Source organism: Modicisalibacter coralii (genome assembly GCF_004117855.1).
Taxonomy (GTDB): domain Bacteria; phylum Pseudomonadota; class Gammaproteobacteria; order Pseudomonadales; family Halomonadaceae; genus Modicisalibacter; species Modicisalibacter coralii.
In genome coordinates, this window is record NZ_QWBW01000025.1 from 1 (window position 1) to 56,569 (window position 56,569).

The 56,569-nt window shown below is 67.3% G+C and carries 51 protein-coding genes, 1 CRISPR repeat array and 1 riboswitch (1 of these 53 cut by a window edge); of the genes, 30 read left to right on the forward strand and 21 right to left on the reverse strand.

Translation table 11 applies throughout. The annotated features are described in order from the left end of the window. Window positions 1-27 precede the first annotated feature (27 nt). Window positions 28-2,639: a CRISPR direct-repeat array (repeat unit 28 nt; unit sequence GTTCGCTGCCGCCCAGGCAGCTCAGAAA). Window positions 2,640-2,731: 92 nt separating this feature from the next. The 9 genes from D0901_RS20920 to typA form a co-directional block, all read right to left on the reverse strand. Then, a complete protein-coding gene (locus D0901_RS20920) occupies window positions 2,732-2,893 on the reverse strand; it encodes a hypothetical protein (protein ID WP_162500876.1) in 162 nt (53 codons plus the stop codon). A gap of 100 nt (window positions 2,894-2,993) precedes the next feature. After that, complete coding sequence (locus D0901_RS21130; protein WP_203234878.1) at window positions 2,994-3,170, reverse strand: hypothetical protein; 177 nt, start codon at window positions 3,168-3,170, stop codon at window positions 2,994-2,996. Window positions 3,171-3,205: 35 nt separating this feature from the next. Then, complete coding sequence (locus tag D0901_RS14065; protein ID WP_129140936.1) at window positions 3,206-3,409, reverse strand: hypothetical protein; 204 nt, start codon at window positions 3,407-3,409, stop codon at window positions 3,206-3,208. 119 nt (window positions 3,410-3,528) lie between these two features. Then, window positions 3,529-4,902 (reverse strand): alpha,alpha-trehalose-phosphate synthase (UDP-forming), encoded by a 1,374-nt coding sequence (locus D0901_RS14070; protein ID WP_129140937.1) that lies wholly within the window; start codon window positions 4,900-4,902, stop codon window positions 3,529-3,531. Next, the gene (locus D0901_RS14075; RefSeq protein ID WP_129140938.1) at window positions 4,899-6,728 is read right to left on the reverse strand and encodes a glycoside hydrolase family 15 protein; all 1,830 of its coding nucleotides are present in this window, start codon (window positions 6,726-6,728) and stop codon (window positions 4,899-4,901) included. The genes D0901_RS14070 and D0901_RS14075 overlap by 4 nt, the downstream gene beginning before the upstream one ends. Next, a complete protein-coding gene (gene otsB, locus D0901_RS14080; RefSeq protein WP_162500877.1) occupies window positions 6,695-7,462 on the reverse strand; it encodes a trehalose-phosphatase in 768 nt (255 codons plus the stop codon). The genes D0901_RS14075 and otsB overlap by 34 nt, the downstream gene beginning before the upstream one ends. Window positions 7,463-7,574: 112 nt before the next feature. Next, window positions 7,575-7,877: a hypothetical protein gene (locus D0901_RS14085; protein WP_129140940.1), complete on the reverse strand. Its 303-nt coding sequence runs from the start codon at window positions 7,875-7,877 to the stop codon at window positions 7,575-7,577. A gap of 108 nt (window positions 7,878-7,985) precedes the next feature. Continuing rightward, entirely contained in the window at window positions 7,986-8,615 is a 630-nt protein-coding gene (locus tag D0901_RS14090; protein ID WP_129140941.1) for an OmpW/AlkL family protein, read from the reverse strand. Between the two features lie 205 nt (window positions 8,616-8,820). Continuing rightward, a complete protein-coding gene (gene typA / locus D0901_RS14095; RefSeq protein WP_129140942.1) occupies window positions 8,821-10,647 on the reverse strand; it encodes a translational GTPase TypA in 1,827 nt (608 codons plus the stop codon). Window positions 10,648-10,852: 205 nt separating this feature from the next. Between typA and D0901_RS21135 the strand changes: the two genes are divergently transcribed. Then, a complete protein-coding gene (locus tag D0901_RS21135) occupies window positions 10,853-11,416 on the forward strand; it encodes a Spy/CpxP family protein refolding chaperone (RefSeq protein ID WP_203234879.1) in 564 nt (187 codons plus the stop codon). 26 nt (window positions 11,417-11,442) lie between these two features. Here the strand turns inward: D0901_RS21135 and D0901_RS14105 are convergent, their stop codons facing one another. Next, complete coding sequence (locus tag D0901_RS14105; protein WP_129140943.1) at window positions 11,443-12,432, reverse strand: polysaccharide deacetylase family protein; 990 nt, start codon at window positions 12,430-12,432, stop codon at window positions 11,443-11,445. 292 nt (window positions 12,433-12,724) lie between these two features. Further along, window positions 12,725-13,288: a glycosyltransferase family protein gene (locus tag D0901_RS14110; RefSeq protein WP_129140944.1), complete on the reverse strand. Its 564-nt coding sequence runs from the start codon at window positions 13,286-13,288 to the stop codon at window positions 12,725-12,727. 587 nt (window positions 13,289-13,875) lie between these two features. Between D0901_RS14110 and glnA the strand changes: the two genes are divergently transcribed. From glnA to nrdF, 15 genes are all read left to right on the forward strand, one after another. Continuing rightward, a complete protein-coding gene (glnA, locus tag D0901_RS14115; protein ID WP_129140945.1) occupies window positions 13,876-15,285 on the forward strand; it encodes a glutamate--ammonia ligase in 1,410 nt (469 codons plus the stop codon). A gap of 183 nt (window positions 15,286-15,468) precedes the next feature. After that, window positions 15,469-16,047 carry a DUF4124 domain-containing protein gene (locus D0901_RS14120; protein ID WP_233440432.1) on the forward strand — a complete coding sequence of 193 codons (579 nt, stop codon included), beginning with the start codon at window positions 15,469-15,471 and terminating at the stop codon, window positions 16,045-16,047. A 267-nt stretch (window positions 16,048-16,314) separates the two neighbouring features. Further along, the gene (glnL, locus tag D0901_RS14125; RefSeq protein WP_129140993.1) at window positions 16,315-17,355 is read left to right on the forward strand and encodes a nitrogen regulation protein NR(II); all 1,041 of its coding nucleotides are present in this window, start codon (window positions 16,315-16,317) and stop codon (window positions 17,353-17,355) included. 87 nt (window positions 17,356-17,442) lie between these two features. Continuing rightward, window positions 17,443-18,852, forward strand: a complete 1,410-nt coding sequence (gene glnG / locus D0901_RS14130; RefSeq protein ID WP_129140946.1) for a nitrogen regulation protein NR(I) — start codon at window positions 17,443-17,445, stop codon at window positions 18,850-18,852. 111 nt (window positions 18,853-18,963) lie between these two features. Then, window positions 18,964-19,914, forward strand: a complete 951-nt coding sequence (locus tag D0901_RS14135) for a hydroxymethylglutaryl-CoA lyase (protein ID WP_129140947.1) — start codon at window positions 18,964-18,966, stop codon at window positions 19,912-19,914. Between the two features lie 2 nt (window positions 19,915-19,916). Beyond that, window positions 19,917-21,122, forward strand: coding sequence for a CaiB/BaiF CoA transferase family protein (locus D0901_RS14140; protein ID WP_129140948.1), 1,206 nt, complete (start codon window positions 19,917-19,919; stop codon window positions 21,120-21,122). Between the two features lie 48 nt (window positions 21,123-21,170). Continuing rightward, window positions 21,171-22,181: a Bug family tripartite tricarboxylate transporter substrate binding protein gene (locus tag D0901_RS14145; RefSeq protein ID WP_129140949.1), complete on the forward strand. Its 1,011-nt coding sequence runs from the start codon at window positions 21,171-21,173 to the stop codon at window positions 22,179-22,181. Continuing rightward, on the forward strand, window positions 22,178-22,651 hold the full coding sequence (locus tag D0901_RS14150; RefSeq protein WP_129140950.1) for a tripartite tricarboxylate transporter TctB family protein: 474 nt from the start codon (window positions 22,178-22,180) through the stop codon (window positions 22,649-22,651). Before D0901_RS14145 ends, D0901_RS14150 begins: the two co-directional genes overlap by 4 nt. A gap of 10 nt (window positions 22,652-22,661) precedes the next feature. After that, complete coding sequence (locus D0901_RS14155; RefSeq protein WP_129140951.1) at window positions 22,662-24,161, forward strand: tripartite tricarboxylate transporter permease; 1,500 nt, start codon at window positions 22,662-22,664, stop codon at window positions 24,159-24,161. A gap of 118 nt (window positions 24,162-24,279) precedes the next feature. Beyond that, window positions 24,280-25,332 (forward strand): class I fructose-bisphosphate aldolase, encoded by a 1,053-nt coding sequence (locus D0901_RS14160; protein ID WP_129140952.1) that lies wholly within the window; start codon window positions 24,280-24,282, stop codon window positions 25,330-25,332. Between the two features lie 151 nt (window positions 25,333-25,483). Next, a complete protein-coding gene (gene ubiM / locus D0901_RS14165; RefSeq protein WP_233440433.1) occupies window positions 25,484-26,692 on the forward strand; it encodes a 5-demethoxyubiquinol-8 5-hydroxylase UbiM in 1,209 nt (402 codons plus the stop codon). A gap of 140 nt (window positions 26,693-26,832) precedes the next feature. Then, window positions 26,833-27,060 (forward strand): glutaredoxin-like protein NrdH, encoded by a 228-nt coding sequence (gene nrdH / locus D0901_RS14170; protein ID WP_129140953.1) that lies wholly within the window; start codon window positions 26,833-26,835, stop codon window positions 27,058-27,060. A gap of 15 nt (window positions 27,061-27,075) precedes the next feature. Further along, window positions 27,076-27,477: a class Ib ribonucleoside-diphosphate reductase assembly flavoprotein NrdI gene (gene nrdI, locus D0901_RS14175; protein WP_129140954.1), complete on the forward strand. Its 402-nt coding sequence runs from the start codon at window positions 27,076-27,078 to the stop codon at window positions 27,475-27,477. Next, window positions 27,467-29,629, forward strand: coding sequence for a class 1b ribonucleoside-diphosphate reductase subunit alpha (nrdE, locus tag D0901_RS14180; RefSeq protein ID WP_129140955.1), 2,163 nt, complete (start codon window positions 27,467-27,469; stop codon window positions 29,627-29,629). The genes nrdI and nrdE overlap by 11 nt, the downstream gene beginning before the upstream one ends. Window positions 29,630-29,714: 85 nt before the next feature. Next, entirely contained in the window at window positions 29,715-30,692 is a 978-nt protein-coding gene (nrdF, locus tag D0901_RS14185) for a class 1b ribonucleoside-diphosphate reductase subunit beta (protein ID WP_129140995.1), read from the forward strand. 12 nt (window positions 30,693-30,704) lie between these two features. On the opposite strand, the gene D0901_RS14190 is transcribed toward nrdF, so the two are convergent. Both D0901_RS14190 and tkt read right to left on the reverse strand, forming a co-directional pair. Then, window positions 30,705-31,679: a sensor domain-containing diguanylate cyclase gene (locus D0901_RS14190; protein WP_162500878.1), complete on the reverse strand. Its 975-nt coding sequence runs from the start codon at window positions 31,677-31,679 to the stop codon at window positions 30,705-30,707. 170 nt (window positions 31,680-31,849) lie between these two features. Next, window positions 31,850-33,847, reverse strand: coding sequence for a transketolase (gene tkt, locus D0901_RS14195; RefSeq protein WP_129140957.1), 1,998 nt, complete (start codon window positions 33,845-33,847; stop codon window positions 31,850-31,852). 356 nt (window positions 33,848-34,203) lie between these two features. Here tkt and metK point away from each other — a divergent pair, with 356 nt between their 5' ends. The 4 genes from metK to D0901_RS14215 all read left to right on the forward strand — a co-directional run bounded on the left by metK (window position 34,204) and on the right by D0901_RS14215 (window position 39,061). Further along, window positions 34,204-35,424: a methionine adenosyltransferase gene (gene metK / locus D0901_RS14200; protein ID WP_129140958.1), complete on the forward strand. Its 1,221-nt coding sequence runs from the start codon at window positions 34,204-34,206 to the stop codon at window positions 35,422-35,424. 241 nt (window positions 35,425-35,665) lie between these two features. Further along, window positions 35,666-36,091, forward strand: a complete 426-nt coding sequence (locus tag D0901_RS14205) for a hypothetical protein (protein ID WP_129140959.1) — start codon at window positions 35,666-35,668, stop codon at window positions 36,089-36,091. Between the two features lie 124 nt (window positions 36,092-36,215). Beyond that, window positions 36,216-36,308: riboswitch (S-adenosyl-L-homocysteine riboswitch) on the forward strand. A gap of 19 nt (window positions 36,309-36,327) precedes the next feature. Further along, window positions 36,328-37,740 carry an adenosylhomocysteinase gene (gene ahcY, locus D0901_RS14210; RefSeq protein ID WP_425256181.1) on the forward strand — a complete coding sequence of 471 codons (1,413 nt, stop codon included), beginning with the start codon at window positions 36,328-36,330 and terminating at the stop codon, window positions 37,738-37,740. Window positions 37,741-37,825: 85 nt separating this feature from the next. Then, the gene (locus tag D0901_RS14215; protein ID WP_129140961.1) at window positions 37,826-39,061 is read left to right on the forward strand and encodes a cation:proton antiporter; all 1,236 of its coding nucleotides are present in this window, start codon (window positions 37,826-37,828) and stop codon (window positions 39,059-39,061) included. Here D0901_RS14215 and D0901_RS14220 read toward each other — a convergent pair. Next, complete coding sequence (locus tag D0901_RS14220; protein WP_129140962.1) at window positions 39,058-39,519, reverse strand: hypothetical protein; 462 nt, start codon at window positions 39,517-39,519, stop codon at window positions 39,058-39,060. The genes D0901_RS14215 and D0901_RS14220 overlap by 4 nt on opposite strands. 333 nt (window positions 39,520-39,852) lie before the next feature. Here D0901_RS14220 and D0901_RS14225 point away from each other — a divergent pair, with 333 nt between their 5' ends. After that, a complete protein-coding gene (locus D0901_RS14225; protein ID WP_129140963.1) occupies window positions 39,853-40,587 on the forward strand; it encodes a DUF4396 domain-containing protein in 735 nt (244 codons plus the stop codon). Window positions 40,588-40,712: 125 nt separating this feature from the next. Here D0901_RS14225 and D0901_RS14230 read toward each other — a convergent pair whose 3' ends face one another. Further along, window positions 40,713-41,132 carry a DUF411 domain-containing protein gene (locus D0901_RS14230; protein WP_233440434.1) on the reverse strand — a complete coding sequence of 140 codons (420 nt, stop codon included), beginning with the start codon at window positions 41,130-41,132 and terminating at the stop codon, window positions 40,713-40,715. Window positions 41,133-41,294: 162 nt separating this feature from the next. Between D0901_RS14230 and D0901_RS14235 the strand changes: the two genes are divergently transcribed. Further along, entirely contained in the window at window positions 41,295-42,116 is an 822-nt protein-coding gene (locus D0901_RS14235) for a UDP-2,3-diacylglucosamine diphosphatase (protein ID WP_129140965.1), read from the forward strand. A 152-nt stretch (window positions 42,117-42,268) separates the two neighbouring features. Beyond that, entirely contained in the window at window positions 42,269-43,003 is a 735-nt protein-coding gene (locus tag D0901_RS14240; protein ID WP_129140966.1) for a helix-turn-helix transcriptional regulator, read from the forward strand. On the opposite strand, the gene D0901_RS14245 is transcribed toward D0901_RS14240, so the two are convergent. Then, the gene (locus D0901_RS14245) at window positions 43,000-43,926 is read right to left on the reverse strand and encodes an AEC family transporter (protein ID WP_129140967.1); all 927 of its coding nucleotides are present in this window, start codon (window positions 43,924-43,926) and stop codon (window positions 43,000-43,002) included. The genes D0901_RS14240 and D0901_RS14245 overlap by 4 nt on opposite strands. Window positions 43,927-44,062: 136 nt before the next feature. On the opposite strand from D0901_RS14245, the gene yddG reads away from it, so the two are divergent. The 3 genes from yddG (at window position 44,063) to metF (ending at window position 47,004) form a co-directional block, all read left to right on the forward strand. Then, the gene (yddG, locus tag D0901_RS14250; protein WP_129140968.1) at window positions 44,063-44,962 is read left to right on the forward strand and encodes an aromatic amino acid exporter YddG; all 900 of its coding nucleotides are present in this window, start codon (window positions 44,063-44,065) and stop codon (window positions 44,960-44,962) included. Between the two features lie 56 nt (window positions 44,963-45,018). Continuing rightward, a complete protein-coding gene (locus D0901_RS14255; RefSeq protein ID WP_129140969.1) occupies window positions 45,019-45,996 on the forward strand; it encodes a cation diffusion facilitator family transporter in 978 nt (325 codons plus the stop codon). Between the two features lie 168 nt (window positions 45,997-46,164). Further along, window positions 46,165-47,004 carry a methylenetetrahydrofolate reductase [NAD(P)H] gene (gene metF, locus D0901_RS14260; protein WP_129140970.1) on the forward strand — a complete coding sequence of 280 codons (840 nt, stop codon included), beginning with the start codon at window positions 46,165-46,167 and terminating at the stop codon, window positions 47,002-47,004. Between the two features lie 109 nt (window positions 47,005-47,113). Here the strand turns inward: metF and D0901_RS14265 are convergent, their stop codons facing one another. Beyond that, window positions 47,114-47,728 carry a superoxide dismutase gene (locus D0901_RS14265; protein WP_129140971.1) on the reverse strand — a complete coding sequence of 205 codons (615 nt, stop codon included), beginning with the start codon at window positions 47,726-47,728 and terminating at the stop codon, window positions 47,114-47,116. Window positions 47,729-48,341: 613 nt separating this feature from the next. Between D0901_RS14265 and D0901_RS14270 the strand changes: the two genes are divergently transcribed. The 3 genes from D0901_RS14270 to D0901_RS14280 all read left to right on the forward strand — a co-directional run bounded on the left by D0901_RS14270 (window position 48,342) and on the right by D0901_RS14280 (window position 51,360). After that, window positions 48,342-49,337: a TRAP transporter substrate-binding protein gene (locus D0901_RS14270; RefSeq protein WP_129140972.1), complete on the forward strand. Its 996-nt coding sequence runs from the start codon at window positions 48,342-48,344 to the stop codon at window positions 49,335-49,337. Window positions 49,338-49,405: 68 nt separating this feature from the next. Then, window positions 49,406-49,981, forward strand: a complete 576-nt coding sequence (locus D0901_RS14275) for a TRAP transporter small permease (RefSeq protein WP_203234880.1) — start codon at window positions 49,406-49,408, stop codon at window positions 49,979-49,981. Further along, on the forward strand, window positions 49,978-51,360 hold the full coding sequence (locus D0901_RS14280) for a TRAP transporter large permease (RefSeq protein ID WP_129140973.1): 1,383 nt from the start codon (window positions 49,978-49,980) through the stop codon (window positions 51,358-51,360). The genes D0901_RS14275 and D0901_RS14280 overlap by 4 nt, the downstream gene beginning before the upstream one ends. Before the next feature lie 63 nt (window positions 51,361-51,423). Here D0901_RS14280 and D0901_RS14285 read toward each other — a convergent pair whose 3' ends face one another. The 3 genes from D0901_RS14285 to D0901_RS14295 are packed head-to-tail and all read right to left on the reverse strand — an operon-like array spanning window position 51,424 to window position 54,787. Beyond that, window positions 51,424-52,593, reverse strand: a complete 1,170-nt coding sequence (locus D0901_RS14285) for a trans-sulfuration enzyme family protein (protein WP_129140974.1) — start codon at window positions 52,591-52,593, stop codon at window positions 51,424-51,426. A gap of 20 nt (window positions 52,594-52,613) precedes the next feature. Then, window positions 52,614-54,185: a rhodanese-like domain-containing protein gene (locus D0901_RS14290; protein WP_129140975.1), complete on the reverse strand. Its 1,572-nt coding sequence runs from the start codon at window positions 54,183-54,185 to the stop codon at window positions 52,614-52,616. Next, window positions 54,185-54,787: a cysteine dioxygenase family protein gene (locus D0901_RS14295; RefSeq protein WP_129140976.1), complete on the reverse strand. Its 603-nt coding sequence runs from the start codon at window positions 54,785-54,787 to the stop codon at window positions 54,185-54,187. Before D0901_RS14295 ends, D0901_RS14290 begins: the two co-directional genes overlap by 1 nt. A 100-nt stretch (window positions 54,788-54,887) precedes the next feature. Here D0901_RS14295 and D0901_RS14300 point away from each other — a divergent pair, with 100 nt between their 5' ends. Beyond that, window positions 54,888-55,775 carry a LysR substrate-binding domain-containing protein gene (locus tag D0901_RS14300; RefSeq protein WP_129140977.1) on the forward strand — a complete coding sequence of 296 codons (888 nt, stop codon included), beginning with the start codon at window positions 54,888-54,890 and terminating at the stop codon, window positions 55,773-55,775. On the opposite strand, the gene D0901_RS14305 is transcribed toward D0901_RS14300, so the two are convergent. Further along, window positions 55,772-56,569 carry the 3' portion of a tripartite tricarboxylate transporter permease gene (locus tag D0901_RS14305; RefSeq protein ID WP_129140978.1) on the reverse strand. It continues 711 nt past the right edge of the window, so 798 of the gene's 1,509 nt are visible here — the last part of the coding sequence; the start codon falls outside the window, past its right edge — the gene reads right to left on this strand; the stop codon is at window positions 55,772-55,774. The genes D0901_RS14300 and D0901_RS14305 overlap by 4 nt on opposite strands.

A 56,569-nucleotide genomic window follows, 5' to 3' on the forward strand; every position in this document is an offset into this window, starting at 1 on the left:
TCGGCGCGGGCGTGGCGGTGTCACCGCGTTCGCTGCCGCCCAGGCAGCTCAGAAATGTCGCCAGGAACGCAACATTCCAAGGAATTAGTTCGCTGCCGCCCAGGCAGCTCAGAAAATTCGCCGCTACGTCGGCGGTGACCTGCTCAACGTTCGCTGCCGCCCAGGCAGCTCAGAAAAACCCCGAGCATCGCCGCGCCGAGCTGATGCTGTTCGCTGCCGCCCAGGCAGCTCAGAAACAAAAGCGTGCTTTAGGTATTCTGTGGCGAGGTGTTCGCTGCCGCCCAGGCAGCTCAGAAATCTGACCGTCAAAATGTCCCCCCTTTCAGCATGTTCGCTGCCGCCCAGGCAGCTCAGAAAACCGGGATTGGCGGCGCCGTGGCCGAGCATGTGTTCGCTGCCGCCCAGGCAGCTCAGAAAAGATAGCCGGCATCCGACACCTGCTCGGTGCCGGTTCGCTGCCGCCCAGGCAGCTCAGAAAGCAGCCCGCGCCGCCTTCTCCAGCAGTTCCTTGTTCGCTGCCGCCCAGGAAGCTCAGAAACTCAGTTGCCCCTGCAGGGCCGCGTGCAGCCGGTTCGCTGCCGCCCAGGCAGCTCAGAAAAAGTGGCGTGCCATTGTACGTAAGAGCGGCCAGTTCGCTGCCGCCCAGGCAGCTCAGAAATCGCCCTCTCGCTTCACGTCCACTACCTCGGCGTTCGCTGCCGCCCAGGCAGCTCAGAAATGAACCAGAAACGCTCAATGACGCCCCGAGAGGTTCGCTGCCGCCCAGGCAGCTCAGAAAGTCCCACCCGCATAGTCCAGCTCGCAGAGCACGTTCGCTGCCGCCCAGGCAGCTCAGAAATCGCTAACGGCACGCTCGTACTGAGTAACACTGTTCGCTGCCGCCCAGGCAGCTCAGAAAGCTATAAATGTTCTTCCCGAGGCTGGCAAGATGTTCGCTGCCGCCCAGGCAGCTCAGAAAAACAAGACCGCCGAGGTCAACGCCAAGCGCCAGTTCGCTGCCGCCCAGGCAGCTCAGAAATCGAGCAGCATCGGCAGCGCCGCCGGGGTCTGGTTCGCTGCCGCCCAGGCAGCTCAGAAATTGAGGCGGCGAATCTCCCGCCATACGGTGACGTTCGCTGCCGCCCAGGCAGCTCAGAAAGCAATGCGGGCATGTCACTGTGCCGATGATTTGTTCGCTGCCGCCCAGGCAGCTCAGAAACATGTCCTCGATTACATGGTCGGCATCGAGAAGTTCGCTGCCGCCCAGGCAGCTCAGAAAGCCGCGCAGAACCTCACCGGCCGCCGACACCGGTTCGCTGCCGCCCAGGCAGCTCAGAAATCGACCCGCTCGAACGGCTGGACGAGGCGCAAGTTCGCTGCCGCCCAGGCAGCTCAGAAACAATTGCGCAGCGCCCGGGTCGTCGCCGCCGCGTTCGCTGCCGCCCAGGCAGCTCAGAAAAACCTGAAAATGGCGACCGAGCGGCAGTTCGCGTTCGCTGCCGCCCAGGCAGCTCAGAAAGGGAACGTGCAGCACTGCCGATACGCCGAACTGTTCGCTGCCGCCCAGGCAGCTCAGAAAGGCCAGCTCGTCGAGATCAGCGAGCGCTTGCGGTTCGCTGCCGCCCAGGCAGCTCAGAAAGACTACCAGCGCTGGGAGCGGCGCCAGCACGCGTTCGCTGCCGCCCAGGCAGCTCAGAAATATCGCCGTCCCGCGAGCAGTGAGAACTGCCTGTTCGCTGCCGCCCAGGCAGCTCAGAAATGCACCTCGACGTGCTTCTCGCCGGCGGCCTGGTTCGCTGCCGCCCAGGCAGCTCAGAAAGAGTGGACCGACTACTATGCCGGCCAAGTGCGGTTCGCTGCCGCCCAGGCAGCTCAGAAACCCGAAAAGCCCGAGCCACCCACCGGCTATACGTTCGCTGCCGCCCAGGCAGCTCAGAAAGTTGGAAGTGGATCGGCCAGCAGCAGGGCAGCGTTCGCTGCCGCCCAGGCAGCTCAGAAATGGGTCGATCCCGGCGTCACGCATCATCTTCCGTTCGCTGCCGCCCAGGCAGCTCAGAAATGGGATGCTTTAACCGCAGCCCTTGCCCTCGCCGTTCGCTGCCGCCCAGGCAGCTCAGAAATGATGCTGAGGCGCAGGGCTAGGCTCGACAGGGTTCGCTGCCGCCCAGGCAGCTCAGAAAATGCTCAGTACATGGACAAGCGGCGGGAGATGGTTCGCTGCCGCCCAGGCAGCTCAGAAAAATCTGCACAGCCATTCAGCCAGGTGCGCATCGTTCGCTGCCGCCCAGGCAGCTCAGAAAGACAGCGTGCTCGATGAGATGGGGATCAGCTGGTTCGCTGCCGCCCAGGCAGCTCAGAAAATGGGCGGTAGCTCTAAGAGCAAATCCAGCTCGTTCGCTGCCGCCCAGGCAGCTCAGAAAATGGGCGGTAGCTCTAAGAGCAAATCCAGCTCGTTCGCTGCCGCCCAGGCAGCTCAGAAAACATAGCCCTCGTCCAGCGAGGCGTGGTACCGGTTCGCTGCCGCCCAGGCAGCTGAGAAAGGCGCACCGCCGCCCGACTACAAACCGCCCCGGTTCGCTGCCGCCCAGGCAGCTCAGAAAAGCCGCTGGTCCCGCTGAGCGCTACCCAGCCCGTTCGCTGCCGCCCAGGCAGCTCAGAAATCTCCATGCGCCGCCGCCCGGCCGAGGCCTACGTTCGCTGCCGCCCAGGCAGTCCGAGCGTCATTCCACACAGGGGATGGACGCTCGTCTTTCTAGCCCAGCTTTGCCGGATCGGGTGAGGTCGGCGCTTGCGCCGCTTTTTCGGTGGATTCGTCAGGTGTCTTTGCCCCGGCACTCAACCGCCAGTCGATATGCGCGAGAAGCAGCAGTTGCAAGGCGAGGAAGGCGAAGCAGGTGGTGACACTGAGTGTCATGGGGGCGTACTCGAAAACGGCGGATGCCGCGTCTGGAGTATAGCCGGTGCGGGGCGTTCGGTGGACAAGGCGGGCAGCCCGCCGGAGCGGGCCGCGGGACTCAGTGTTCGTCGTTCTCGAAGCGTTCGGCGGCGCGCAGGGCGTCGTCCTGGGTGTCGTGCTCGGAGACGACGTTCTCGTTATCGGGCTGGCTTTCGTCGATCACCACCCAGCCGGTCACTTTCTCGTTCATGGCGCGGGCGGCGAAGACCGGCTCCACGCGGGCTTGTTTTTGCATGGTCGCTCCTTGACGGATATCGCGAAGGTGGCGGTTCAGGCGCCGTCGCGGGATAGATCGCCGGCGGCCGGGCGGTTGAGCTCGGTGCAGGGGCAGCCCTCGTGGACGCAGGACATGCCCTCGGGATGCCCGGCGGCACAGGCCGAGCAGCAGAAGGCCTGGCCTTCGCTCATGGCGCTCTGCTCGCTGGTGACTTCATGTTCGCAGCCTACGCAGGCGCAGGTTCCCAGGTCGGCCATCGGTGTCTCCTGTCTGGCGGGTTCGCCCATCAAGGTAGTCACGACGTGGGGCGCTTTGCCAGTCGACCAGGGGCTTGCGGGCACGGCCGACTCCGTCAGGGAGCCGGCCGGGGTGGCGGTCAGGCCGGCGGGTGGGCGAGGTCGTCGATGAAGCGTTGGCGCCAGGCCAGCAGGCTGTTCTGGCGCAGCACGTCGAGCATCTGCCGGTGACGTTGGCGGCGTTCGTCCCGCGGCATGTTCAGGGAACGCTCGATGGCGCTGGCGATGTCGTGCACGTCGTAGGGGTTGACCAGCAGCGCGCCGCTCAACTCGCGGGCGGCGCCGGCCAGTTCGCTGAGTACCAGCACGCCGGGGTCGTCGGGGTCCTGGGCGGCGACGAATTCCTTGCAGACCAGGTTCATGCCGTCGCGCAGCGGGGTCACCAGGCCGACCCGCGCGGCGCGGAACAGGCCCATCAGGTCGGCGTGGGAGTAGGTCTGGTTGAGGTAGTGCACCGGCAGCCAGTCGATGTCGGCGTAGGTGCCGTTGATGTGGCCGGCCAGCCCCTCGAGCTGGCGGCGCAGCTCGTCGTACTCGGGGATCGCGCTGCGCGAGGGGCTGGCGATCTGCATGAAGATGGTGCGCTGGCGGCGGTGCTTGAAGTGGGTGAGCAGCGTCTCGATGGCGTTGAAGCGCTGCACCAGCCCCTTGGAGTAGTCGAGGCGGTCGGCGCCGATGATCAGGTCGCGCTTGCCGAGATCGGCCTGGAACTGGCAGGCCGGGTCCTGGGTGATGGCCTGTTCGGCTTCGGCGATGGCTTCATCGACGTCGATGCCCACCGGGTAGACGCCGGTGCGCAGCCGGTGGCCACGACAGGTGACGTGGTCGCCGTCGATGGTGGCATCGAAGGTCTCGACCAGGGCCTCGTGGAAGGCGTGACGATCGTTCTCGGTCTGGAAGCCGATGAGGTCGTAGTACAGCAGGTCCTCGAGTAGCTCGCGGTGGCAGGGCAACGCGCGCAGCAGGTCGAAGCTGGGAAAGGGGATGTGCAGGAAGAAGCCCAGCGGCTGGCGGACGTCGCGCTCGCGCAGTTCCTTGCCCAGCGGCAGCAGGTGGTAGTCGTGGACCCAGATCAGCTCGTCGCCCTGCAATAGCGGGGTCAGGCCTTCGGCGAAGCGGGCGTTGACCCGCGAGTAGGCCTTCACGTAGTCGAGCCGGAAGTCCATGGCGCCGAGGTTGAAGTGGAACACCGGCCACAGCACTTCGTTGGCGAAGCCCAGGTAGTAGTCGTCGTAGTCCTCCTTGGAGAGCGACAGCGTGGCATAGTCGATGGCATCGCGGGTGACCACGCTGGGCCGGTTGGAGGGGACCTGCTTGACGCGGCCGTCCCAGCCGAACCATAGCCCGCCGTGCTCGCGGAGCGCGCCGGTGATGGCCACCGCCAGGCCGCCGGCCTGGGGTTTGCCGGCCTCGGGAATCGATACGCGATTGGAGACCACCACGAGTCGTGTCATACGGCTTCCTCCCAGCTACGGCTCAGGTGCAGGGCGGAGTTGATCAGGCCGACCATGCTGTAGGTCTGCGGAAAGTTGCCCCACAGTTCGTGACTGGTGGTGTCGAGATCCTCGGAAAGCAAGCCCTGGGCGTTGCGGCATTCGAGCATGTTCTCGAACAGCCGGCGCGCCTCGTCGCGGCGGCCGATCGCCCAGAGGGCGTCGATGTACCAGAAGGTGCAGATGTTGAAGGCGTTCTCGGGGTGGCCGAAGTCGTCGGCGGCGGCGTAGCGGAACAGGTGGTCGCCGCGGCGCAGCTCGGCCTCGATGGCGCCGACCGTGCTGACGAAGCGCGGGTCGTCGGCGGCGAGGAAGTCGAGCTCGTGCATCAAGAGCAGGCTGGCGTCCATGGTGTCGCCGCCGAAGCTCTCGGTGAAGGCCTGGCGCGGCTCACTCCAGGCCTCGCGGCAGATCACGTCGTGCATGCGGTCGGCCTGTTGGCGCCAGCGGGTGGCGTCCTCGTCGAGACCGAGATGTGCGGCGATGCGTGCCAGGCGGTCGCAGGCGGCCCAGCACATGATTGCCGAGTAGGTGTGCACGCGGGCGCGGCCGCGATACTCCCAGATGCCGGCGTCGGGCTTGTCGAACAGCCGCGCGGCCTGTTCGCCGAGGATCGTCAGGCGGCGGAACAGCGCTTCGTCGCCGGGGCGGGCCAGGCGCTCGTCGAAGAACGCCTGATTGGCGGCCAGCACCACGGCGCCGTAGACGTCGTGCTGCACCTGGTGATAGGCGGCGTTGCCGACCCGTACCGGCCCCATGCCGCGGTAACCGGCGAGCCCGCTGACCTCGTACTCCTCGATGCGTACCTCGCCGCCGATCCCGTAGAGCGGCTGCAGCTCGTGCTCGGCGGCGCCGACCACCAGGTTGATGATGTAGTTGAGGTAGTTCTCCATGGTCGCGGTGGCGCCCAGGCGGTTGAGGGCGTGAACCACGAAGTAGGCGTCGCGCAGCCAGCAGTAGCGGTAGTCCCAGTTGCGCTGGGTGTCGGCGGCCTCGGGCACCGAGGTGGTCATGGCGGCGATCACCGCGCCGGTGTCCTCGAAGGTGCTGAGCTTGAGGGTGGTGGCGGCGCGGATCACGGCGTTCTGCCATTCGAAGGGAATGGCCAGCCCGCGGGCCCATTCCTGCCAGTAGGTGGTGGTCTGGGTCTCGAAACGCTGACACAGCGCGGTGACCGATTCGGTGATGCTCTCGTCGGGGCCCAGCGCGAAGTTGAGTTCGCCTTCGAGGACGATCGGCGATTCCTGCAGCACATGGGTGATCGAGGCGTCGGTGGTCAGCCGGGTCACCCGCCCCTGGCCGATGTAGCGGATGTGGTGGCTGCCGTGGGTGATGTCGGTGATGGGCTCGCCGTAGGCGGTGGTGGGGCGCAGGCGCACGCGGATCACCGGCGTGCCGGCCAGGCACTGCACGCGCCGTATCACGGCCTCGGGGCGGAAGGTCCGGTCGTAGAGCCTGAAGCGCGGGCAGAAGTCGGTGATGCGGATGCGGCTGCCGAACTTGTCGGTGAGTTCGGTGCACAGGATCGCGGTATTGCGCTGGTAGTACTGCCGGGACTCGACCTGGTCCTTGAGTTCGATGGCGAAGTAGCCGTGATCGGCGGTGTCCATCAACTGCGAGAAGAAGGGGTCGCCGTCGAAGCGCGGCAGGCAGCACCAGACGATCCGGCCATCGGCATCGACCAGGGCGCCGATCTGGCAGTTGCCGATCAGGCCGAGTTCCAGGGAGGTGGGGCGCGGTTGGGACGACGCGCTCAGGTCGTTCGGGTTGGCAGACTCTCCAGCCATGTCAGTACCTCCTGTACCGAGTCAAGATAGCAGGTTGCGGTGGTCTCGCCGCCGCGGCCGACGCGCACGCTGAGCCCGCCGCGGGCGTTGACCTCGCGGAAGGCGTCCTCGTCGGTGACGTCGTCGCCGACGAACACCGGGCGGCGGCCGCGAAAGGTCGGTTCGTCGAGCAGTCGGGCGACGGCGGAGCCCTTGTGGACGCCGGCCGGGCGCAGTTCGATGACGCACTTGCCGGCGACGGTCTCGAAGCCCTCGCCCAGCCTGGCCCGCCAGTCGGCCATGAAGCGGCGGCAGTCGTCGGCGCGATCGGGGGCGCCGCGGTAGTGCAGGGCCAGCGCGACGCGCTTGTCCTCGTAGTGCAGGCCGTCGCGGTCGGCGACGAAGTCGGCCAGCGCCTCGCGGCAGGCGGCCAGGCGTTCGGGGTGCTCGACGGCACTGTGATAGCCGCCCGCGGCGTCGCGCCATTCCAGGCCGTGGACGCCGGCCAGCGGCAGCGCGAGCGGGCCGAGCAGGCGCTCGAGTTCGGCCACCGGGCGGCCGCTGACGATCGCCACGGCGCCGTCCAGCTCGCGATCCAGGGTGGTGATCAACCGGCGCAGCGGCGCGGAGACACGGGTGTCCCGGGGGTGGTCGACGAGCGGCACCAGGGTGCCATCGAAGTCGAGAAACAGCGCCCAGTCATGGCGCGGGGGTGGTGGTGTCTTGGCATCGGGCGGTGTCTTGGAATCGGGCATCGTCTCGCCGGTAGTTCGCGAAAAACAGAACGTGACACAACAAACCGATAACGCGCGATGCGCTCGGCACCGCGCTGTCAGCATACGCCTTCACGGGGGCGGGGAGCGAGTGTCAGTCGTCGGGGGCGGCCGGCTGGAAGGCGCGCTTGTCGTCGGGCAGGCGTACCGTGTCGCCCAGGTTCAAGTCGCCGAGCGACTGCAGGCGTTCGCCGCTGCCGGGGTCGATCAGGGCGACCACGTCGCCGATGCTGGTGGCGTCGCGGTAGGCCTCGACCCGGATACGCACCGTCGCGCCCTTGTAGCGGCCGGTGAGGATGCTGCCGGGGTGAGGTTCACCGTAGTCGTTGGGATCCTTGGCGTAGTGAGCGGAAACGCTGGTCTCGCCCGGGGTGTCCCATTCGATGTGCTTGTGCATGCGAGCTGTCCCTGTCGCTGGTGGTGTCACTGCACAGGGTAGCGCGTGTGGCGGGGGAACGCCCATGGGGGCGGCACGCCGGACAGGGCCGGCGTGCCGTGCGGGGGCTCAGAAACGGTAGCTGAGGCCGCCCATGACCACGACCGGGTCGATCTCGACGTTGGCGTCGTAGTCGGTACCGGCGATGGTGGCGGTGGCGTCGGTATCGATGTCGATGTACCAGGCGGCGGCGTTGAGCGCCCAGTGCTCGTTGATCAGCAGGTCGACACCGACCTGGGCGGCGGCGCCCCAGGAGTCGTCGAGGTCGAGGCTGCCCACATCGAGTTCTTCGTCGGAGAAGTGGGTGTAGTTGATACCGGCGCCGACGTAGGGCTGGACGCGCGCGTCGGTTCCGCCCAGCGGGTAGTACTGCAGGGTCAGGGTCGGCGGCAGGTGCTTGGTGGAAGCGAGGTTGTCGCCGTTGAGCGCGATGTCGTGCTTGAAGGGCTCGGCGGCGAGCAGTTCGACGCCCAGTTTGTCGGTGAAGCGGTAGCCGAGGGTGAAGGCGAAGCCGCTGTCGTCACCGACGTCGACATCCAGGTTCAGGTCGTCGAATTCGCCGTTGTCGCTCTTGGGCTCGACCTTGGCGACACCGAAGCGGGTGTAGAAGTCGCCCTGCCCGTAGGCGAAGGCGGGGCTGGTGGCGACCAGGCCGGCGGCGGCGAGTGCGGCGGCGGAAAGCAGCATGGCGGTACGCATGACAGGAACTCCTGAAGTGACGATGACGACGCCGATGTTGCATGGACTGCGTGTCGGCGACTGAAAGCCCCTTCACCATATCTCTGCCGCGGGCGGGAAAAATTGTCTTGAGACAAGAATTGGCCGCTGTGGTTTCCCGGGCACGGCCGGAATACGACCTGGATCAAGAAAATGAAGCGGCCCGCGCTTGGCGGGCCGTGGCGAGTTACTTTTTCTTGGCGCGCTTGCGCTCGTTCTCGGTGAGGTGTTTCTTGCGCAGGCGGATGTGGTTGGGCGTGACCTCGACCAGTTCGTCGTCGTCGAGGAACTCGATCGCCTGCTCGAGCGTGAAGCGTACCGGCGGCGTGAGGACGATGTTCTCGTCGTTGCCGGAGGCGCGCATGTTGTCGAGCTTCTTGGCCTTGGTGGGGTTGACCACCATGTCGTCGGCGCGGTTGTTGATGCCCACCAGCATGCCTTCGTAGACCTCGGTGCCGTGTTCGACGATCAGCTTGCCGCGGTCCTGCAGGGCGTAGAGCGCATAGGCCAGCGCCTTGCCGGGAACCATCGACACCAGCACGCCGTTGCGACGCTGAATGGCGGCGTCGGGCTTGAGCGGGCCGTAGTGGTCGAAGCGGCTGGTGAGGATGCCGGTGCCCGAGGTCAGGGTCAGGAACTGGCCGCGGAAGCCGATCAGCCCGCGTGCGGGGATGATGAAGTCGAGCCGCACGCGCCCCTTGCCGTCGGGGTTCATGTTGGTCATCTCGCCCTTGCGGTAGCCGAGTTCCTCCATGACCGCGCCCTGGTGCTGCTCCTCGCAGTCGATGATCACCTCTTCGTACGGCTCCTGCTTCTCGCCGTCGATCTCCTTGATGATCACCTCGGGGCGGCCCACGGCGAGCTCGTAGCCCTCGCGACGCATGGTCTCGATCAGCACCGAGAGGTGCAGCTCGCCGCGTCCGGAGACCTTGAACTTCTCGGGCGATTCGCCCTGCTCGACGCGCAGCGCGACGTTGTGGATCAGCTCCTGCTCGAGGCGATCCTTGATGTTGCGGCTGGTGACGAACTTGCCGTCCTTGCCGGCGAACGGCGAGTCGTTGACCTGGAAGGTCATGGAGACCGTGGGCTCGTCGACGGTCAGCGCCGGCAGCGCCTCGACGGCACTCGGATCGCACAGCGTGTCGGAGATCGCCAGATCCTCGATGCCGGTGATGCAGATGATGTCACCGGCTTCGGCCTGTTCGGTCTGGACCCGCTCGAGACCCATGTGGGTCATCACCTGACCGATCTTGCCCTTGCGGGTGTTGCCTTCCTTGGTGATCACGCTGACCTGCTGATTGGGCCTGACGCTGCCGCGCTTGATGCGGCCCAGGCCGATGACGCCCACGTAGCTGGAGTAGTCGAGCGCCGAGATCTGCATCTGGAAGGGGCCGTCGAGTTCGACCTTGGGCGGCTCGACGATGTCGACGATCGACTGGAACATCGGCGTCATGTCGTCGGCGAGCGCGTCCGGCTCGGGGCCGGCGATGCCGTTGAGCGCCGAGCAGTAGATGATCGGGAAGTCGAGCTGCTCGTCGGAGGCGCCGAGGTTGTCGAACAGATCGAAGATCTGGTCGATCACCCAGTCCGGGCGGGCGCCGGGGCGGTCGATCTTGTTGACCACCACGATCGGCTTGAGCCCCTGGTCGAAGGCCTTCTGGGTGACGAAGCGGGTCTGCGGCATGGGGCCGTCGACGGCGTCGACCAGCAGCAGCACCGAATCGACCATCGACATCACGCGTTCCACCTCGCCGCCGAAGTCGGCGTGTCCCGGGGTGTCGACGATGTTGATGTGGTAGACCTCGTCATCGGGTGCCTGCCAGCGGATCGCCGTGTTCTTGGCCAGGATGGTGATGCCGCGTTCCTTTTCCTGGTCGTTGGAGTCCATGATGCGCTCCTGCCCCTCGGCCTTGCGGTCCAGGGTGCCGGACTGCTGGAGGAGCTTGTCGACCAGGGTGGTTTTGCCGTGGTCGACGTGAGCGATGATGGCGATGTTGCGAAGTTTCTCGATCACGACGGGATCCTGCAGGGAAATAAGGGGCGCATTATAGGGTCTAGGCCGTGACCCCTGCCACCTTCACGGCCCCGATTTCCGGGCTTTTGCGCTGTCGTGACCTGCATCAACGCCGCTTCGGCCGTTCCTTCATAGGCTTAACGGGACACGGCGCGAGTCGACTCGCGCGGTATTGCAGTAGTCGTGCAATAAAGGAGGAGCGACGATGAAACGCGGATTGATGGGTGGCGTGCTGGCGACCGTGCTGGTCAGCGGTCTGGCCCTGGCCCACGGGGGCATGATGGGGGGCGGTTACGGCCCCGGCATGATGGGTGATGGTTACGGCCCGGGCATGATGGGTGGCGGCTATGGCCCCGGCATGATGGGCGGCGGCTATGGCCCCGGCATGATGGGCGGCGGCTATGGCCCGGGCATGATGGGTGGCGGCTATGGCCCGGGCATGATGGGTGGCGGCTATGGCCCGGGCATGATGGGCGGTGCTCTGCCGTTCGGCGACGAGCGCCTGTTGAACGATGATCAGCGTCGGCAGATTCGCCGGATCCAGGGCGAGTTCTACAAGTCCCAGCAGCCGCTGATGGAACGCCTGCACGAGCGGATGGAAACGCTGCACGAACTCTATGGCGATGAGAAGGCCGATCCAACCCGTGCCGGCGACGTCTACGCGGAGGTCTTCAAGCTGCGCCGCGAAATGGCGGACAACGCCCGTCAGGCGCGCGAGCGGGTCTACCGGATCATCGAGCAGGCGGGCGACGCCGGCGGTTCCCCGTAAGAGGGGAGACGTCGGGCGCCGGGGTGTCACAACTGGCCGAGCAGGTAGTCGAACAAGCGCCCCGGACTCTGGGCCAGCGGCTGCGAGAGCGGGATGCGCGGCAGCGAGAGCGGGTCGTCGCGGTGCGATAGCCAGCCGCCCTGGCGGGCCAGGCCGATGGTCACGCCGCACTCCCTGACGATGCGGCGGACCCGGGCCGAGGGGTTGCGGTCGGGGTAGGCGAATACCGGCAGCGGTTCCCGGCACAGGCGCGCCAGCGCCAGACGTGAGCGCCGCACCTGGCGGCGTATCGCGTCGTCGTCCAGGCCCTCGAGGGCCGCGACACCGATGCCGCGGGTGCCGAAGCGGATCAGGCCTTCGTTCTCCAGCCGCCGGATGCTGAAGGGGTCGATGTGCGGCGGCGGCAGATCGAGTTCGATGGTCAGGTAGTCGGTCACCGCTTCCAGCCGGTGGGCGGCGACGCCCGCCAACTGCTGCAGGTAGCCGCGCAGGGCGCGGCTGTAGGCGGTGTCCCGCTGCGCGGGGGGCGCCGGCGGCAGGGGCAGGCCGGCATCGCCCAGCGCGTCGTGGATGCGCCGGGCATGCGGCCCTTGCCAGAGCCCGTCGCCGATCACCGCGCGCCAGTCGCCGCGGGCACGCTGCAGCTGGCCGCTGCTGACGAAGACGCTGGCGGGAAGCGCATAATGGTCGAGCAGCGGCATGGCGGCGTCGAGGTCGTCGCGCCAGGCGCCGTCGAAGGTCAGGGCGATGCAGGCCTGTGGCTGGTGATGGGGTTGCATGACCGTCGCCAGGCTGACCACCCGGGCGATGTCGCTGAGGCTGAGCAGCAGCCGCTCGAAGCTCTCGCGCCCCAGGCACCAGGGGGCACGGTGGGGCAGGCGGGCGGTGGCCTCGTCATCGACCACCCGGGGCAGGACGAGGATCGCGCTGCGTCCCCACAAGGGCGCGACCAGACTGCGCCGCCAGTGACCACGCAGGCGGCAGGCCAGGTCCTGGGCCAGGTTCAGACCGTTCATGGATAGCCTCTCCTTGTGCGCCTCGCGCACGACTAACCTCGGAAGCATCATACCGCGTGGCGGCGCCGCGGTGGTCGGGGGTCGACTAAAGGCTTGCCGGCTAAGGAAACGCTGCATAAATGCCTGCGCGGACTCGGCGTCCCCAACGAATCGCTTCGTTGCGTGGTACTGGGACGCCAGCCCGGTCGAAAACTCGCCTAACTTCATGTTATGTCTCGTTTTCTGCGTTCCATGCGCCTCGCGCTTCATCTCGCTCGTCGATTTATTCAGCATTTCCCTAACGGGCAGCGTCTCACCCGGCCGAGCGTTGCCCCTCCCATGGCTTGCGCTGCAGCACGCGAGCGTGGCAGGCCCTCAGCCGGTTCAACAGGTCCTGCTCGGCACCGCCCTCCAGCTCGGGATCGAAGCCGCCGACCCGCTCGAACCAGATGCGTCGCATGGCCAGCATCGGTACGCGGACACCGGGACGGTGCAGGCGCTGCAGCCAGTGCGTCGCGAACCAGCCCTCCGTCACCAGGGCCGTGACGTCCCAGTGCTGGTGAAACAGGGTCTGCTCGAGGAAATCCAGCCAGCCCGGCGGCAGGTCGATGACGGGGTCGATGAACACCAGCACGTCGGCCTGACTGTGGTTGGACGCGATGTTGAGCCGCTTGCCGTGGGGCTGGCTCGGTAGCAGCAGTTGCCGGGCACCGTGCGCTTCCGCCAGCTGATCCATGCGGTTGCGCGGCTTGTCGATCACCAGCCAGGTCTCCAGGCGCCCCGCGAAGCCCTGGGCGTTCTGCTCGATCGCCGCGAGAAAGCGGGCGAGGCGGAAGTAGCCACGTCGGGAATCGATGATGACGCTGTACGAGTTCATAGGGAGGGCGTCCTGAATCCGGTAATGGCCGTTTACCGTGACATCGACGCAGGCCGCCGGCTTCCTCGACGTCGGACGGCCGCTGCCCTCCGACGTGGCCCACATGTGTCCTGATAGCGTTTCTTGTTATGTAATCAAGTGTAGCTGTCGGTTTCAAAAGGTTGCAACGCCCCGGCTGGCTGATTTCCGAGACCGTGGGGAGTGATTTTTCCGGAGGCCCCCGGGCTGAGAGGGGTCATTCCCGGCAAGGGGCCGGGCCAGGCGGCGTCTCGCGCCGCATGCACCAATTTGGTGCCTGGTACGCCTTTTTTGCATTCTTGCGGTGCGAGCAGCTGTCGGGTGCACCCCGATGGCGCGAGCGGGCGCGTTCCCGCGGCGCCGTGCCGGCCCCGCTGGCGTCGAATTTTCACTGGGATTTCATGGGGTTGTCAGATGGCGTGCGAAACGGTTGCGCCATTTTGGCACGGTGTCTGCATTTGGTTTGCCAGAACGGCACGTCATAGGCAATCCTTGGTCGGCGTGCTAAAACGACGCTGGACACGCAAGCTATCGATTCGAGCCCGAAATGCTCATTTGTGGAGGACATCATGTCTGAGAAGACACTCGCCCTGATCGAAGAACACGACGTCAAGTGGGTTGACCTGCGCTTCACCGATACCAAGGGCAAGGAGCAGCACGTAACGATTCCGGCCAGCGCTATCGACGACGAGTTCTTCGAGGACGGCCAGATGTTCGATGGTTCCTCCATCGAAGGCTGGAAGGGCATCAACGAATCCGACATGATCCTGCGCCCGGAGGACGGCACCGGCTTCCTCGACCCGTTCACCGAAGACGCGACCCTGGTGCTGCGCTGCGACATCATCGAGCCGGCCACCATGCAGGGTTACGAGCGTGACCCGCGCTCCATCGCCAAGCGTGCCGAGGCCTACCTGAACTCCACCGGCCTGGGCGACACCGCCTTCTTCGGTCCGGAGCCCGAGTTCTTCATCTTCGACGAAGTCCACTGGCGTGCCGACATCGACGGCGCCATGTACAAGATCACCTCCGAAGAAGGCGCCTGGGCGACCTCGGCCACCAACGTCGAAGGCGGCAACCTGGGCCACCGTCCGCGCGTCAAGGGCGGTTACTTCCCGGTCCCGCCGGTGGACAGCTTCCATGACATCCGCAGCGCGATGTGCAACACCCTGGAAGCGATCGGCCAGGCGGTGGAAGTGCATCACCACGAAGTGGCCAACGCCGGCCAGAACGAGATCGGCGTCAAGTTCAACACCCTGGTCAAGAAGGCCGACGAGGTCCAGCAGCTCAAGTACGTGGTGCACAACGTCGCCCACGCCTACGGCAAGACTGCGACCTTCATGCCCAAGCCGCTGGTCGGCGACAACGGGTCCGGCATGCACGTGCACTCTTCCTTCTGGAAGGATGGCGAGAACCAGTTCGCCGGCGACGGCTATGCCGGTCTGTCCGAGACCGCCCTCTACTACATCGGCGGTATCATCAAGCACGCGCGTGCCCTGAACGCCTTCACCAACGCTTCGACCAACTCCTACAAGCGTCTGGTACCGGGCTTCGAGGCGCCGGTCATGCTGGCCTACTCGGCGCGCAACCGTTCCGCGTCGATCCGCATCCCGTACACGTCCAGCCCGAAAGGCAAGCGTGTCGAGTGCCGCTTCCCCGACCCGACCGCCAACCCCTACCTGGCGTTCGCGGCCATCCTGATGGCGGGCATCGACGGTATCAAGAACAAGATCCATCCGGGCGACGCGATGGACAAGAACCTCTACGACCTGCCGCCGGAAGAGGGCAAGAAGGTGCCGACCGTGGCCAACAGCCTCGATCAGGCCCTGGAAGCCCTGGACAAGGACCGCGCGTTCCTCACCGAAGGCGGCGTGTTCACCGACGACATGATCGATGCCTACATCGAGCTGAAGGACGAGGAAGTCGAGCGCCTGCGCATGGCGACGCATCCGGTCGAATTCGACCTCTACTACAGCTGCTGAGGGCCTCGGCCGGCTCGCGATGTCTGTCGCGGGCCGTGCCGGTCGTCTTCCGCCGGCTTGCTCGCAAGTCGCACCGAAAGGGGCTCGCCACGGCGGGCCCCTTTTTCGTTTTGCGTTACACTGCCGGAGGACCGCCGTCCGGGGCCGGTACGAGCGGGACAATGACCAGAGAGGGCAGGGACGATGATGCGGCGTCTACTCGCGGTGGGCTTGGTGATGGGGCTGGCATGGAGCATGGCCCAGGCGGCGACGGTCTATCGCACGACCGATGCCCAGGGCAACGTGGTCTTCACCGACCGGCCGGTGGACGACGCCCAGCGCGTCGACCTGGCGCCGCTGACCGTGGTGCCCTCGGCCAGTCCCTCGGCGACGCCGTCGGCGGCCCCGAGCCGCGAGACGTCGTCGTCGAGGCGAGCCATCGGCCAGCCGTTCATGCCCTATACCACCTTCCGCATCGCCTCGCCGCAGGACGGCAAGACCCTGCCCACCGGGGCCGCCGGCAACGTCCAGGTGATGCTCGATATCGAGCCCGACCTGCGCCCGGACCACAAGGTCCGCCTGCTCGTCGACGGCAACGTCAGCCAGTCGGCCCTGCATACCAGTGCCTTCATGCTCACCAACCTGGATCGCGGCGAACACACCCTGCGCGCCGAGCTGCTCGATGGCGACGGCAAGGTGCGTCATCGCAGTGCGCCGGTGACGCTCTACGTCCAGCGTGCCAGTGTCAATCTGCCCGCCAACCCCAACAACCCCGCCAACTGAGGCGACCGCGCCGGCCGGGAAGGTGTTCCGGCGTGGCGCGACGTGCCATTTTCGCCGTCTCGTGCTGCACCGCCGCAACGCCGCCGGGTGCCGACGACACCTGCCCGGGCGTGCCATTCTGGCGCGGCAGGGTTTGATTGATTGCACCATAATGGTGCGTAACGGCGCGCGGCGACGGCGCTGATCTCGCGTCGTTACGGCCTTGCGCGGAGTGGCGCGCTTTTTGCAAATCGACAGCTAACGAGTCCCGGAATGTCGGAACGAGCCATGTATCAACGCCTGCTGGAGAATCTCACCACCGCGGTCGTCCTGCTCGACGACGCGCTGCGCGTGCGCTGGTTGAACCCGGCGGCGGAGGCGCTGCTGGCGGTCAGCCAGGGCCGCGTCCAGGGCCTGCGGCTGGAATGCCTGGAGGGCGAGGGCGGTGCCGTGGCCGAGGTGCTGGCCAAGGCGCTCGAGGAGTATCACCCCTTCACCCAGCGCGAGGCGGTCCTGCTGCTGGTCGGCGGCGAATCGATCACCGTCGACTTCACGGTGACGCCGCTCGCCGAGGACGAGCTGCTGCTGGAGATCGAGCCCCGCGACCGGCTGATGCGCATCTCCCGCGAGGAGGCGCTGATCAGTCGCCAGGAGACCATCAAGGTGCTCTCCCGGGGGCTGGCCCACGAGATCAAGAACCCGCTGGGCGGCATCCGCGGTGCCGCGCAATTGCTCGAGCGCGACCTGCCCGACCCGCAGCTCGCCGAGTTCACCCGGGTGATCGTCGAGGAGGCCGACCGGCTGCGCGATCTGGTCGATCGCATGCTCGGCCCCAACCACATGGTCCGCCACGAGCCGCTCAACATCCACAAGGTCCTCGAGCGGGTGCGCGCCTTGCTCGAGGCCGAGCATTCACGGGTCGACTACGTGCGCGACTACGACCCCAGCCTGCCCGATCTCAACGGCGACGAGTCGCAGTTGATCCAGGCGGTGCTCAACGTCGCGCGCAACGCCGTGCAGGCCATGGAGGAGAGCGGCGTCGCCCGGCCCCGGCTGACGTTGCGCACCCGCGCGCGGCGCCAGTTCACCCTGGGGGCGGAGCGCCACCGGCTGGTCTGCGAGGTGGCGATCATCGACAACGGCCCGGGGATCCCCGCGGCGCTGCGCGAGACGCTGTTCTACCCGATGGTCTCGGGGCGCGCCGAGGGCAGCGGGCTGGGGCTGTCGATCGCCCAGTCGATCCTCCACCAGCACCAGGGCCTGATCGAGTGCGACTCGCAGCCCGGCTGTACCGAATTCCGCCTGCTGATTCCGCTGGAGGCGAACTGATGGCAGCGGCAGGCACACGCAGCGCCGGACGCGCTGATCTTGCGACATTCGCCGGAGGCGAACCTATGCTACCCGCTGGAGGGCTTTATGACTGACGTCGCTCGTATCGTGATCGTCGACGACGACCGTGCCATACGATGGGTGCTGGAGCGCGCCCTCGCCCAGCCGGACCTGGAAGTGACCAGTTTCGATCGCGCCGACACCGCGCTCGAGAGCCTGTTGCGCCATCCGCCGGACGTGTTGCTCACCGACATCCGTATGCCGGGACTGGATGGCCTCGATCTGATGGCGAGGCTGCGCGAGAGCCACCCCGACCTGCCGGTGATCGTGATGACCGCGCATTCCGACCTGGACAGTGCGGTGGCGTCCTATCAGGGTGGGGCCTTCGAATACCTGCCCAAGCCGTTCGACGTCGACGAGGCACTGGCCCTGGTGCGCCGTGCGGTGGCCCATGCCCGCGAACGTCAGTCGCCGGCGGCGGTGCCCGAGGGCCTGACCACCGAGATCATCGGCGAGGCGCCGGCGATGCAGGAGGTGTTTCGCGCCATCGGCCGGCTCTCGCAGTCGCACATCACCGTGTTGATCAACGGCGAGTCCGGGACCGGCAAGGAGCGGGTCGCCCAGGCACTGCATCAGCACAGCCCGCGCCGGTCGCACCCGTTCATCGCCCTGAACATGGCGGCGATCCCCAAGGACCTGATGGAGTCCGAGCTGTTCGGCCACGAGAAGGGCGCCTTCACCGGCGCCACCGCGCAGCGTCGCGGGCGCTTCGAACAGGCCGACGGCGGCACGCTGTTCCTCGACGAGATCGGCGACATGCCGCCCGACACCCAGACCCGTCTGCTGCGCGTGCTGGCCGACGGCGAGTTCTATCGAGTCGGCGGTCATACGCCGGTCAAGGTCGACGTGCGCATCATCGCCGCCACCCACCAGAACCTCGAGCGGCTGGTCGAGGACGGGCGCTTCCGCGAGGATCTGTTCCACCGCCTCAACGTGATTCGCGTCCACCTGCCCAAGCTCGCCGAGCGCCGCGAGGACATCCCGCGGCTGGCCCAGCACTTTCTCGCCGAGGCCGCCAAGGAGCTTTCCACCGATCCCAAGGTGCTGACCAAGGACGCCGAGCAGCACCTCACCAAGCTGCCCTGGCCGGGCAACGTGCGCCAGCTCGAGAACACCTGTCGCTGGCTGACGGTGATGGCCTCGGGCCGCGAGGTGCTGGTCGACGACCTGCCGCCGGAGCTGCGCGACGTCGAGGGCACCGAGGCGGCCAGCGGCGACTGGCGCAGCGCCTTCCGTGAATGGGCCGACCGGGCGCTGGCCGCCGGGCACACCCATCTGCTCGAAGAGGCGGTGCCGGATTTCGAACGCATCCTCATCGAGACCGCCCTCAAGCACACCGGCGGGCGCAAGGGCGAGGCCGCCGAGCTGCTGGGCTGGGGGCGCAATACATTGACCCGCAAGGTGAAGGTGCTGCTGCCGGCACTGGCCGAGGAGTGACCGGCGGGGCTCGCGGCGTATGGGGCGACCAAAGTCGTGCTTTTGTGACCTGACCCGACAGGGGTAGGCTCGTGTAACCCATTGAAACCGGTTCGACGAGGCGCCCCTGTCATGGATCAGCACCAGCCGATGCCCGCCCGGGTGCATGTCACCGAGGTGGGGCTGCGCGACGGCCTGCAGAACGAAGCGACACGGCTGAGTACCGACGACAAGGTCGCCCTGGTGCGAGCGCTGGTGGCCGCCGGGGTGCGCGAGTTCGAGCTGACCTCCTTCGTCAGCCCGCGGGCGGTGCCCGCCCTGGCCGATGCGGCGCAACTGGTGGCGGCGCTGGCCGATATCCCGGACGTGCACTGGTCGGCGCTGGTGCCCAACGTGCGCGGCGCCGAGCGTGCGCTGGAAGCCGGCATCGACTCGGTGGTGCTGTTCGTCTCGGCCTCGCCGACCCACAACGCCAAGAACGTCAACCGCGACATCGCCACCTCGCTGGCGGGCTTCACGGAGATCGCGCGGCTGCTCGACGGCAGCGGCGTCGAACTGCGCGGCGCCATCGCCACGGCCTTCGGCTGCCCCTTCGAGGGCGATGTCGACGTCGGCGCGGTCGGCGACATCGCCCGCGCCTTCGCCGATCTCGGCGCACGGCACGTGTCGCTGGGCGACACCACCGGCATGGCGACGCCGCCGCTGGTCGGCGAGCGCATCCGCCATCTGCGCGAGGTGGCGCCCCCCCTGTCGCCGACGCTGCACTTCCACAACACCCGCGGTATCGGCCTGGCCAACGTGATGCAGGGCCTGGCGCTCGGCGTCACCCGCTACGAGAGTTCCATCGGCGGGCTGGGCGGGTGTCCCTTCGCCCCCGGAGCCACCGGCAACATCGCCAGCGAGGACCTGGTCTACCTGCTCACCGAGATGGGCATCGACACCGGCATCGACCTGACGGCGCTGATCGAGGCCGGTCGACTGGCCACGCGCCTGATGGGCCGACCACTGCCCGCGCAGGTTTCCAAGGCCGGGCCGCGGCTGGCGCTCAGCGACGGCGACGCCGTCGCCACGGCCCGGGGGTGAGCATGGCGCCACTCTCCCTGCCGACCGCCGGCTCCCTCGAGGGCATTCGCGTCATCGACCTCACGCGGGTGATCTCCGGCCCCTTCTGCACCCAGATGCTCGGCGATCACGGCGCCGACGTGATCAAGGTCGAGCCGCCCCGGCGTGGTGACGTGGTGCGCTCCCAGGGCAACAGGGTCAAGGGCTTCAGCTGGTACTTCGCCCAGTTCAATCGCAACAAGCGCTCCCTGACCCTGGACCTGCGCAGCGAGAGCGGCAAGGCGGTCCTGTGGCGGCTGCTCGAGGACGCCGACGTGCTGGTCGAGAACTTCCGCCCCGGGGTGCTGGCCAGGATGGGCCTGGACGATGCCACGTTGCGCGGGCGCTTTCCGCGGCTGGTGGTGGGGCGGATCAACGGCTTCGGCTCCGAGGGGCCCTATCGCGACCGCCCGGCCTACGACTTCATCGCCCAGGCGATGAGCGGCTTCATGAGCGTCAACGGCCCGGCCGACGGCGAGCCCATGCGTGCCGCGCCGCCGCTCAGCGACATGGTCGCCAGCCAGAACCTGGCCTTCGGCATTTGCGCCGCGCTGGTGCGTCGCGAGCGCACCGGCCAGGGCGACATCGTCGAGACCGCCCTGACCAACGGCCTGATCAGCATGATGGGCTATCTCGCCGCGGAATATTTCGCCACCGACCGGGTGCCGGCGCGGACCGGCAACGACCACCCCATGGTCTATCCCTACGGCCTGTTCAAGGCCAGCGACGGCGACGTGGCGATCGCGCCCAGCAACGACGCCATGGTCGAGCGTCTGCTGCGCGCCCTGGACTGCCTCGAGCTGCTCGATGAACCGCGCTTCGCCGACAATACCCAGCGCATGCTCCACCGCGAGGCGTTGCGCGAACGTCTCAACGCCGTGATCGGCACGCGCCGCGTGGCCGAGTGGATCGAGCATCTCAACGAGGCCGGCGTGCCCTGCGGGCGCGTCCACAGCCTGCGCGAGACCTTCGACGACCCCCAGGTCCAGGCCCAGCAGATGCGCCTGGATCTCGACCAGGGCGAACATGGCCGGGTCCCCACCACCGGCTTCCCGGTGAAGATGAGCGAGGCGCCGGCGGCGGTCTACCGGCCGGTGCCGGCCCTGGGCGAGCACACCCGCGAGATCCTGACCCAGCTGGGTCTCGACGAGAGCGAACAGCAACGGCTTCACGACGAGGGTGCGATCTGACCCTCACCGGAATGACGACGAGACGAACCGACACAAGGAACAACAATCATGGCCATCTCTCCACGCACGCTCGCCTTGCGCCCCCTGCAGACCCTCGCCGCGACGCTGTTGCTGGGCGCGGGCCTGGCCGTCAGCACCCCGAGTCAGGCATTGCCGATCAGCGAGTGCCTGGCGCCGGCCGACCCGGGTGGCGGCTGGGATTTCACCTGCCGCAGCGTGGGCAAGCTGCTCTACGATCTCGAACTGGTCGACAGCCCCGTCCAGGTGGTCAACATGCCCGGCGGCGTGGGCGCCGTGGCGTTCTCCAACGTGGCCGGCAAGCGCGCCGATGACAGCGACCTGATCGTGGCCACCAGCACCGTGGGGATCACCCAGATCGCCCAGGGCCGCTATCCGGGCGGCGTCGACACCATGCGCTGGCTGGCCATGCTGGGCACCGACGTGGGGGTGATCCTGGTCGATGACGACAGTCCCTATCAGAGCCTCGACGACCTGCTCGACGCGCTGGTCGAGGATCCCTCGTCGGTGGTGCTGTCGGGGTCCAGCGGGGCCGGCGGCTGGGACCACATACGCGCGCTGATGCTGGCCAAGGCCGCGGGCCTGGCCAGCGACCAGACCGGCAAGGTGCGCTGGGTGCAGTTCGACGGCGGCGGCCCCGCCGTGACCCAGATGATGGGCGGCCACGTGGACGTCGTGTCCACCGACCTGGGCGAGATCGCGGGCTTCATCAAGTCGGGGGACGTCCGCGTGCTGGCGGTGCTCGCCGACGAGCCGCTGGCGCCGCCCTTCGACGACCTGCCCACCGCGGTCTCCCAGGGCTATGACGTGACCGGCTACAACTGGCGCGGCTTCTATACCGGTGGCGAGGTCTCGGACGCCAACTACCAGGCGATGGTCGATACTCTGAAGACCCTCTACGACTCGCCGGAGTGGAAGCAGGTCGCCGAGCGCAACGGCCTGGTGCCCCTGTGGCGTGGCGGTGACGCGTTCGACACCTTCGTCCGCGATACCGCCGACCAGGTCGAGAGCATTTCCCGGGAGATCGGGGTCATCCAGTGACGGCAGACGAACCCGGCGCCGCGCCGCGTCCGGCGGCCCTCGGCGACCGTCTCGCCGGGGCCGTGCTGCTCCTGCTGGCGGTGGTGGCCTGGTGGCACGCCCAGACCTTCGTTTCCGGCTTTCGTCAGCCGGTGGGGCCGGATCTGTTTCCGCGTCTGGTCTGCGTACCGCTGGGCGTTCTGGCGCTCTACCTGATCTGCCGGCCCGGCCTCAACCAGCGCTGGCCCGGGGGGGCAGCGCTGCTGCGCCAGGCCGGGCTGCTGGTGGTGCTGGGCGGCTATGCCGCCTTCCTGGAACCCTGGGGGTTCCTGCCGGCGACGCTGGTCTGCAGCGTGCTGCTGATTCGCCTGTTCGATGCCGCCTGGCGCCAGGCGCTGGTCAGTGGCGCGGCACTGACGGCGATCCTCTATCTATTGTTCGAGTACGCGCTGGGCATTCCGCTGCCCGCCATCCCCGGCCTGGGTTTCTGAGGGGCATCGCATGGATATCCTCGGCTTTCTCCTGCACGGCTTCGCGGTGGCCACCGAGCCCCAGAATCTGCTCCTGGCGCTGATCGGCTGTGCCGTGGGGACCCTGATCGGCGCCCTGCCGGGGCTGGGGCCGGTTAACGGCGTGGCGCTGCTGATTCCGTTGGCCTTCAACTTCGGCCTGTCGCCCACCGCCGCGTTGATCCTGCTGGTCAGCGTCTATTACGGCACCATGTACGGTGGGCGCATCAGTTCGATCGTCCTCAACATCCCCGGCGACGAGCCGGCGATGATGACCACCCTCGACGGCTATCCGATGGCGCTCGCGGGGCGCGGCGGCGAGGCCCTGGGGCTGTCCGCGGTGGCCTCGTTCGTCGGCGCGACGGTGGCGACCATCGGCCTGACACTGTTCGCGCCCTTGCTGGTGGGCTTCGCCATTCGCTTCGGCCCCGCCGAGTACTTCGCGCTGTTCGTGCTGGCGTTCGCCACCATCGGCGGGGTGACCAGCGGCAGCTTCACCAAGAGCTTCGTCGCCGCCTGCCTGGGCCTGCTGCTGGGCACGGTGGGGCTCGACCCGGCGAGCGGCGTGTCGCGCTATACCTTCGGATTGTACGAGCTGTACGACGGCATCGATTTCATCGCCGCCCTGGTGGGGCTGTTCGCCATCTCGGAGTGCCTGCTATTCCTCGAGGACCGCCGCCAGGCAACCGGCGCCAGCCGGGAGCTGGGCTCGGCGATCCCCGGCATGCGCAGCGCCGGACGCTGCGCGCCGACCATCGCCCGTGGTTCGCTGATCGGCTTCATCGCCGGGGTGCTGCCCGGGGCCGGCGCCTCGCTGGGCAGCTTTCTCTCCTACACGCTGGAGAAGCGCTGGCTGGGGCGCAAGGGCGACTTCGGCAACGGCGACCCGCGCGGCGTGGCGGCGCCCGAGGCGGGCAACAACGCCGCCGCCGGCGGTGCGCTGATTCCCATGCTGTCGCTGGGCATCCCGGGCAGTGGCACGACGGCCATCCTGCTGGCGCTGCTGCTGTCGATGAACATCACTCCGGGGCCGCTGCTGTTCGAGCAGCAGCCCGACATGGTGTGGGGGCTGGTGGCGGCGCTGTTCATCGGCAACATCATGCTGCTGGTGCTCAACGTGCCGCTGGTGGGGCTGTTCGCCCGAGTGCTGCGCGCCCCCACCTGGCTGTTGATGCCGGTGGTGATCCTGGTGGCGTTCGTCGGCGTCTACTCGCTCAACAACAGTGCCTTCGATCTCTACGTCATGCTGGCCTTCGGGGTGCTGGGCTATGCGCTGCGCAAGCTGGAGATCCCGTCGGTGCCGGTGGTGCTGGGGCTGCTGCTGGGCGGCGAGATGGAGTTCAACCTGCGCCGGGCCATGTCCATCTCGGGCGGCGACTGGAGCATCCTGGTGTCCAGCGCCATCTCGGTGGGCATCTATGCGTTCGCCGTCGCCCTGATGGTGGCCGGCCTGCTCTACGCCTGGTGGCTGAATCGAGATAGCGGGCGTTGAGCGTGGCCGGCGACGTTCCTCCGGGGTGGAAAGCGGCGGCGCTAGACGCCAAGATGGGAGGATGGAGCCCGCACCGCGGGATCAGCAAGGACCACTCTCAAGGGAGGCGTGCAAGACGATGACCGATATTGCCAAGTTGCTGGGCGACGAGGCCGACAGCCTGCTCAATCACTCGTGCCGCGGATTCGACAAGGGCAGCCTGTATCTGCCGGGTCCCGACTTCGTCGATCGGGTGATGACCGACACCGATCGCAGCCCCCACGTGCTGCGCAACCTTCAGGCGATCTTCGACCACGGGCGGCTGGGCGGCACCGGTTACGTCAGCATCCTGCCGGTCGACCAGGGCATCGAGCACTCCGCCGGGGCCTCCTTCGCGCCCAACCCGCTGTATTTCGATCCCAAGAACATCGTCGAGCTGGCCATCGAGGGCGGCTGCAACTGCGTGGCCTCGACCCTCGGCGTGCTGTCGTCGGTGGCGCGGCGCTACGCCCACAAGATCCCGATGATGCTCAAGCTCAACCACAACGAGACGCTGACCTACCCGGCGGTCTACGACCAGACGCCGTTTGCCCAGGTCGAGCAGGCCCATGCCATGGGCTGCGTGGCGGTGGGGGCGACCATCTACTTCGGCTCGCCGGAGAGCCGGCGCCAGATCGAGGAGATCAGCGAGGCCTTCGAGCGTGCCCACGAACTGGGCATGGTCACCGTGCTCTGGGCCTACCTGCGCAATCCCGAGTTCAAGAAGGACGGCACCGACTATCACGTCGCCTCCGACCTGACCGGGCAGGCGATCCACCTGGCGGCCACCCTCAAGGCCGACATCGTCAAGCAGAAGCTCGCCGAGAACAACGCCGGCTACCGCAAGGTCGGCTTCGGTCACACCCACGACAAGGTCTACGACGAGCTGACCACCGATCATCCCATCGACCTGGCCCGCTATCAGGTGGCCAACTGCTACATGGGACGCATCGGCCTGATCAACTCGGGCGGCGGTTCCAAGGGCCATTCCGATCTCGGCGAGGCCGTGCGTACCGCGGTGATCAACAAGCGCGCCGGCGGCATGGGCCTGATCTCGGGCCGCAAGGCGTTCCAGAAGCCGATGAAGGAGGGCGTCGAGCTGCTCAACGCCATTCAGGACGTCTATCTGGCGAAGGACGTCACCATCGCCTGAGCCCCGCGCGGGGCGGCATTCGCCAGCCACGGCCCGGCCTCGTCGCCGGGCCGTTTGCGTTCTCGACGCGGCCGATTGTCGCCGCGCCGCCGCGCGCGACCCGCGGCGGTTATGATGGCGCTACCTCGAAAGGAGCGAAGGAGCGGCGCGAGTGACACAAGCGATGAAGGACGTGGCGATCGTCGGAGCCGGGCCGGCCGGGCTCTGCCTGGCGGTGGAACTGGCCGCGCTGGGGCTGACGGTGGCCGTGATCGACCGGGCCCCGCGGGCCGCCCTGGCCGAGCCTGCCGACGACGGTCGCGAGATCGCTCTGACCCACGCCTCGCGGCGGCGGCTCGAGGCCGCCGGTATCTGGTCGCGCATCGCCGAGGCGCATGTAGCGCCGATCCGCGCGGCGCAGCTCTACGACGGCGATGCCACGCGACCCTTGACGCTCGCGGAGGTCGATGCCACCGCGGTGCGTCCGCTCGGTCAGTTCGTCGCCAACCGTCACCTGCGTCGGGCGGCCTTCGAGGCCGCCCGGGCCGACTCGCGCATCGAGTTGATTGCCGGTACCGGCGTCACGGCGCTGGAGACCGCCACCGATTCGCGGGTACTGCTGCGCGAGGATGGCGAACGACTCGCCGCGCGGCTGGTGGTCGCCGCCGACGGCCGCTTGTCGGCGATGCGCCGTCAGGCGGGCGTGCCCGCCCAGCTCGAGGACACCGGGCGTCACGTGCTGGTATGCCGGATGGCTCACGAGCACGCGCATGACCAGGTGACCTGGTCGTGGTTCGGCTACCGGCGGGCGCTGGCGCTGCTGCCGCTGAGCGGGCGCACCGCCTCGGTGGTGATGACCGTGACGCCGGACGAGGCCGAGTGGCTCCATTCGCTGGACGCCGGGGCCTTCTCGGCGACGGTATCGGACTTCTACCGACACCGCCTGGGCGACATGCAGCGTGTCGGCGACCTGCACGGCTACCCGCTGTGGATCGGCTACGCCGAGCGGTTGCACGCCGAGCGCTTGGCGTTGATCGGCGATGCCGCCATCGGCCTGCATCCCGCCACCGCCCACGGCTTCAACGTCGGGCTGGCCAGTGTCGAGCGGCTGGTCGGGGAAATCGCCCGTGGCCAGCGCCAGGGGCGCGATATCGGCGATGCCGATGTCCTGGCGGCCTACGATCGCGCCCATCGCCAGGCGACCCGGCCGCTGTGGCTGGCGTCGCGGGCGGTGGTCGGTCTCTACAATGATACCCGGCCCCCGGCGCGCCTCATGCGCCGGGCCGCGCTGGGCCTGGCCCGGCGGGTGACACCGCTGCGCTGGGGGCTGGAACACTACCTGCTGAGTGACTCGCGTCGCGCCACATCGCCGAGACCATGATTTCGATCAAGGACTCCAGTCGGACTGGGCACCATATCTTGATTCATTTCTGACATCGGCTACCATATATGGTGTTCAGGCCGCCGAGGCCGGGCATTCTTCGAGCCTGTCGTCCCGCCACTCGTAAGGGAATGATTATCATGAGTATTACTATTTACAGCAAGCCGGATTGCATGCAGTGCCACGCCACCTATCGTGCGTTCGACAAGCAGGGCGTCGCCTATCAGGTCGTCGATATCAGCGCGGAACCCGAGGGTCGCGAGGCGGTGGAAGCGCTCGGCTATCGTCAGTTGCCGGTGGTGGTGGCGGGTCACGAGGAGCACTGGTCGGGGTTCCGCCCCGAGCGGATTCGCCAGCTCGTCGGTTGAGGCGGAGGGCGTCACATGATCGATGTGGTCTATTTCTCGACCCAGTCGAACAACACGCACCGCTTCGTGCAGAAGCTCGACTGGCCGGCCTGGCGCATTCCCATCAGCCGCCGCGAGTCGTTGCAGGCCGAGCGCCCCTATGTGCTGGTGGTGCCCACCTATGGTGACGGCGACCCGCGTACCGCGGTGCCGGCCCCGGTGATCCGCTTTCTCAACGATCCCCGCAACCGGGCCTTGATCCGCGGGGTCGTCGCTGGTGGCAACACCAACTTCGGCAGCGCCTACGCCCTGGCCGGCCATGTCATCGCCCACAAGTGCGGGGTGCCGTTTCTCTACCGTTTCGAACTGATGGGCACCCCCGAGGATGTCGCCCGGGTACGCGAGTGCCTGGCCATGGAGACCGCCGATGTCGGATGAAATCGCCACCCCTGCCGCCGCCGCGAGCCCCCAGCGCGCCCAGACGCTGGACTATCACGCGCTCAACGCCATGCTCAATCTCTACGACGCGGACGGTCGGCTGCAGCTCGGCGCCGATCGCGAGGCGGCGCGCCAGTACTTCCTGCAGCACGTCAATCAGAACACGGTGTTCTTTCACACCCTGGAAGAGAAGCTCGATTATCTGGTCGAGGAGGGGTACTACGAACGCGAGGTGCTCGACCAGTACGCCTTCGAATTCGTCAAGTCGCTGTTCGCGCGGGCCTATGCGGTGAAGTTCCGCTTCCAGAGCTTCCTCGGTGCCTTCAAGTACTACACCAGTTACACCCTCAAGACCTTCGACGGCCAGCGCTACCTGGAGCGCTTCGAGGATCGCGTGTGCATGGTCGCGCTGAGCCTGGCGCGCGGCGACGAGACACTGGCGACGACGCTGCTCGACGAGATCATCCATGGCCGCTTCCAGCCGGCGACGCCGACCTTCCTCAACTGCGGCAAGCAACAGCGCGGCGAGCTGGTGTCGTGCTTCCTGCTGCGCATCGAGGACAACATGGAATCGATCGGCCGGGCGATCAATTCGGCGCTGCAGCTCTCCAAGCGCGGCGGCGGGGTGGCCTTCCTGCTGTCCAACGTCCGCGAGGCCGGGGCGCCGATCAAGCGCATCGCCAACCAGTCCTCGGGCATCATCCCGATCATGAAGCTGCTCGAGGACGCGTTCTCCTACGCCAATCAGCTGGGCGCGCGTCAGGGCGCCGGGGCGGTGTATCTCAACGTCCACCATCCCGACATCCTGCGCTTCCTGGATACCAAGCGCGAGAACGCCGACGAGAAGATCCGCATCAAGACGCTGTCGCTGGGCGTGGTGATCCCGGATATCACCTTCGAGCTGGCCAAGCGCAACGAGCCGATGTACCTGTTCTCGCCCTACGACGTCGAGCGGGTCTACGGGGTGCCCTTCGGCGACATCAGCGTTACCGAGAAGTACCACGAGATGGTCGACGACCCGCGCATCCGCAAGTCGAAGATCGAGGCCCGCGAGCTCTTCCAGACGCTCGCCGAGCTGCAGTTCGAGTCCGGGTACCCCTACGTGTTGTTCGAGGATACCGCCAACCGCGCCAACCCGATCGCCGGGCGCATCAACATGTCGAACCTGTGCTCGGAAATCCTTCAGGTCAACTCGCCCACCGAGTACGACGAGGACCTCGGCTACCGCCACATCGGCGAGGACATCTCCTGCAACCTGGGCTCGCTGAACATCGCCCGGGTGATGGACGCGCCGGACTTCGGCGCCAGTGTCGAGACCGCGGTGCGCGCACTAAGCGCGGTCTCCGAGATGAGCGACATTCGCTCGGTGCCGTCGATCGCCGAGGCCAACGCGCGCTCCCACGCCATCGGCCTGGGGCAGATGAACCTGCACGGCTATCTGGCCCGCGAGCGTATCCACTACGGCAGCGAGGAAGGCCTGGATTTCACCAACCTCTATTTCTACACGGTGACCTTCCACGCGCTGCGCGCCTCCAACCGGCTGGCCATCGAGCGCGGCGAGCGCTTCGCCGGTTTCGAGGACTCCGCCTACGCCAGCGGCACGTACTTCGACCAGTACACCGAGCAGGCCTGGCGGCCGAGGACCGACAAGGTGCGTGCCCTGTTCGATGGCGCCGGCATCCATATCCCGACCCAGGACGACTGGCGCGAGCTCAAGGCCTCGGTGATGGCCCACGGCCTGTTCAACCGCAACCTGCAGGCGGTGCCGCCGACCGGCTCGATCTCCTACATCAATCACGCCACCTCGAGCATCCATCCGGTGGTGTCGAAGATCGAGATCCGCAAGGAGGGCAAGCTGGGCCGCGTCTATTACCCGGCGCCGTATCTCGACGACGACAATCAGGACTATTACCGCGACGCCTACGAGATCGGTCCCGAGGCGATCATCGACACCTATGCCGAAGCCACCCGGCACGTCGATCAGGGGCTGTCGCTGACGCTGTTCTTCCGCGATACCGCGACCACCCGCGATATCAACAAGGCGCAGATCCACGCCTGGAAGAAGGGCATCAAGACGATCTACTACGTGCGTCTGCGCCAGGCCGCCCTGGCGGGGACCGAGGTCGAGGGTTGCGTGTCCTGCACCCTGTAACGCCCGCGCTGCGGTGCGCCCGTGAACTCTGGAAACGTGGCCGGCATGCCGGCCACGCCCAACGAACGAGACATTCGCCATGGATATGCCTGCCAACGCCACCCGTCGCCTGAGTCGCGTCGACGCCATCAACTGGAACCGCCTGCAGGACGACAAGGATCTCGAGGTGTGGAATCGCCTCACCAGCAACTTCTGGCTGCCGGAGAAGATCCCGCTGTCCAACGACGTGCCCTCCTGGAACACCCTCAACGATCGCGAGCAGCAACTGACCATCCGGGTGTTCACCGGACTCACCCTGCTCGACACCATTCAGGGCACGATCGGCGCGCCGACGCTGATCGAGGATGCGGTGACGCCCCACGAAGAGGCGGTGTTCACCAACATCAGTTTCATGGAGTCGGTCCACGCGCGTTCCTACAGCTCGATCTTCTCGACGCTCTGCGCGACACGCGACGTCGACGACGCCTACCGCTGGAGCGAGGAGAACGCGCACCTTCAGAACAAGGCGGAACTGATCCTGAACCGCTATCGCACCGATGACCCGCTGATGCGCAAGGTCGCCAGCGTGTTCCTCGAGTCGTTTCTGTTCTACTCCGGCTTCTACCTGCCGATGTACTTCTCGAGTCGCGGCAAGCTGACCAACACCGCCGACCTGATCCGCCTGATCATTCGCGACGAGGCGGTCCACGGCTACTACATCGGCTACAAGTTCCAGCGCGCCCTGGAACAGGAGAGCGCCGAACGGCAACAGGCGGTCAAGGAGGAGGCCATCGATTTGCTGCTCGAGCTCTACGACAACGAGGTGCACTACACCGAGTCGCTCTACGACGAGGTCGGGCTCACCGAGGAGGTCAAGGCGTTCCTCCACTACAACGCCAACAAGGCGCTGATGAACCTGGGCTTCGAAGCGCTGTTCCCCGGCGCCACCGAGGCGGTCGACCCGGCGATCCTCGCCGCGCTCTCGCCCGGCGCCGAGGAGAACCACGACTTCTTCTCCGGCTCCGGGTCGTCCTACGTGATCGGACGCACCGAACGCACCGTCGACGAGGACTGGGCGTTCTGAGGCGGCATCGCTTCAGGTGCCGTACCCGTGGACCCGGTTGCGCCCGCCGCGCTTGGCGCGATACAGGGCGCGATCGGTAAGTACCAGCAGGTCGTGGAAGGAGTGGCACTCGCTGCAGAGCTGGGCGGCGCCGATACTCAGGGTCACCGAGGTCTCGGCGTCGCAATCATGGGTCGTGACGGTCGTTTCGGCCATGGCCAGGCGCAGCCGCTCGGCGAGCGTCATTCCCGCTTCGAGCGGCGTCTCGGGCAGCACGATGGCGAACTCCTCGCCGCCGATTCGCCCCACCGTGTCGATGGCCTCGCGCACCTGGCGCGCGCAGCAGTCGGCGACGGCGCGGATGACCCGGTCGCCGGTGCTGTGGCCCCAGGTATCGTTGACGCGCTTGAAGAAGTCGATGTCGAGGAGCAGCAACGTCAGCGAGTGATCGAAGCGCCGCGAGCGCTGGTATTCGCGCTCGCCGACGTCCAGTAGATGGCGCCGGTTGTAGAGGCCGGTCAGCGAGTCGCGGACGGCCAGGGAGTGGAGTTCGGCGTTGAGGCGCTCGAGCTGGGCATTCTGCTGGGACAGGCGCATGTTCAGCGCCAGCAGCTCCTCCTCCTGGCGCTTCTTGTCGGCGAGGCTGAAGCTGACGCCGATGAAGCGGTTGCCGTCGATCGCGTCATCGATGATCTTGCCGTAATTGGCGTACCAGACCCACTGGCCGGACTTGGCACGAATACGGAATTCGCTGTAGTAGCGCTCGGTGTGACCGTTGACGTGATCATTGACGGCCTGTTCGACCACGGCCACGTCGTCGGGGTGCATGAGCGCGAATATGTCGCCGATATCACCGGCTTTCTCGTCGTCGTCGTAGCCGAGATCGCTGAAGATCCTGGTCAGGCCGAAGACCACTTCGCCCGTGGACAGGTTGTTCTCCCACAGGTCGAGCCCACTGGCTTCGAGAGTCAGCTGCAGACGCTTCTTGTAGAGATCCTGTTCGCCCACAGCAATATTGCTCAGCACCTGGTGAGGGTAACCACGTCACTGGACTTATCGGCACCGGCGAGGGCGGCTTTAGAAGGACCGCCGGTCAGCGGTAAGAAAAAGGCAGGAAGCCCGGGACTCGGTGGCCGCGGGCATGGCGGGCCCACCCGTGAACGGGTGGGCCCGACGGATCAATCGACGGCCAGCAGTTCCTCGACCTGCTCGACGACGTTGTCGACGGTGAAGCCGTAGTACTTGAACAGGTCCTTGGCCGGGGCCGACTCGCCGAAGCCGTGCATGCCGATCACCCGGCCGTCGAGGCCCACGTACTTGGTCCAGTAGACCCAGTGGCTGGCCTCGATCGCCACGCGCTGGCGCAGGCGCGGCGGCAGCACGCTGTCGCGGTAGCTCTGCGGCTGGGCGTCGAACACGTCGGTGGAGGGCATCGACACCACGCGCACCGCCTTGCCCTTGGCCTCCAGGGCGTCGGCGGCCTGCATCGCCAGGTCGACCTCGGAGCCGGTGGCGATCAGCACCACCTGGGCCGGCTCGTCGCTGTCCCTGAGCACGTAACCGCCGCGCTGGATGTCGGCCAGCTGGTGCTTGTCGCGCTGCTGGGCGGCGAGGTTCTGACGCGAGAACACCAGCGCGGTGGGCGCGCCACGGCGATGGATCGCGGCGTGCCAGGCGGCGGCGGTCTCGGTGGCGTCGCACGGCCGCCAAGTCGACAGGTTGGGCGTCGAGCGCAGCGCGCTCAACTGCTCGATCGGCTGGTGGGTGGGGCCGTCCTCGCCGAGGCCGATCGAATCGTGGGTGAACACGTAGATCGCCTGGCGGTTCATCAGCGCGGCCATGCGCACCGCGTTGTGCATGTACTCCATGAACGTCAGGAAGGTCGCGCCGTAGGGGATGAACCCGCCGTGGGCGCTGATGCCGTTCATGATCGCGCCCATGCCGAACTCGCGGACCCCGTAATGCAGGTAGTTGCCGGCGTGGTGATCGCGATTGATGGCCTTGGCGCCCTTCCAGAAGGTCAGGTTGGACGGTGCCAGGTCGGCGCTGCCGCCGAGCAGCTCGGGCAACTGCGGGCCGAGTTCGTTGAGGCACGCCAGCGAGGCCTTGCGGCTGGCCAGCGTCTCGGCCTTCTCCTGGGCCTGCTCGATCAGCTTCTCGCTGGTCAGCGGGGTGGGCAGCTGGCCCTTGAGGCGCCGCGACAGCTCCTTGGCGAGCTCGGGGTGATCGGCCTGGTAACGCTCGAAGCGGGTCTTCCAGTCCTGCTCGGCGGCGTTGCCGCGCTCGGTGGCATCCCAGCCGGCGTAGACCGCTTCGGGCACGTGGAAGGGCGCGTGTGGCCAGCCCAGCTGCTCGCGGGCCGCGGCCACCTCGTCGTCACCCAGCGCGGCGCCGTGGGATTCTTCTTTGCCCTGCTTGTTGGGCGCGCCGAAGCCGATGATCGTCTTGCAGATGATCAGGCTGGGGCGATCGTCGTTGGAACGCGCCAGCTCGATCGCCGCCTTGACCTCCTCGGGCTTGTGGCCGTCGACGTTGGGCACCACGTGCCAGCCGTAGGCTTCGAAGCGCTTGGCGGTGTCGTCGGTGAACCAGCCCTCGACCTCGCCGTCGATGGAGATGCCGTTGTCGTCGTAGAAGGCGATCAGCTTGCCCAGGCCCTGGGTGCCGGCCAGCGAACAGACCTCGTGGGAGATGCCTTCCATCAGGCAGCCGTCGCCCAGGAACACGTAGGTGTAGTGGTCGACGATGTCATGGCCCGGCTGGTTGAACTGCGCCGCCAGGGTGCGCTCGGCGATGGCCATGCCCACGGCGTTGGCCAGCCCCTGGCCGAGCGGCCCGGTGGTGGTTTCCACGCCCGGGGTGTAGCCCAGCTCTGGGTGGCCCGGGGTGCGCGAGTGCAGCTGGCGGAAGTTCTGCAGGTCCTGGAGGGTGACGTCGTAGCCGCTCAGGTGCAGCAGCGAATAGAGCAGCATCGAGCCATGGCCGTTGGAGAGCACGAAACGGTCGCGGTCGGCCCAGTGCGGGTTGGCCGGGTTGTGCTTGAGGTAATCGTTCCACAATACCTCGGCGATGTCGGCCATGCCCATCGGGGCACCGGGGTGGCCGGAATTGGCCTTCTGCACGGCATCCATGGACAGCGCGCGGATGGCATTCGCCAACTCGAAACGGGACGGCATTTAGTAGCTCCTCGCCTGCGGCAAACGGGCAGCGGCCGCGGATGCTTCCTTCCCGGGAGCACCCGCGCCGCGGTCATTTCGCGGGATGACGCCGCCTGTGGCGCGGCGCGTGAAATCAGAGCCGTATTGTCGCCGAGATGGCGCCTGCCAGCAAATCGCCCGACGGCGCGTGGCGGGCCCCCGGGCCGTCGCTAGGCAGCCGCTGGGGCAGCGTGTAGACTCTTGACCCTCGAGCCCGGCAGCCGCGCCACCCCGCTCGGTCACATGTCGCCGCCTGTCGTCTCGCAGGCGTGAGGCCATATGATCGCCCTTCGTTGCGACGCTAACGGACAGCCTTAGAGAGGGTCGAGGACATCATGAGCGAATACTCCCTGTTCACTTCCGAATCCGTATCCGAGGGTCACCCGGACAAGATCGCCGACCAGATCTCCGACGCGGTGCTGGATGCCATCATCGCCCGCGACAAGCAGGCCCGCGTGGCCTGCGAGACACTGGTCAAGACCGGGGTGGCGATCGTCGCCGGGGAGATCACCACCAGCGCCTGGGTCGACCTCGAGGAACTGGTGCGCAAGGTGATCCTGGATATCGGCTACGACTCCTCGGATGTCGGCTTCGACGGCGAGACCTGTGGCGTGCTCAACCTGATCGGCAAGCAGAGCGTCGACATCGCCCAGGGCGTCGATCGCTCCAAGCCCGAGGACCAGGGCGCCGGTGATCAGGGCCTGATGTTCGGTTACGCGACCAACGAGACCGCGTCCTACATGCCGGCGCCGATCCATTACGCGCACCGCCTGGTCGAACGCCAGTCGGAGCTGCGCAAGAACGGCATGCTGCCGTGGCTGCGCCCCGACGCCAAGAGCCAGGTGACTTTCCGCTACGGCGACGACGGCAAGCCCGTGGCGGTCGATGCGGTGGTGCTCTCGACCCAGCACGATCCCGAGATCGATCAGGACGACCTGCGCAAGATGGTCCGCCGCGAGATCATCGAGCAGGTCCTGCCGGCCGAATGGCTGACCGCGTCCACCAAGTATCACATCAACCCCACCGGCAAGTTCGTGATCGGCGGGCCGGTCGGCGACTGCGGCCTCACCGGGCGCAAGATCATCGTCGACACCTACGGTGGCATGGCGCGTCACGGCGGCGGCGCCTTCTCCGGCAAGGATCCGTCCAAGGTCGACCGCAGCGCCGCCTATGCCGGACGCTACGTGGCCAAGAACGTGGTCGCCGCGGGGCTGGCCGACAAGTGCGAGATCCAGGTCTCCTACGCCATCGGCGTCGCCGAGCCGACCTCGGTGTCGGTCGATACCTTCGGGACCGGTCGCGTCAGCGACGACAAGATCATCGAGCTGGTGCGCGAGCATTTCGACCTGCGTCCCTACGCCATCACCCGCATGCTCGACCTGCAGCACCCCATGTACCAGTTGACCGCCTCCTACGGCCACTTCGGCCGCGAGCCGTTCGAATACACCTACACCTGGACCGACGTCAACGGCGAGACCCAGCACGAGACCTTCACCGCCTTCCCCTGGGAGAAGCTCGACAAGGTCGAGGCCCTGAAGAGCGCCGCCGATCTCTGAGCCGCCGCTTGTGGTGGTTCCGACGCCCCGCTAGAGCGGGGCGTTTTTGCGTGGGACGGGCGCCGACGTTGACGCGTCGGGAAACGACTGTTTGAATGAAACGAACGCTGTTCGATAAAAAGTGGTCGAAGGCTTGGGGAAAAGCGGGACGGCCTTCTAGGCTGTGAGACGAGAACGGACCCGACAACAACCGCGCGGTCAGGGGACTGAAGTCGCCATCAATGGATATGAGGATGTGAACATGGAAAACCGCAAGATGCTCTGGGTTGCCGCACTGACACTCTCCGGCGCGCTGCTGGTGGGCTGCGGCGACGACAGCGACGATCAGGCACCAGACAACGCCAATCAGTCCACCACCACCGAGTCGTCGAACGCCGGTGGCACCGAGTCGTCGGATTCCGGCAACGGCTCCTACGGGGGCGGCACCAGCACCGGCGACAACGACATGTCGGGCTCGGGCGCCGGCGACGAATCGAACATGCAGCAGAACAGCACCACGGCGGAGACCGGCCAGTCCGAGAACGCCGCGCAGGGGGCCACCAGCGGCTCCGGCGAGACGAGCGGCGGCTCGGGCAGCGGTTCCGGCAGCGACATGTCGACGACCGACGGCGCCAGCGGTACCGGCCAGGATGACGCCGGCGCGATGGACGAGGAAACCACCCAGTAACGTCACGGCATTAGCCGGACTTCCAGCGGGGCGGCCGATCGGCCGCCCTTTTCGGCTGCGCGGCGGCGTCGCGATTGAAAACGCCGCGAACCTGTAGTGAACTGCCTGCATGATCGTGTTGCTGCTGTCCGAGGGGCGCTGCAGCATGTCCACGCCGCCGGCGCGGACTGCGAGGCTCGGGCAGGGAACGGCCACCAAGCAACGGCGCCCATTCCCCGGAATGGAGTTAGACGACGATGACCGCCATGGCCAACTCGCAAGCCGCCGCCTCCCAGGACTACAAGGTCGCCGACATCGGCCTGGCCGACTGGGGGCGCCGCGAGATTCGCATCGCCGAAACCGAAATGCCGGCGCTGATGAAGATCCGCGCCAAGTATCGTGACCAGCAGCCGCTCGCCGGTGCCCGCATTGCCGGCTGCATCCACATGACCATCCAGACCGCGGTGCTGATCGAGACCCTGATCGAGCTTGGCGCCTCGGTACGCTGGTCCTCCTGCAATATCTTCTCCACCCAGGATCACGCCGCCGCGGCGATCGCCGATGCCGGCATCCCGGTGTTCGCCTGGAAGGGCGAGACCGAGGAGGAGTTCTGGTGGTGCATCGAGCAGACGGTGGAGGGCCCCGACGGCTGGACCCCCAACATGGTGCTCGACGACGGCGGCGACCTGACGGCGTTGCTGCACGACAAGCGTCCGGAACTGCTCGAGGCGATCCACGGCATCTCCGAGGAGACCACCACCGGCGTGCATCGCCTGCAGGAGATGCTGCGCGACGGCACGCTCAAGGTGCCGGCGATCAACGTCAACGACGCCGTCACCAAGTCCAAGAACGACAACAAGTACGGCTGCCGTCACAGCCTCAACGACGCCATCAAGCGCGGGCTCGACCATCTGATGGCCGGCAAGCAGGCGCTGGTGGTCGGTTACGGCGACGTGGGCAAGGGCTCGGCGGCCTCGCTGCGCCAGGAGGGCATGATCGTCAAGGTCAGCGAGATCGACCCGATCTGCGCCATGCAGGCCTGCATGGACGGCTACGAGGTGGTCTCGCCCTACGTCGACGGCATCAACCAGGGCGTCGAGAGCATCGATCGCGACCTGCTCGGGCGCATCGACCTGGTGGTGACCTGCACCGGCAACATCGGGGCCTGCGACGCGCCGATGCTCAAGGCGCTCAAGAAGGGCGCGGTGGTGTGCAACATCGGCCACTTCGACAGCGAGATCGACACCGCCTACATGCGTCGCCAGTGGCACTGGGAAGAGGTCAAGCCGCAGGTCCACAAGATCTACCGCGACAGCGATCCCGACGACTACGATCCGACCAGCGACGACTACCTGATCCTGCTCTCCGAGGGCCGCCTGGTGAACCTGGGCAACGCCACCGGCCACCCCTCGCGGATCATGGATGGCTCCTTCGCCAACCAGGTGCTGGCGCAGATCCACCTCTTCGAAGGCAAGTTCGCCGACCTCAGCGACGACGAGAAGGCCGGTGGTCTCAGCGTCACCGTGCTGCCCAAGCAGCTCGACGAGGAGGTCGCCCGCTACATGGTCGAGGGCTTCGGCGGGGTGATCACGCGCCTGACCGAGGACCAGGCCGAGTACACCGGCGTGGCCGCCGACGGCCCCTACAAGCCGGACGAGTACCGCTACTGATTGCTAGTTACGGCGTGACGCCGCCCGCGCCCGGCCGTGCGGGCGGCGGTGTCGTGTTCATCCATCGCCCGGCCAGGGAGGGCCCGTGCTCGATCTCGTCGCCATCGTCATCACGCTGACCGCCGTGCTGGCCTGGTTCAATCACCGTTTTCTGGGACTGCCGCTGACCATCGGCGTGATGGCCATCGCCCTGCTGTTGTCGGGGGCGATGAACGGCCTCGACGCGCTGGGCTTCGGCGATCTGGAAGCCCGGGCCGAAACGCTGCTCGGCCGTATCGATTTCAACGCCCTGCTGATGAACGGGATGTTGTCGATGCTGCTCTTCGCCGGTGCCCTGCACGTCGACCTCGATCGGCTGCGCCGCTACCGCTGGTCGATCGGCTTTCTCGCCACCGTCGGCGTGGTGGTCTCGACACTGGCGATCGGCGCGGCGACCTATGGCCTGTGCCGGTTCTTCGGGCTCGAGGTCGGCTGGCTCTACTGCCTGACCTTCGGCGCGCTGATCTCGCCCACCGACCCCATCGCCGTGCTGGGCATCCTGCGCGAGGCGGGCGCCCCCGAGGATCTGGAACTGCGCATCGTCGGCGAGTCGTTGTTCAACGACGGTGTGGCGGTGGTGATCTTCACCCTGCTCGTCGGGGCGGCGACCGGCGAGCAGGTGCTGAGCGTGACGCAGGGCGGCTGGCTGTTCCTGCAGGAGGCCGGCGGCGGGATCCTGCTGGGACTGGCCGTGGGTGGGCTGGGCTATGCGCTGATGCGCAGCATCGATGCCTACCGCATCGAGGTGCTGGTCTCGCTGGCGGTGGTGCTGGGCGGCTATGCCCTGGCCCTGCATCTACACGCCTCGGGGCCGCTGGCGATGGTGGTGGCCGGGCTGCTGGTCGGCAACCAGGCCCGCGCGAGCGCCATGTCCGAGACCACCCGCCGCTATGTGGACGGCTTCTGGGAGCTGGTCGACGAGATGCTCAATGCGCTGCTGTTCGTGCTGATCGGCCTGGAGATCCTGGTGATCCCCTTCTCGCCGGCCCTGTTGTGGATCGGGGTGGCACTGATCGCGATCGTGCTCGCCGTGCGCTTCGTCACCGTCGGCCTGCCGGTCGCCTGGCTGCGCGGTCGGCTGGGCTTTCGACGCGGCTCGGTGCGCATTCTCACCTGGGGCGGCCTGCGCGGCGGCATCTCGGTGGCCCTGGCGCTGTCGCTGCCCGACGGCGAGCCGCGTGACGTGCTGCTCACGGTGACCTATCTGATCGTGCTGTTCTCGATCCTCGTCCAGGGGCTGAGCATCGGGCGGGTGGTGCGGCGCGTCATCAACCGCGCCTAGAGATCCTGAAGGCGCCCGGCGTCCCGTGCCAACCGCATCGCCTCGTGCTCCTCGAGCGAGAGCAGGTTCTCGAGCAGTTCGCGTGCCGAGGGCACGTCGGCGTCCTGATCGAGCAGGTGACGATAGAGCCCGGTGACCTGCTCGTGAAAGGCGAGCACCGCCGCCATCACCTCATCGACGTCCATGTCCCGAAAGTTGGCCTGGCACTGGCGTTCCGGCCGTGCCGGGGCGTTCTCGAAGTACTCGTAGCACCAGGTGTTGAGCGCCGAGGGCATGGCGTCGTGGCGTGCCAGTTCCAGCGCATGGCTGAGCTGGCGCTCATGCTCGACGAGATAGTCGAGCAGCATCTTGAGTCGCTCGCGCTGGGTCTGCCGCGAGCATTGGGCCAGGCAGTCGGCCAGATTGGCGTGGGTGCGTTGCGTCCATTCCAGGACGTCGCCCAGGGTTTCGACGCGCATGACGGCTCTCCCGGTCGGCGGCACGGGCCACCTGTGGTTGATGTGCCGTCAGTATGCGCCGGTAACGCCGGCGGCGGCGTGATGCGCGTCAATAACCCCGACGCCATCGAGTCGCGACCCGCCTTGACCCCGGTCCCGCACATGGGGGCTATCCTGAGCGATTGCCTGTGGCCCTGCACCGGCCGTGCCGGAATTTGTCGTCGCCCGCCGATCGCGACTACGTTCAGGGTGGCCGTCGGTGACGAAAATGCCGCTCCAGGGACACGCCGTGAGCGACCGCCGGCGACGGCCGGGCCATCATCGAAACCACGGACAAGGAAAGGAGTTCCTGACATGGTGCCGACCTGGTTGACGATCATTGCCTGGATTTCCCTATTGCTGGGGTTCGCCAGCGCCCTCTACGTCATCGGCGATCTGCGACGTCACCCCCAGCACATGACGATCATGAACGTGGTCTGGCCGGCCTGCGCCCTGTTCGGCCATCTACCGGTGCTGTACGTCTACCGCCGCTACGGTCGACTGGCCGCCGACGAGATCGCCCACCCGGCCATGAAGGCCGGCGAGACGCCGCCGCACAAGCGCGACACGCCGTTCCCGATGAAGGTCGTCAAGGGCACGCTGCACTGTGGCAGTGGCTGCACGCTGGGCGACATCGTCGCCGAGTGGCTCGCCTTCACGTTGCCCGTCATCGCTGTCTGGCTGGGCTGGAAGGGGCTCTTCGCGGACAAGATCTTCGCCGTCTGGGTGCTCGACTACATCCTGGCCTTCCTGTTCGGTATCGTCTTCCAGTACTACGCCATCAAGCCGATGCAGGACATTTCGCCGGGCAAGGCGCTCTGGCAGGCGATCAAGGCCGATACCCTGTCGCTGACCGCCTGGCAGGTGGGCATGTACGGCTTCATGGCCTTCGCCCACTTCTATCTGTTTGCGGTGGTCTTCGGCGAGACGCTCCACGTCGATAGCATCCATTTCTGGTTCATGATGCAGATCGCCATGGGCTTCGGTTTCCTCACCGCCTATCCGGTCAACTGGTGGCTGATCCAGCGCGGCGTCAAGGAAGCGATGTAAGCCGGGAACGTCTCGTCGCCAACGCCAGGCAGGGGCCCGCTCGTCGGGCCCTTTTCATGGATGGTGTCGGTGCTCGACGACGCGCTACCCGGCGGCGACGAGGGCCGGGCAGCGCGAAAGCGCGGTCACAGGGTCATGAAGGAGGTGGTGCGCTGATCGTCGAAGGCCTCGACCGTGAAATCGCCCTGCTTGGGCCCGGGCATGCCGGGCGAGCCGATGGGCATGCCGGCCAGGCCGATGCCGTCGATGTCGGGTGTTTCGCTCAGCAGCTTGTCGATGGCGGCGAGGGGAACGTGGCCCTCGATGACGTAATCGCCGACCCGCATCGTGTGGCAGGAGGCCAGCGACACGGGCACGCCGGCCGCACGCTTGATGGCCGACAGGTCGCTCTCGGAGACGACGTCGACCTCCCAGCCCTGATTCTCGAGATAGCGGGCGTACTGCTCGCAGCAGCCGCAGTTGGGGTTGCGGTGCAGGGTGGCGTCGGTCGCCAGGGCCGGCGTGGTGACCAGCAGCAGGCCGGCCGAAAGCAAAAGACGTCTCATGGGTGGCATCCTCTTCCTGGGGTGATCGGGTTCGATTGCCGATCATAGAAGCCGGGGGCAGCACACGGGTCAAGCACCGGGGTCATCGAAACGTCATCGTTTCGCCATGGGCCGGTCACCGCCGGCTGACACGCTGGTGGCGCCAATCGAGGAGGCCGTCCCATGCGTACCCCGACCGATTCCGTGGCCGACTGCCGCACCCTGTTCATCTCCGACATTCACCTGGGCACGCCGGACTGCCAGGCGGCACTGCTGGCCAGACTGTTGCGCCGGGTGCGTCCGCGGCGTCTCTACCTGGTCGGCGACGTCGTCGACCTGATCGCCATGCGCCGCCGGGCGGTCCTGCCGCCGGCCCAGCAGCAGCTGGTGGCGCGTATCCTGCGCCTGGCGCGAGGCGGCTGCGAGGTGATCTACATTCCCGGCAACCACGATGCCGCCTTCCGCCGCCTGTGCGGGCTGCGCATCCACAACGTGCGCATCGAGCGCCGCTGGATCCACGAGCTGGCCGACGGCCGGCGCTTTCTGGTCAGCCATGGCGACGAGTTCGACACCCATGTGCGCGTCGCCCCCTGGCTGCTGTCGCTGGGCGATGGCATGCATCAGTTCGTGCTGCGCCTCAACCGCTGGTGCAACCGCTTGCGGCGGACCCTGGGCCTGCCCTACTGGTCGCTGGCCAGTGCCATCAAGCGGCGGGTGGCGACCGCACGGCGTTATGTGGCCCAGTTCGAGCAGGCCGCCATGCACCAGGCCTCCCGGGAGGGCCTCGACGGCTATATCGGCGGCCATATCCACCAGGCGGGTTTCAGTGCCGGCCACGGTGTGGTCTATGCCAACGACGGCGACTGGGTGGAGCATTGCACCGCGCTGGTCGAGACCGCTGCCGGCCGGCTGCAGCTGATCGACTGGCAAGGGGAGCCGATCGCCGACGAGCCGCGCGTCGTTCCGGTGGCGACAGCGGCGCCGGGGGAGCTGGTCAACGCCTGAGAGGGTGCCTGACGATGGCGAGCGAAGGCGCGACCGGGCTCGCACGACGCCGACGTCAACGCCGCTCGCAGACATTTTGCAGGCCCCTCTGCGCCCATGCCACACCGGGTGTGGCACACTGGCGATCTCGCACGTTTCGGGTCGCTGGAACCATGTCGTATCGCCTGTCGCCCCTGGTCGAGGTGCGCGATTATCCCGATCGCGTGCGGACCGACCGTCACGTTTTCCATCAACTGCTGCTGGGCCTCGACGGCCACGTCGAGCTGGAAGCTGCGGGTCGTGCCACCCGCGTCGCCCCCGGCGTGCTGGCGCCGGTCGTCGCGGGCGATATCCACCACTACCTGGCCCCGGCCGACAATCGCATCCTAGTGGTCGATCTCCCGGTCGACTGGTGCCGGGCGCTGGATCTGGACGCGGCATTGGCGGGGCCGGCGTGCCGCCTGCCCGATGCCCTCGTCGCACGGGGGCGCCGGCTGGAGCACGCATCGCCGCCGGTGCTGGCCGCCTGGCTCGGGGAGGTGGCGAGCGCCGCCGCGCGCCCGGTGGCGGTGCCACGGCTGCGGCTGCTGGAACTGCTGCCGGCGATCCGCGCCGACCTCGCCCATCCCTGGCGGGTCGCCGAGATGGCCGCCCGCTGCCATCTCGCCGAGGCGGCGTTCGCCCGCCAGTTCCGCGCACTGACCGGCTGGCCGCCGCATGTGTGGCTGACCGCACAGCGTCTCGCGCTTGCCCGGACGCGGCTGCGTGACCCCCGCGCCTCGCTCACCGAGATCGCCCTGGCCTGCGGCTTCGCCGATGCCGCGCACTTCTCGCGGGTCTTCCGCCGTCATCTGGGCTGCCCGCCCGGTGAATGGCGGCGTGCCTTGCCCGAGCGTCTTGTGGACTAGCCCAGCCCGGCCAGGGCCTGAAGCGCGCCCAGATAAGGGGGAACCACCAGCGGTGCCGCCAGTGTGGTGAGCATCACGGCGATGGCGCCCTTGGCGGGCTGGGTATCCAGCTCCATGGCGATGACCACCACGTTGGCCGCCATCGGCACCACGCCGATCAGCAGCAGGGCGGTGGCCAGCGTGGCATCGATCGCCAGGGTCGCCTGCAGCGCCCAGACCGCGAGCAGGCTGATCAGGGGCCAGAGGGCGAAACGCGCCAGCACGCAGGCGGTGATGAAGCGCACGTCGACCTCGCGCAGCGTCACCCGCCCCAGTGTCATGCCGATGATCATCATCCCCAGCACGGTGTAGCAGTACGTGAAGTCGTCGAGCCCGTCCATCAGCGCGCCCGGCAGCGTCAGCCCCAGGGCGTTGACCGCCAGGGCGGCGGCGAAGGCGTAGATCAGCGGCAGGCGAACGATGCGCGCGAGGCTGGCACGCATCGAGAAGCGCCCGCGGGCACTGAGGAAGTAGCCCACGGTGAATTCGTAGAGGGTGATGCCCAGCAGGCAGAACAGGTACTGGGCGACGCCTTCCGGGGGCAGCAGCACCATGGCCAGCGGCAGGCCGAAGTAGCCGGTGTTGCCGGTCCCCGCGGAGAACGCCAGCACCGCGGCCTCGGGCGGGGCGAAGACGCGCTTCGCCAGTTGCCCGACGAGCAGGGCGAGGGTGCTGGCGAGCAGGAACAGTGCCGCGGTCAGGGCCAGGTCGTCGAGCCCGGGGTGGCCCTGCACCAGGCCACGGAAGAAGGTCAGCGGCGCGATCACGTAGATCAGCAGCGTGGCGATCGGGCGCGGATCGACGGCCAGCCGCCGGGCGCACAGCCAGCCCAGGGCGACGAAGGCCAGCAGCGTCCACAGCGGTTGATAGAGATCGTGGCTCATCGGCGGCTCCGCAGGAAAAAGCCTCATGATGCCTGTTCGCGGCCACGGATGGCAGGTCAGGAATCGACAAGCCGCGGGCGGTGGCCGGGGCCACAATGACGCCCTGCTTTTCACCGGCGCTTGCACAGGGGCTGACATGAGCGACCACTCGACGGATTCTCGCGCCACGGCGATCGGCGCCACCACGGTACTCAACTGGGCGCTGCTCGCCACCCTCACGCAACTCGCCGGGCCGGTGCCGCCGTTTCTGCTGACCGCGCTGGCCTTCGCCATCGCCTTCGTCTGCTTCGTCGTGTGGCTGGGGCTGCGCGGTGCGTCGCCGATCGCGCCGCTGCGCCAGCCGCCGCGGGTCTGGGCGCTGGGGGTGGGCGGGCTGTTCGGCTATCACGCGTTGTACTTCGTCGCCCAGCAGAACGCACCGCCGGCCAATGCCGGGCTGATCAGTTATCTCTGGCCGCTGCTGATCGTGATTTTCGTTGCGCTGCTGCCCGGCGAGCGGCTCAAGGCGATCCACGTGGTCGGCGGTTTGCTGGGCTTCGCCGGCGCGGGGCTGCTGGTGGGCGGCGACGTTTCGGCCGCGGGCAGTGCCCTGGGCTATGCGGCGGCGTGCGCCTGCGCCCTGCTGTGGAGCGGGTATTCGGTCCTCTCGCGGGCCGCCAAGGGGGTGCCCACGGCGGCGGTGGGCGGCTTCTGCCTGGTCACGGCCGTGCTGGCCGCGCTGTGTCATCTGCTCTTCGAGCCGGCGCGCTGGCCGCAGGGCGTCGCCTGGCTGGGGGTGATCGGTCTGGGGCTGGGCCCGGTGGGCAGCGCCTTCTTCACCTGGGACGTGGGGGTCAAGCATGGCGATCTGCGTCTGCTGGGGCTGCTGGCCTACTTCACGCCACTGCTCTCGACGCTGGTGCTGATCCTCGCCGGTTATGCACGCCCCACGCCACTGCTGGCGCTGGCTGCGGGGCTGATCACGCTGGGCATGCTGGTGGGCAGCGGTCGCCTGAGTGGCGCGAGGAGAGGGAGCCGGTCCACCGACAAGGCTTGACCCTGTAGTGGCTACAGGTGCGGTAATCGGGGCACATCCGCCAACGGGAGTCCGGCATGGCGCACGACCACGCCTCTCATCATCATGGCCATTCGCACGGTCACGACCACGGCCATGATCACGATCATGATCACCACCACGCCCCCACGGTGACCGCCGACAGCGAACGCCGGGTGATGCTGGCGATGTTGCTCACCGGCGGTTTCATGCTCGCCGAGGTGATCGGTGGCTGGATGGCCGGCTCGCTGGCGCTGCTCGCCGACGCCGGTCACATGGTCAGCGATACCGCCTCGCTGGCGCTGGCCTGGTTCGCCTTCCGGCTGGGCCATCGCGCGCCGGACCGGCGCCGCACCTTCGGCTACCAGCGCTTCCAGGTGCTGGCGGCCTTCGTCAACGGCCTGGCGCTGCTGGCGATCGGCGTGGGGATCGTCATCGCCGCCATCAAGCGACTCTACGCCCCGGTGGAGGTCATGGCCGGCACGATGATGGTGATCGCGGTGATCGGCCTGGTGGTGAACATCGGGGTGTTCGTGATCCTGCATCAGGGCGATCAGGACAACATCAATCTGCGCGGCGCGGTACTCCACGTGATCGGCGACCTGCTCGGCTCGGTGGCGGCGATCGTCGCTTCGCTGGTGATCATGGCCACCGGCTGGAACGTCGCCGACCCGCTGCTCTCGATGCTCGCCGCGGTACTGATCCTGCGCGGCGCCTGGAAGATCATCCGGCGCAGTGCGCATACCCTGCTCGAGGGGACGCCCGATGGCGTCGAGATCGCCGAGATCCACGAGGCGCTGGCGTCGGTGGAGGGCGTCCGCGACGTGCACGATCTGCATCTGTGGGGACTGACGCCGCAGGACCCGCTGCTCAGCCTGCATCTGGTGGTCGATGCGGCGAGCGACAACGATCGGGTGCTCGAGCGGGCCTACGCGCTGCTTCACGAGCGCTTCGGCATCACCCATGCCACCCTGCAGATCGAGGGCGAGGCGTGCCTCACGGGGGGCGATTGCAGCGACGCTACCGCGCGTTCGTGAGGCCCGTCAGGCGGGACGTGCATGACCGGCGCTCATGGAGCGGCGAGGAAACTTTCATTGGTTCTCAAGACGGCAGGCGGGCACAATGCGGGCATTCACCAGGGTCGTGACGCTCCGCGAGGCGTCAGCGACCCCCTGACGACGCCGGACACGATCAAGGGTTGAGCAATGAGTGCACACGAGTCTCCGCTGGGCATCAGTTTCGAATTCTTTCCTCCCAACACCGATGCCGGGCGGGACAAGCTGATGGCCGCCCGCGACGCCCTGGCCGAGCGCAAGCCGCGCTTCTTCTCGGTGACCTACGGCGCCGGCGGCTCGACCCAGGCGCGTACCCACGAGACGGTCAAGCGGGTGCGCGAGTGCGGCATCACCACCGCGCCGCACCTGTCGTGCATCGGGAGCGAGAAGGCCCAGATGCGCGAGCTGCTCGAGCACTACCGCGAGGACGGCATCGACAGCCTGGTGGCGCTGCGCGGCGACCTGCCGTCGGGGATGGGCGGCATCGGCGAGCTGCGCTACGCCAACGAGCTGGTCGAGTTCATCCGCGCCGAGACCGGCGATCACTTCGAGATCGCGGTGGCCGCCTACCCCGAGGCGCATCCCCAGGCGCCGAGCTTCGAACACGACCTGCAGAACTTCGCCCGCAAGATGCGCGCCGGGGCCGACCTGGCGATCACCCAGTACTTCTTCAGTGCCGACGCCTACTTCCATTTCGTCGACCGTGCCCGCGCGCTGGGCGTGGAGCAGCCGATCGTGCCGGGGATCATGCCGATCACCAACTACACCAAGCTGGCGCGATTCTCGGATGCCTGCGGCGCCGATATTCCGCGCTGGGTTCGCAAGCAGCTCGAGGCCTACGGCGACGACAGCGAGAGCATCCAGGCATTCGGCGAGGAGGTGGTGTCGAATCTCTGCCGGCGGTTGCTCGACGGCGGGGCCCCGGGCCTGCACTTCTACACCCTCAACCAGTCGACGGCGACCCTGCGGGTGCTCGACAACCTGCGCTGAACCATCCTTTGCTCGCCTAATTTGTAAACACCCTCTACCGTCATGACGAAAAAGGCCCCGCCGGAGCGGGGCCTTTCGCGTTGCGGGGCAACCAACCGAAGCCAGCGGTTTATGCCGCCTTGGCCTGCTCGTAGAGCGAGTTGGCGTAATCCCAGTTGACCACTTTCCACCAGTTCTCGATGTACTCGGGACGGCGGTTCATGTAGGTCAGGTAGTAAGCGTGTTCCCAGACGTCGCAACCCAGCACCGGGGTGCCGCGCACGCTGGCGACGTCCATCAGCGGGTTGTCCTGGTTGGCGGTCGAGGTGATCTCGAGCTCGCCGTCGGGCTTGACCACCAGCCAGGCGAAGCCGGAACCGAACTGGCCGGTGGCCGCGGCGGCGAAGGCCTTCTTGAACTCGTCGGCCGAGCCGTACTTGGCCTTGATCGCCTCGCCCAGGGCGCCGGTCGGATCGCCGCCGCCGTTGGGCGACATGACGTTCCAGTACAGGGTGTGGTTGTAGTAGCCGCCACCCTGGTTGCGCACCGCGGCCGACTGCTGGGAGACCTTGGCGAAGATCGTCTCCAGCGGCTGGTCTTCCATCTCGGTGCCCTTGATGGCATCGACGAACTTGTCGTAGTAGGCCCGGTGGTGCTTGGTGTGGTGGACCTTCATGGTCGTCTCGTCGATGACCGGCTCCAGCGCGTCATAGGCATAGGGCAGATCGGGAAACTCATGAATCATGGTGGATACCCTCCATTGTCATGGAAAAGTGGCGCATTCCAGCGCCGTCGATTTCGACCCCGTCGAGCCACTCTCGGGCGAGCCATCCGGTGACGACGGCGCAGTGCCGTCGACACGGTTCGCTGAGAGTCGCGGGGAAACGTTCATCGTCATCGGCCGCCATTCGGGCCATGCTGCCTCGCACCCGCTAACAGCGTAGCACCGCTGGTTCACCTCACGGTGCCGAAAGCACCCCTTGCCGGCGAATCCGGCGCAGCGAACTGGCGGTCGCCAGCCCCTAGCGCGGCGGTTCCTTGGCGTCCCTGCCCCAGAGTCTTGGTGCTAATGATTCCGTTTTCAAGCGGGGGCGGCGAGAGAATCTGCATTTCCCGTCGTCGGGATGGGGGATGCGGGTGTGCGGGAATCCGCACATGCCGCGGATGGTGCTGTGTGCCTATCCGCACGCTTTCCCCGGAGCGGTTGCCCCGCGGCTCGCTGGTATTTCCATCAAGTCATTGTTTTTCGGTGGCTTTCATTTTCTGGCACGGCCCTTGCCATGGATTGGGCGACCGTGCCGTCGCCTGCGACTGCACCTGGCACGCCAATCGCAACAAGATCCGCAAGGAGTCAACAAATGCGCACGCTCAAGCTCGCTTCTCTGACAGCCCTCGCCGCCGGTGTGATGATGGCCGGCAGCGCCCTGGCCGACCCGATCACCATCAAGTTCTCTCACGTGGTGGCACCGAACACGCCCAAGGGCCAGATGGCCGAGAAGTTCAAGGAGCTGGTCGAGGAGAGTTCGGTCGGCGATCAGGTCGACGTCGAGGTCTATCCCAACTCGCAGCTCTACGGCGACGACCAGGTTCTCGAGGCGATGCTGCTCGGCGACGTCCAGCTGGCCGCCCCGGCGCTGTCCAAGTTCCAGAAGTACACCAAGCAACTCCAGGTCTTCGATCTGCCGTTCCTGTTCGAGGACATGGATGCCGTCGAGCGCTTCCAGGACAGCGAGACCGGCCAGAAGCTGCTCACCTCGCTGGAGCCCAAGGGGCTGATCGGCCTGGGCTACCTGCATAACGGCCTGAAACAGCTTTCCGCGTCCGAGCCGCTGCGCGTGCCGGCCGATGCCGGCGGCAAGAAGTTCCGCATCATGACCTCCGACGTGCTCGAGGCGCAGTTCGAGGCGGTCGACGCCGCGCCGCTGAAGAAGCCGTTCTCCGAAGTGTTCATGCTGCTGCAGACCGATGCCATCGACGGCCAGGAGAACACCTACTCCAACATCTACTCGCAGAAGTTCTACGAGGTGCAGCCCTACATCACCGAGTCCAACCATGGTCTGCTCGACTACATGGTGGTCTCCTCGGCGCGCTTCTGGAACGGCCTGCCCGATGACGTGCGTCCGGTGGTCAAGGAGGCGCTCGACGAGGCGGTCGCCTACGGCAACGACATCGCCGCGCAGGAGAACCAGGACGCCAAGCAGGCGATCATCGATTCCGGCAAGTCCGAGATCATCGAGCTGACCCCCGAGCAGCGTCAGCAGTGGGTCGATGCCATGAAGCCGGTGTGGAGCCAGTTCTCCGACGAGATCGGCCAGGACGTGATCGACGCCGCCCAGGCCGCCAACGAGAACTGATCGACGACTCCCTGTCAGGCGATGGCGGGCCCGGCCCCGTCATCGCCGTCTTCGTTCGAGGTAAGACCATGATTTTTCGCTGGCTCAACAAGCTGGAAGAGGCGATCTTCTCGGCGCTGCTGGTGGCCATGGTGCTGCTCGCGGGCGTCGAGGTGTTCTATCGCTTCGTGCTCGCCGAGGGCATTAGCTGGGCCCAGGAGGGCTCGCTCTATCTGTCCGGCTGGTTCGTGCTGTTCGGCGCGTCATGGGGCGTCAAGCACGGTGCCCACATCGGCGTCGACGTGCTGGTCAAGAAACTGCCGCGCGGCGGGCGGCGTATCGCCACGCTGCTGGCACTGGCCATCTGTCTGGCCTATTGCGGCCTGCTGCTGGTCGGCAGCTACCAGTACCTGTCGCTGACCCGGATGATCGGTATCGAACTGCAGGACATTCCGATTCCCAAGTGGCAGGCCACGCTGATCCTGCCGATCGGCATGGGCCTGCTGGTACTGCGCTTCCTCGAGATCGGCTGGCGGGTGCTCAAGAACGAGGCCGACGGCTTCGGCTTCTCCGACGAGGGCGAGGAGAGCCTGCGTCTCGCCGAGCAGCGCGACGTCGAGGCTCATGACGCGGGCACCGATTCCGACAGGGAGGGCCGCTCGTGACCATCGCGACCCTGTTCATCCTGCTGTTCGTCGGCATCTTCCTGGGCATGCCGATCGCCTTCGCGCTGGGCTTTTCCAGCGTGACCACGATTCTGCTGTTTTCCAACGACTCGCTGGGTTCGATCGCCATCAAGCTGTTCGAGTCGGTCTCGCATCACTACACGCTGCTGGCGATCCCGTTCTTCATCCTGTCGAGCGCCTTCCTCTCGACGGGCGGGGTGGCACGGCGGCTGATCAACTTCGCCAACGACTCGGTGGGACACGTCAAGGGCGGCCTGGCGATGGCCTCGGTGATGGCGTGCATGTTGTTCGCCGCGGTGTCCGGCTCGTCGCCGGCCACGGTGGCGGCGATCGGTTCGATCGTCATCGCCGGCATGGTCCGCCAGGGCTACCCGGAATCCTATGCCGCCGGGGCGATCGCCAACGCCGGGACGCTGGGCATCCTGATTCCGCCGTCGATCGTCATGCTGGTCTATTCGGCGGCCACCGAGGTCTCGGCGGCCAAGATGTTCATGGCCGGGCTGATCCCCGGGTTGATGATGGGCGGTATCCTGATGCTCGCCATCTACGTCTCGGCGCGGCGCATGAAGCTGCCGGCGCTGCCGTTCCCGGGGTTCGGGGCACTGCTGCGTTCGGGGGGCAAGGCACTGGCCGGGCTGCTGCTGATCGTGCTGGTGCTGGGCTCGATCTACGGCGGCGTGGCCAGCCCCACCGAGGCGGCGGCGATCGCCGCGATCTACGCCTGGCTGGTGGCGGTGATCGGCTATCGCGACATGGGGCCGCTCAAGGGCATCCCCTGGAAACGGCCCGAGGAAAGCCTGGGCGCGGCCTTGCTGCGCGGCCTGTGGCAACCACCGCTGGCGCTGATCGGTTCGTTCGCCGATCGCGAGGTCCGGGCGGTGGTGCTCGACGGTGCCAAGGTATCGATGATGCTGCTGTTCATCATCGCCAACGCCATGCTCTTCGCCCACGTGCTGACCACCGAGCGGATCCCGCATCACATCGCCGAGGCGATCGTCTCCTGGGGGCTGCCGGCCTGGGGCTTTTTGATCGTCGTCAATCTGCTGCTGCTGGCGGCGGGCAACTTCATGGAGCCGTCGGCGATCCTGCTGATCATGGCGCCGATCCTGTTCCCGATCGCCACCCAGCTGGGCATCGATCCGATCCACCTGGGCATCATCATGGTGGTCAACATGGAGATCGGCATGCTCACGCCGCCGGTGGGGCTCAACCTGTTCGTGACGGCGGGGATCACCGGGCGCTCGATCGGCTGGGTGATCAAGGCGGCGCTGCCGTGGCTGGGCCTGCTGCTGGCGTTCCTGATAGCCATCACCTACATTCCGGCGATCTCGCTGTGGCTGCCCAACCTGTTGTCGTGAGACCCGTGATGAGCTGAACGACCCGCGCCCCCGCCATGAGCGGGGGCGCGTGCGTTCCGGCGGTCACTCGTCGAGCCTTGTCCAGGCCCGTGCGAGATCGGTGCGCAGGTCGTCGACGGCTTCCAGGCCGGCGTGCAGGCGTAGACAGGGGCCGCGTCGCGACCAGCTGTCGTCGAGGCTGCGTGCGGCGGCGAGGTCGCAGGGCAGCGCCAGGCTTTCGAAGCCGCCCCAGGAGGAGCCGATGCCGAACAGCGTCAGACTGTCGACCAGCGCGTCCACTCTTGAGGGCGGGGTTTCGGCGGTGAATTCCACCGTCAGCAGGCCGTTGGTGCCGTCGAAGTCGCGTTGCCACAGGCCGTGACCGGGGTGCTCGGCGCGCGAGGGTTGGTGAACGCGTGCCACGTGTGGCTGGCTCGACAGCCAGTCGCCCAGTTGCCGCGCGTTGTCGGCATGGGTCGCCATGCGACAGGCGAGGGTGCGCACGCCGCGCAGCGCGAGGTAGGCGTCGTCGCCACCGATGCACTGGCCCTGGGTCGCGGCCATCTCGGCGAGGCGCCGGCCGAGTTCGCCGTTGGCGGTGACGCTGCCCAGCATCACGTCGGAGTGACCGACCACGTACTTGGTACAGGCCATCAGCGAGATCGTGGCACCATGTTCCAGCGGCCGCATGAGGAGTCCGCTGGACCAGGTGTTGTCGACGGCAAGGGGGATGTCGCGCTCGGCGGCCATCGCCGCCAGTGCGGGCAGGTCCTGCATTTCGTAGACCAGCGAGCCCGGTACCTCGGTGTAGATCAGTCGTGTCTCGGCACGCAGCCGTGTGCTCAGGTGCTCGGGGGTGCCGTCGAAGTAGTCGACGGCGATGCCCCAGGGGCGCAGCCAGCCTTCAACGATGCGGCGAACCGGCTGATAGACGCTGTCGGCGATGACGACATGGGCGCCGGGCTGCAACAGGGTCATGAAGACCAGGTTGATGGCGGCGAGCCCCGAGGGCAGCAGTTGCGTGTGCTCGCCGTTCTCGAGCCGCGAGATGGCGTCTTCCAGGGCGTGGGTGGTGGGCGTGCCGCGACGGCCGTAGCTGAACAGCCGCTCGCCGTTGGCACGCCGCTGCTTGGTGTCGCGCATCTCGTCGAGCGTCGAGAAGGTCACGGTACTGGTGCGCACCACCGGCGGGTTGACCGGTGCCGGCCGTTGTCCGGGTCGCGCGAGATGAATCAGGTCGGTCGTAAGCTTCATGGGAGTCCTCGCTGGCGCACTCAGATCGTGAAGGTGGCGCGTTCCTGGGCGTCGAGCCGCTCGAGCAGGCCGGTCTCCCAGGCCAGATAACGGCGTGAGGCCTCCAGGTTGCCATCGTGGCGGTCGTGGACGAAGAACAGGAAGTCGATACAGTGCGCGTCGTCGGGTTCGTCGGGGGTGCGTGCCAGCGTGACGCCGGAGCTTTGCCAGTCGTCGAGGGCCGGCGCCAGCCAGCCGACGGGGGTGATCCCGCGCCAGGCGAGTTCGATGGCCAGGCAGGTGGCGCGTTCGGCATCGGCGACGAGGACGATGTCGCGCCGGGTGTCGATCTCGGCGAGTTGCTCGTCGAGCAGCGCGCGGTTGACCCAGCGCGCCCCGGGCAGGTGACCGGCGCGATACTGCATGCCGGGCCGCGCGTCGAGACACAGTCTGGCCGGGTCCAGCGCCTCGGCGAGGTCGAGCGCCGGCGGTAGCATGGGCAGGGCGGTTTCATCGCCGCGTCGCGAGAGGTTTTGCAGGGCCGGCCAGTGCGTGCTGCCGCCACGCAGCCAGGCGACCTCCTGGCCCATCAGGGCCAGCCAGTGTGCCACCACCGGCGCCCGGCACTCGTCGTCGTCGAGCAGCACCAGGCGGGCACGCTGGACCCCGACCCAGTGGTCGGTGGCCTGGATCAGCTGTCCGCCCGGTGCGTGGATCGCACCGGCGGGGGCGTCACGGCGATGCTCCTCGGCGGTGCGCACATCGAAGACATAGGTGGTGCGGGTCTCGTCGGCTAGCCAGGCATCCAGGGTCGCGGCATCGATCGCCTGCGCCCCGCCGGATTCGGCGAGCCGGCGGGCGGCCGCGCCCAGCTCGGTTCCGGCCGCGATCTCGGCGGGATAGTCGCGCCGGCTGTCGTGTTCGAGCGATAGCCCGGCCAGCCGCCAGCCCTGAGTGCCGTTCTCGAGGGCGTAGACCGGGTTCTCGATGCCCAGCCAGCGCAGGGTCTGGGCACCGATGATGCTGCGTGTGCGCCCGGCGCAGTTGATCACCACCGGGGTGGTGGTATCACCGGCGAGCAGGGTGGGAAGGCGCTTGGCGAGTTCGCCGTTGGGACAGCAGATGCTGGCGGGAATGTTCATCTTGCGGTATTCGGCGACGGGCCGGCCGTCGATGACATGCACCGGCTTGCCCGTGCGCTGCCACTCGTCCAGCGTGGCGGCCGCGACCCCGGGGGTGTGGAAATGCTCGTGGACCAGTTCGCCGAACGTCTTGCTGACCACGTTGACGCCGGCGAACAGGCCGTAACCCGCCGCCTGCCAGCCCTGGGCGCCGCCTTCCAGCCAGGCCACGTCCCGATAGCCGAGGTCGGCCAGACACTGGGCCGCCCGTTGCCCTCGGCCCTCGCCATGATCGTCCAGTACCACGATCGGCGCGGTGCGGCGCGGTACTAGACCACCGGCCAGTGCCTCGAGCCGGCTGAAGGGCAGGTTGACGGCGTGAAAGGGATGCCCCATGCCGTATTCGCCGAATTCACGGATATCGAGCAGGGCGATTTCCCGGCCGTCGTCGGCCAGCAGGCGCTTGAGCGTCCCGGGCGAGATGGCGTGCATCAGCGTTCCTCCGCCCGGCGCGTCTTCACGCCGATGTCCATGGTCCGGCAGGTTCCGGCCTCGAGGTCGAAGCTGGTGCGGCCGGTGAGCGTCTCGAGGGCACGGCCGTAGAGATGCAGGTGGCGGATCGGCCGGTCGCCGTCGATGCGCACCGAGTGAATGTCGTCGCCGAGCAGCGCGATGCCGCTACCGGGCCCGACGATGTGGCGCTCGGCTTCTTCCAGTCGTGCGCGGCCGGGCTGGCTGCCGTCGTCGAGCCGACGATACAGGGTATTGCACTCCTCGCCCTCGACCGCGGCGATGCAGGCCCAGGTGGTGTGGTCGTGGGGCGGAATGCGCTTGCCGGGACGCATGACGTTGAGATAGAGCGCGACGCTCTGGTCGTCGCCCTGATCGATCAGATAACGGGCCTGGTGCTCGTCGGCGGCCGGCGGCGGGTAGTCGGCCTCGTTCCATAGCTCGTGGCGCGCGGCCAGTTGCTTGAGTGCGGCGAGGACGCTGTCCAGGGTGGCGCGGTCGACGGGGCGGTCGGCGATGGTCTGGCGAACGTGTCGCAGGGTCTCGGCGACGGCCTGCCGACGAGTGGCGGAAGCGGTTTCCATGAGCAGTTCCGTAGTTGGCGAAGTCGTCACTACGGTACTGCACTACACTTTATAATTATAATAAGCTTTTGGCGTCTATGTATAAACAGGGTTTAAGTATATGCGCCACCTGGATCTCTCGCTGCTGCGCACCTTCGTGGCGATCTGCGACGAGGCGAACTTCGCCAAGGCTGCGCTCAAGGTGCACAAGTCGCAACCGGCCATCAGCCAGCAGATGGGCCGCCTGGAAAGCGAGCTGCAGGTGGCGTTGTTCGTCAAGCGCGGCCGTCAGAAGCAGTTGACGCCGGCGGGCATCCGGCTGGCCGAGTATGCCCGCCGGCTGCTGGCCCTGCACGACGAGCTGTGGGCGACCCTGCACGATCAGGAACTCAGCGGGCCGGTGCGCATCGGCGCGCCGGCCGACATCGCCGATACGGTGCTACCCAACATCCTGCAGCGTTTCGCGCGGGCCAACCCCCGCCTGTCGATGGCGATTCACGTCGGCCGCAGTCCCGACCTGATGGACATGCTGTTCGCCGGCGAGCTGGACCTGACCATCTCCACTCGGGCGGTGGCGGGGTATCCGCACCTGCTGCTGCGTAGCTCGCCGGTGGTGTGGATCGCCGCCAGCGACTACCGGCTCGATACCGCCGGCTCGCTGCCGCTGGTGCTGGCCGACGAGCCCAGCATCTTCCGGCGCCTCGCCCTGGAGGCCCTGGATCGCCAGGGCTGCGATTACAAGGAAAGCTATGTCGCCCCCAATCTGGCGGGCATCAAGGCGGCGGTGCGCGCCGGGCTGGGCATCACGGCGCGCAGCATCGAGATGGTCACGCCCGAGTTTCGCGTGCTGGGGGAGCGCCAGGGGTTGCCGGCGCTGCCGGACATCAACTTCTACCTCTACCTGCGCGACGACAACCCCAGCGAGGCGGCCAGCAAGCTCTACCAGCTACTCGCCAGCCAGGTCGGCGGGCGTGCCTCGTCGACCCAGGAGCCCGAGCCGGGGGCCTAGCCCCTGGCGGTGCGGCGCTGCAGCACATAGCGCTTGCCGAGCGGCCAGAGCAGAAATCCCAGCGTGAACAGCAGCATCGTCGCGCTCAGCGGCTGGGTGAAGAAATAGCTCGGCGAGCCCTGCGACAACGACATGCTCTGGAAGAAGGCGCGCTCGATCACCGGCGCGAGCACCAGGGCGAGGATGAACGGCGACAATGGCACCTGCATGCGGTTGAAGCCGAAGCCGATGACGCCGAAGGCCAGGGCGACCAGGATGCCGAAGACGCTGTTGCCGATGGCGAAGGCGCCGGTGAAGCACAGCCCGGCGATCGCCGCGGTCAGCAACGGCTGGGGAACGGCGCGGATCAGGTTGGGCACGATGCGCGCCAGCAGCAGGCCCACGGGGAACATCAGCAGATTGGCGATCACGAAACAGATCACGATCAGGTAGGCGACGTCGGGGCTGTTGCTGAACAGGCCGGGGCCCGGTCGCAGGCCCTGGATCAACAGGGCGCCGAGGAACAGTGCCGAGGTCGAGTTGCCGGGGATGCCCAGCGACAGCAGCGGGACCATCGAACTCGAGACCACCGAGTTGTTGGCCGCCTCCGGCGCGGCGATACCTTCCGGGAGCCCCTGGCCGCAGCGCTCGCCGAAGCGCCGGCGGACGCGCTCGTAGGCCATGTAGATCGCGACCAGCATGCCCGCTCCGGGCAGGATGCCCACCAGGTTGCCGAGGGTCGTCGCGCTCAGCCAGGTCGGCAGCAGCCGGCGTATCAGGCCCCAGGGCAGCAGCATGTCGGTGAAGCGGATCGG

Bases quoted from the DNA above. Each gene is read 5' to 3' on its own strand.
- D0901_RS20920 (WP_162500876.1), bottom strand. From the start codon at position 2,893: ATGACACTCAGTGTCACCACCTGCTTCGCCTTCCTCGCCTTGCAACTG.
- D0901_RS21130 (WP_203234878.1), bottom strand. From the start codon at position 3,170: ATGCAAAAACAAGCCCGCGTGGAGCCGGTCTTCGCCGCCCGCGCCATG.
- D0901_RS14065 (WP_129140936.1), bottom strand. From the start codon at position 3,409: ATGGCCGACCTGGGAACCTGCGCCTGCGTAGGCTGCGAACATGAAGTC.
- D0901_RS14070 (WP_129140937.1), bottom strand. From the start codon at position 4,902: ATGACACGACTCGTGGTGGTCTCCAATCGCGTATCGATTCCCGAGGCC.
- D0901_RS14075 (WP_129140938.1), bottom strand. From the start codon at position 6,728: ATGGCTGGAGAGTCTGCCAACCCGAACGACCTGAGCGCGTCGTCCCAA.
- otsB (WP_162500877.1), bottom strand. From the start codon at position 7,462: ATGCCCGATTCCAAGACACCGCCCGATGCCAAGACACCACCACCCCCG.
- D0901_RS14085 (WP_129140940.1), bottom strand. From the start codon at position 7,877: ATGCACAAGCACATCGAATGGGACACCCCGGGCGAGACCAGCGTTTCC.
- D0901_RS14090 (WP_129140941.1), bottom strand. From the start codon at position 8,615: ATGCGTACCGCCATGCTGCTTTCCGCCGCCGCACTCGCCGCCGCCGGC.
- D0901_RS21135 (WP_203234879.1), top strand. From the start codon at position 10,853: ATGAAACGCGGATTGATGGGTGGCGTGCTGGCGACCGTGCTGGTCAGC.
- D0901_RS14105 (WP_129140943.1), bottom strand. From the start codon at position 12,432: ATGAACGGTCTGAACCTGGCCCAGGACCTGGCCTGCCGCCTGCGTGGT.
- D0901_RS14110 (WP_129140944.1), bottom strand. From the start codon at position 13,288: ATGAACTCGTACAGCGTCATCATCGATTCCCGACGTGGCTACTTCCGC.
- glnA (WP_129140945.1), top strand. From the start codon at position 13,876: ATGTCTGAGAAGACACTCGCCCTGATCGAAGAACACGACGTCAAGTGG.
- D0901_RS14120 (WP_233440432.1), top strand. From the start codon at position 15,469: ATGATGCGGCGTCTACTCGCGGTGGGCTTGGTGATGGGGCTGGCATGG.
- glnL (WP_129140993.1), top strand. From the start codon at position 16,315: ATGTATCAACGCCTGCTGGAGAATCTCACCACCGCGGTCGTCCTGCTC.
- glnG (WP_129140946.1), top strand. From the start codon at position 17,443: ATGACTGACGTCGCTCGTATCGTGATCGTCGACGACGACCGTGCCATA.
- D0901_RS14135 (WP_129140947.1), top strand. From the start codon at position 18,964: ATGGATCAGCACCAGCCGATGCCCGCCCGGGTGCATGTCACCGAGGTG.
- D0901_RS14140 (WP_129140948.1), top strand. From the start codon at position 19,917: ATGGCGCCACTCTCCCTGCCGACCGCCGGCTCCCTCGAGGGCATTCGC.
- D0901_RS14145 (WP_129140949.1), top strand. From the start codon at position 21,171: ATGGCCATCTCTCCACGCACGCTCGCCTTGCGCCCCCTGCAGACCCTC.
- D0901_RS14155 (WP_129140951.1), top strand. From the start codon at position 22,662: ATGGATATCCTCGGCTTTCTCCTGCACGGCTTCGCGGTGGCCACCGAG.
- D0901_RS14160 (WP_129140952.1), top strand. From the start codon at position 24,280: ATGACCGATATTGCCAAGTTGCTGGGCGACGAGGCCGACAGCCTGCTC.
- nrdH (WP_129140953.1), top strand. From the start codon at position 26,833: ATGAGTATTACTATTTACAGCAAGCCGGATTGCATGCAGTGCCACGCC.
- nrdI (WP_129140954.1), top strand. From the start codon at position 27,076: ATGATCGATGTGGTCTATTTCTCGACCCAGTCGAACAACACGCACCGC.
- nrdE (WP_129140955.1), top strand. From the start codon at position 27,467: ATGTCGGATGAAATCGCCACCCCTGCCGCCGCCGCGAGCCCCCAGCGC.
- nrdF (WP_129140995.1), top strand. From the start codon at position 29,715: ATGCCTGCCAACGCCACCCGTCGCCTGAGTCGCGTCGACGCCATCAAC.
- tkt (WP_129140957.1), bottom strand. From the start codon at position 33,847: ATGCCGTCCCGTTTCGAGTTGGCGAATGCCATCCGCGCGCTGTCCATG.
- metK (WP_129140958.1), top strand. From the start codon at position 34,204: ATGAGCGAATACTCCCTGTTCACTTCCGAATCCGTATCCGAGGGTCAC.
- D0901_RS14205 (WP_129140959.1), top strand. From the start codon at position 35,666: ATGGAAAACCGCAAGATGCTCTGGGTTGCCGCACTGACACTCTCCGGC.
- ahcY (WP_425256181.1), top strand. From the start codon at position 36,328: ATGACCGCCATGGCCAACTCGCAAGCCGCCGCCTCCCAGGACTACAAG.
- D0901_RS14220 (WP_129140962.1), bottom strand. From the start codon at position 39,519: ATGCGCGTCGAAACCCTGGGCGACGTCCTGGAATGGACGCAACGCACC.
- D0901_RS14225 (WP_129140963.1), top strand. From the start codon at position 39,853: ATGGTGCCGACCTGGTTGACGATCATTGCCTGGATTTCCCTATTGCTG.
- D0901_RS14230 (WP_233440434.1), bottom strand. From the start codon at position 41,132: ATGAGACGTCTTTTGCTTTCGGCCGGCCTGCTGCTGGTCACCACGCCG.
- D0901_RS14235 (WP_129140965.1), top strand. From the start codon at position 41,295: ATGCGTACCCCGACCGATTCCGTGGCCGACTGCCGCACCCTGTTCATC.
- D0901_RS14240 (WP_129140966.1), top strand. From the start codon at position 42,269: ATGTCGTATCGCCTGTCGCCCCTGGTCGAGGTGCGCGATTATCCCGAT.
- D0901_RS14245 (WP_129140967.1), bottom strand. From the start codon at position 43,926: ATGAGCCACGATCTCTATCAACCGCTGTGGACGCTGCTGGCCTTCGTC.
- yddG (WP_129140968.1), top strand. From the start codon at position 44,063: ATGAGCGACCACTCGACGGATTCTCGCGCCACGGCGATCGGCGCCACC.
- D0901_RS14255 (WP_129140969.1), top strand. From the start codon at position 45,019: ATGGCGCACGACCACGCCTCTCATCATCATGGCCATTCGCACGGTCAC.
- metF (WP_129140970.1), top strand. From the start codon at position 46,165: ATGAGTGCACACGAGTCTCCGCTGGGCATCAGTTTCGAATTCTTTCCT.
- D0901_RS14265 (WP_129140971.1), bottom strand. From the start codon at position 47,728: ATGATTCATGAGTTTCCCGATCTGCCCTATGCCTATGACGCGCTGGAG.
- D0901_RS14270 (WP_129140972.1), top strand. From the start codon at position 48,342: ATGCGCACGCTCAAGCTCGCTTCTCTGACAGCCCTCGCCGCCGGTGTG.
- D0901_RS14275 (WP_203234880.1), top strand. From the start codon at position 49,406: ATGATTTTTCGCTGGCTCAACAAGCTGGAAGAGGCGATCTTCTCGGCG.
- D0901_RS14285 (WP_129140974.1), bottom strand. From the start codon at position 52,593: ATGAAGCTTACGACCGACCTGATTCATCTCGCGCGACCCGGACAACGG.
- D0901_RS14290 (WP_129140975.1), bottom strand. From the start codon at position 54,185: ATGCACGCCATCTCGCCCGGGACGCTCAAGCGCCTGCTGGCCGACGAC.
- D0901_RS14295 (WP_129140976.1), bottom strand. From the start codon at position 54,787: ATGGAAACCGCTTCCGCCACTCGTCGGCAGGCCGTCGCCGAGACCCTG.
- D0901_RS14300 (WP_129140977.1), top strand. From the start codon at position 54,888: ATGCGCCACCTGGATCTCTCGCTGCTGCGCACCTTCGTGGCGATCTGC.